Below are 56,393 nucleotides of genomic sequence, written 5' to 3'. Positions count from 1 at the left end.
TGGATCCGCTCTGTGCCCTGCGCGTCAATCGCAACGGTCAAGGCAAGCTGGACTACGATGATGTGAAGGAAGAGCTTAGCAGATCAATGGTGGACTTCCGTGTGCGCCTTGGCGACTCGACGGAAAAGATCCAAGCTCTACGGACGCTGTACCGCATCGATACCGGTTACGACCTCTTCATCCCCTTCGCACTCTTCGCGATGCTGGTTTCACCGGACCTCGGCGGCATCATTCCTTCAGAGATCGAAACCTTCAGCGCGAAGGACGCTAAGACCGCCCGGAAGTTCGGTAAATCATGGATTCTTGCCGCCCAGAAATCGCACCTTACGATACGTATCGGTCCGCAGGCCGTTGCGCATATGCAAGAAAGACGGGCTCGCATCGAGTTCGAGCGTAGCGGCCAGTCGACCAGGAACGGGCCCGCTCGTCATTGGGTAAGCGAGCACGAGCGACATTATCGGAGCGGGAAGGTCGTTCTCGTCAAGAGCCACCCCCGGGGGCGCGAACCTAGGGTCAACTTGCCCACCCGTGTCATGGGGCCCGATCCAGCAAGGTCGACGTGATGATCCCCGTACACTCGTTGCTCACTCAGAGATCATGGGGCTAAGCTGATCCCGGACTCTCGTGGTTGAGGGCATGGGCACCCCTCTGAGTGCGGTCCCTTACCTCAACGGCACCCTTTTACATGTAGAAGCTGTAACTGACCTGCGGTCGTTCGTTCGGATCTACGTACTTCATGATATCGCCAATCTTACTGGCGCATTCGAGCGTGATGGGCAGCCGTCCATCTAGTTGTGTGTTGTTCCAATTCATCTTCGTTAGCCCCAGAATTTCTTCACAAAGGCTATCCAATGACGAGTCCTGATCGTAAGCTGTCACCCTTATAGGGCTGGGCACGTACATTCCCGGATAGGTCTTGTAAAAGTCTACCGTGCCGCGCGTGTAAAGGATTCCGTCAGACTCTGACATCGTCAGGAGCGTCCCACGCTTCGGCGGGTAGTTCTTGTCCCCGAAGAGGCGGATATCAGTGCCTGTTATCGCCACAAAGTCGCGCGAGCGGATGCCTTTCTCCTTCAGCGCCCGGCGGAACCCAACTTGCTCGCTGTCGCGGAAATGGCTGGATTTATGGATTACAACGCGAGCCGGCATGTGCTGGAGCGCCCGGTCATATTCGTCTAGCGCATCACGCAGTAGTTCATAGGCTTGCTGCTCGGAGAGGTAGGGGCGGCGATTCTTCTTGTCAATCGACACCGGCGTGCCGCGCAGGATGATGCCGTGGCCGAATTCATCGAAGACCTGGGCCAGGCTCGATGAGACCGTCTCGCCATCACGACTCTTGTAGAAGCCAATGCCTATGTAGCACGATGGGGGCTTGGCATTGTCCTCAACAAGCCGCCACGGGATTGTACGGTTACCCTTGTAGTAGAGCGCCGTTGCAAAGTTCCACGCCTTAGTCGCCGCGTCCTGCTGATCGCCGGAGTGCTTGGTAACAAGCATGGTCTTCTCGCGTACCAGTTGGAGCGGAGTACTCAGGTGCATACACCGCGCCTTCAGGATGCGCCGGAAATTGTGCTCGAGCTCCTCGCTGATCGTTTCGCTCCCGACCGTCGTCGTGACCGCGTCGAATAGTTCGTTCGGCAGGACGCAGACGATGACATCGACTGCTCTGTTCTCCGCGAGAAAGCGCACCTGCTCGTAGAAGAGATCAACCGCCCGATCAATTCGGGCCTTCCGCGTGTCTAGTTGCAGAGCGCTAGTAATCTCTGACTTCTGCAACGGTCGGGTGTACTGCGGTGAGTTGATGAGACGTGTAAGAAAGCCATGATTTGGGCTGATGCCGCCAAATCCTCGAAAGAGGTTTAACAACTTTGAGTCAGCCTTGCGCTCAACTCCGGCCCTGCATTTCGCAAGCCATTCGTCCAGAAGGTCGATTCCTTCTCCGCGCCCGACTACACCGATTCTCAGTTCGGTGCGGCGCAGCTCGTCACGTTTGTCATAGACCCCCATCTGCTCGATACCGGTACGCGGGCAGATATGTGTACCTGTGCCGAACTCCAGCAATGGTTCCGAGAGAATCGTGAGCTTCATGCCGCCACCTCATCAGGATCACCGCCATTCCTGTCGACGTCCTCCTCCGACTCATTCATCAAAGCCTCAGCCTCAACGCCTCGGTTCGTTTCGAGCTGTACAAGCGACCGGTAGCAGATGTCAGAGCTAACCGCGCCATCATCGCTCAGGCCGGCTAGGAAGTATGCGATGAAACGAACCTGATCGCGCACGGTTGCATTGTGCTCTTGACGTTTCTGCTTCGACAGAAGGTCTTCGTGCCAGTTCGATCGCTTGTAGCCGTTGAAGGAATAGTACCAACTCGGCACAATCTCAGCGTACCACGCATCACCGATATTGATGAACGAAAGCTCGAAGGACAAATGCTGATGATGCGCGACCTTCGAGGGGTCTTTCGTCTGTTGGACAACCTTGTAAACACGCCGCTCCGACCGCTTTTTGCCGATCCACGACTCTTTGCGCTCCGTCTGCCCCTCCATGCTCGGGCCGAAGAAAAAGAACCTATCTTTTGAGTGCAGTCGCACTTGTTTGCCCTTCAGGCGCTCCTGGGTCTGCGCGATGAGGAGTTGTTTGAGGACGTTCACGTTCTCGATCTCCGGCGAGCCGGAGAGGTCAGACACATCCAGCCGTTCCGGCGTTCCCGCGTCGATGATCGCCGCTAACCCCGTTTTCTCCATGTCCTCAAACGCGAAGATCCTGCCATCGTAATAGACCCAGGCATCCGTATCGACTCCTTCCAGTAGGAGGGCCATTTTTATTATCGAGCGCCGGTTCGTTGATCGACCACCATAGTTCAATTCGGCCTTCGCACGCGCGATCACTGCCTTATCGTCAATCGCGAGTTCCGCAACGTAGACAGATTCTGGAAGTTCAACAGCCTGAAGGTTGGACGTGATCGTAGTCGGCGTCTCGATGGTCTCAGTGCTGAAACTGATGAAGGCTTCGGTCTCGCCCAAGATATACTCGAACTCCTTTAGGATTCGTTCTTGGGCTGCGACACGTAGGGCGGACACCTCTCGAAGAAGATCACCAAGGTCTATTATGTGCTTTTTGCAGATGAAGGAGAATTGGTCGGTTAGCAGTCCGTCAATCGCCGCTTGGCTGTAGGAGGACTGCTTTGGGGTGATCATCAACACATATAGTTCGTCGAAACTGTTATAGTAGGTCCGATCCATAAACTGCTGGACGGTCGACTTCACTTTGTCGAGCGTGGTGGTCGCGGTGATCTGAAACGCGACCCGGTCGTGGTCATCGCCGAGATCGATTCCAGGGTAGTTCTTCCGCTTACGGTTCAGGTTTACGAGGTTTGGAAGATTATAGATCGCTTTCAGGATCGGGATGAATGCATCTTCAAGGGCCAAGTTGATGTCCGTGCGGCCTTGGGCTGTAGCCAGCTCGACTTGGCGTTCCAAACGACTGACTAAATCACGGAGGCTATTCTCAACCGTCAGCTGCCTCATCGACCATCCCTTCACGAGGTTACGCGAAGAGAGATTAGGAACATCGAGTGAACATTTCAAGCTGTTGCCGCCCCGTAGGTAGAGCGGAGGCGACGATATGGCGGAATGGATCCAACCGTGGGCGTTGCTCATCCGCGTCCGGGGCATTGAGAGCTAGAGTCGTCGTGCAAAACGTGTCTCCAGGCATTTCGCTGGAGCAGACATTCTTTCACGATGCCGCGAAAGTACGCCTCATCCTATGCATGAACGTTCGCCGCAGAGAAATGCTGCTCTGTATGCGAGTGACCGCTTTCGGAAATGCCGCGCCGCAGTCGCAGCTCGGGTTCGACCGGCGAATAAGGGCCGGGCGCTGCGGTGCCCGGCGTAACCTTCCTCTCCGCGATCATGCTCGCTGCGACCTGCCACTGGTCCGCGGTAACCGCATAGCTTCGGGCCGAAACTCCGGTATCAGTCTGCTTCCCTTCCTGAGGCTCGTCAGGTTCCACGATCCAAGCGCAGGCCGGATCACTTGCAACACCGCACATCCCCATTCAGTTCCAGGCTACCAGATCCCCAGCAGCTTTTGCTTCGCGCGTTACCATCGCAGTCACCCGGCCCTTTTCGCGCGATGAAAATTCCACGCTTCGGGCGATTGCTCACCCATGCCAACAGGCGCAAATCAGCGACCGGCTCCGGTCTCCGCTGCATGAAAGACCAAGGGCAGGTCAGAAGCGCTCTTCGATATATTTTTATCCTGATATTTGAGGGAGTTCCCGCCCGGAGGGTCAACAAGCGTTGACGAATCGAGAACTGGCTGAGTTGAATTGTCTCAGATGCTTGGTTCTGGGAGACCAGAATTTTCTGGGAACGTGGATATGATTGTTCGCTTTGTGCACATTTTCGTGGTCATGCTCGCAATATTGAGCCAGTCGGTGCTTGCTCAGAGCACTGGAGACATCGTCTACCGGGAGATGTGGGAATCCCTCGATAGCGAAAATGGCAATATTCCGAAGTACGCGGATTCGCCCGAAGCCGTCTGCAAGTTGGTCAATGAGTATGGCCATCCCAAAATTTATTACAAGGCCAGATTCTATGAAGGGATCAAGCCCGTTGCCTCGTCAGCGCCCGGCACTGCAGTTCTGTGCTACTCGTTCTGCCAGGGCGAGGAAATTTGTGGCGGCAACAACCCCCCACCAAATAAAGTGTCGCATCCTGCAAATCTTGTTTGCATGCGAGAAGATACTGCGACCGGCGAACTCACACGGAAGTGGTATGGCCGTTGCCCATGCGAGACCTGCGGCGACTCGGTTACTGTGAACAATCCTGTCGAGCTTCCCGGGCGCACCAAGGTTGTCCGCGAAGTCGATTGGAGTGCGCCGTCTGAACCGCGGTTTGCGATCGATCGGTTCTATCGCTCAGACACGCTGCTGGTTCGGGAATTTGAAGGGTCAACAAATGCGAGAGACCCGCTGGGTGGTGTCTGGCGGTTTGGATTCGATGACCGGATGGCCAAGACGACAAACAATCCGTATGATCCGGATGACACCACGAGCTATTGGCGTTTCAGAATGGGTTCTGGACGCTCGATCCATTTCCTTGATGGAGATTGGTCGGTGAAGCTCGGCTTCGGCGGCGGGGCCTTCTACGCGGGCGGCACCGCAGGTCGGGCATTGATCGACGACGGTCGCGGCGTCGTGCGGGAGTTCTCCAGCGCCTACACGTCACCCTTCCCGTTGTTGAGTGTCCGCTGGCCGGATGGCTACAAGATCAGTTTCACTCGGGGCTATACTGTCCAAGCTGAGATTACCAAGATGGCCGACAATCGGGGCAACGTCGCTGACTTTGTCTATGAGTGGTTTGTCGTACCGACTGCTGATCGCCCCATGATCAAGGAAATCGTGCTGTCCCGAAAGAGCGGTAGCACGACGACCGCTTTCGGCAAGATTGTCTACACCTATCAGGCGATGACCTACGGGACTGGGGATCGCGCTATTTCGATACCTAAGCGGCCCGTTATTACCGGGGTCGACTTCGTAGACCTTACCACCAGCACCTCGCATCCGATCCGCAGATACACCTATGAGGTAGGCGGCGAGGGTGAGTTCGCTTGGCCCCCCCTCCTGACAGAAATCTCTGATGGGAAAACTGACGGGAGCGGGCAACCTATTCCATTCGCCGAATACTCGTACGAATGGAGCCCAGGAGCAGACCGATCGGGAGGCAGCCTCGGCCGCAAAGGTTTGAGCAATCCTTACCCGGTCTCATCAACGCTTCACGAAGGCGATACCAGTCCCACTCTATATGGGCAAACGCCACTCACCCAAAGCCTGTCGGTCGAAAATCCCAAGGGCCTCACAGAAACCTATGAATTCGATGCGGTGGAGTCAGAGACACGGCTCAAGAACGTGTCGGTGGATAGCACGGTTGGCGTTCTGGCAACCACAGTGGCGAATACCTACGATACAGACGGCCTGGTGATTGCGCGCATCGAACGAAATGGCAGCAAGACGGAGTTCGTGCGCAACAGCCGCGGCCTTGTAACGGCCATGACAGAAGACGCGGATGGCGGCGCGCCACGTGTCACCTCTTACACGTGGCACTCGACTTTCCGGCTTCCGCTTACGCGAACCACCGCAGGTCTGACCGAAACCTTTACCTGCGATGCCAACGGCCTCCTGCTGACGTATTCTCAGACGGATACGAAAGCGGGCAGCCCGATCAACGGGCAGGTGCGCACCTGGACTTATGGCTACACTTCTCTTTCCGGGTCCGGGGCGATGAAGGTTCTGACATCGGTCAATGGGCCGGGCCTGACGACCGAGGGCGTGACAGACCTCACAACCTATGCTTATACCGCAACGGGTGATCTTGCTTCCGTGACCGACCCGAACGGCCTCGTTACCTCGGTGATCTCGCATAACAGCAATGGTCAACCGACGGTGGTGGAAGCCCCCGACAAAAGCCGCTGGACCTTCGCTTACGACTGGAAAGGACGTGTGACCTCTGCTGGCTTCGCAGGCCCCGGACTGACGCCCGCGATCAGCAGCTTTGTCTATAATCACTCTGATCAGATCGTCAGCCTGACCAACAGCCGTGGCAAGACCTGGATCTTCGAATACAGCGCCGCCCGCCGGTTGATCTCAAGCACCTCGCCCGAGGGGGATGTCGCGTCCTTCGAATATGACGAATTGGGCAATGTTTCCCGGACCGAATACAGCGATGGGACCAACCCTGCCACATTCTGGGAAGAAACCGAATTCGACGGGCTGAGCCGCATCCTCAAGACAGTCGGCGCCATGGGGCAGGAATGGGATTTTGCCCATGACGTCGAGGACAATCTGACCGGCGAAACCGATCCGCTGACCTATGGCACGACGCATGCCTATGACGCCTTGAACCGTCTGATTTCGACAGTGGACCGGGAGAGTTTCACGACGGGCATGGATTACGATGCCCATGACCGGCTCACCGAATATACCGACCCGCGTTCGATCGAGACCGCCTTCACCTATAACGGCTTCGGCGAAGTCGTCACCGAGACCAGCGCCGATCGCGGCACGATCCAATATACCCATGACCGTCGCGGCCTGGTCACCTCGCGCACCGACGGGCGCGGTATCACCGTGAACTACGCCTATGACAATGGTGGCCGACTGACCCTGATCGACTATCCCTCTGGCGGTATCGGTGACATCGCCTTCACCTGGGACCAGCCCTATCTCGGCGTGCCGGTCGATTCCAACAAGGGCCATATGGGTCGCATCGACGATGGCACGATCCGGATGGATTTCGGCCATGAAGTCACCGCCACCGGCCCGCGCGTCACCATGACCGCACTCTACCCGGCAGCGCGCAGCTACACGGTCGTCGAGGAGACGGATTTCGAGGGCAATGCAACCCGCACCGTCTATCCTTCGGGCCGTGAGGTCCTGGTGGATTTCGGCGATGACAACCGGTCCAGCCGCATCCGTGTCAAGGACGGCGCGACCTATACCACCCTCCTCGACCAGATGACCTACGCGCCGAACGGGCCGATGATCTCGGCGCTTTATGGCGACGGCTATACCCAGATCCGCAGCTACGACCTCAGCTACCGGCTGACCGGAATCGAGGATGCGCTTGGTGCCACGCAGCTGCGCGATGTCAGCTATGGCTATGAGGGCCGCGACAATATCAGCGCCATCACAGATGCGCTGGTGCCCGGCAATTCGGAAAGCTTCGGCTATACGCCGCGCGAAAGCCTGGCCTCGGCCTCCGGTCCCTACGGGTCGCTCGGCTTTACCTATGACGGGGTCGGCAACCGGGTGAGCTACAGCTTCGTCGCCGGGACCGACGGCTATGTCTACCCGACCACCTCGAACCGCTTGACCCTGATCAACCTCGCCACCGGCGGCACGCGCGGGTTTTCCTATGACGGCGCGGGCAATGTCGTGGCCGAAGCACGCTCGGGCGCGACCCATGCCTATGGCTACGATGCCGCAGGCCGCATGGCGACGTTCCAGATCAACGGTTTCCTGCAAGCCTCGTACAAATACGACGCGATGGGCCGCCAGGCGATCCGCACGCTGACCTCCGGCCCGGTGACGATCCATTCGGTCTTCGACAGCCAGGGCCGGCGCATCGCCGAGTACAACGAGACCTCCGGCGCGCTGATCCGGGAATATGTCTGGAACGGCTGGGAGCCCATCGCCCTGATCGAAAGCGGGGTGGTGTATTTCGTCCGCGCCGATCACATCGGTCGGCCGGTCTTCGCGACCAACGCGAGCGGGGTGAAGGTCTGGAGCGCCAGTTACCTGCCCTTCGGCGAGGTGCATATCGCGACCGGCGCCCTGCCGGACAACCGCTTCCCCGGCCAGTGGTACCAGTCCGAGAGCGGCTTGCACCAGAACTGGATGCGCGATTACGATCCGACGACGGGGAGGTATCTGCAGGCCGATCCTCTGGGGCTGGTGGATGGGGCGAGCGTCTATGGGTATGTGCGGCAGAACCCGGGAAGATGGGTTGATCCGCGCGGTGAAAACCCTGCTTTGATCGTACCAATCATTGAGGCCATTATCGCAGGAGCAGGTGTTTCCGGAGGAAGTGCTAATGTAGTCGGTGTTGGAATCATCGCAGGCGGCCTCATTGTTAGCGCGACGCCGACGGGTGAGGGGACAAAGCCTGGAAATGCCCCCTACAGCCACGCAGATGAAGCGGCTGCCCTTGCGTTTCAAATGGATCCTTGGGGCGGAGGTGATTACTGCGAACGATTAAAGCGCGCGATCAACGTTCTAAGAAAGAACATCGAATGGAGAAAGTTGGACTTGAATCCGCAATCTATAGGGTATCCCGGGCATTTGAAAAGAATTGCAATCCTTCGCAAAGGACTTGATAAACTGGAGGCCAACTACAGAGCCGTTTGTGGAGGTGATTGCCCAGATGAGTAGCACAGAGACACATGCGAACTTAGCAACGTCTGTCTCTCGACTCGACGGATTCCTGTACGCCGTAAGTAATTTTAGCGGCAATATTCGGGAATATGAGAGCCGGGCCTTTTTTGTATTCGGACAAGCTAATAAGGACACTCTCGAAACACTGATCAACGCTCACTACTGTGGGCAATACGAATTCACACTAGGTTCACTCAGTGTCATTGGCGACCTAAAGTTGCTTGAAGACAGTTTACTCGAGTTTCTGATTGGAGGCGAAAGTCCCCTCCAGCCTGATCGCATCCATGATATTAAGCAAGTTGTGCTACTTAGAATAATGGACATGATTGCAGACATATTTTCAAGCTACCAAGGCAGTATTCTGAGAATATACAAAGCTCTTGAGAACTTGAATTCTAAAGCAACTGGAACTGTCTTCTTTTGCTTGGTTGGGCGGGATGGGCTTCTTGTAATACAGTTTAACCACTACCCATAGATTCTCGATTATGGGTGCACGTTCCCGCAAAACAAGACGCCGGCGCCGGGATTCGCATTCGATATTGAACCTTCGCGCCATATTCCACGATTTCCTATCGCGCATCGCAGAACCGCCGAAACAGCATATGCTAGTTGGTTTCACATTGACGGCCACCTTGGTGCTTGCAGGATCACTAGTCTGGATAGCGGTCAGCGATCTAAGGACCCACCAGATACCCGACCTCGCAACAGTGCTCATCGCTAGTATCGGCATGGCACAAATTGTCCTCGGCTTTGTGCCGAGCCCTCTCATCACTCTCGTACTCTCCGCCCTGATCCTCATCGGCCTCGGCTGGCTCAGCGGCCTCTACTGGAACCGCCATGGCCGCGAGGCGCTGGGTCTGGGCGATGTCAAACTCCTCGCCGCCGGAACGCTGGTCGTGGGCGCCGAGCGGTTCTGGCTGATGCTGCTTCTGGCCTCGACCGGCGGGCTGGTCGCGGCACTGCTTGCGCGCAGAAAGCGCCAGGACGGCATTCCTTTCGGCCCCTTCATCGCCTATGCCATTCTGGTGACTTTCATGACGTCAGGACCCGTGCCATGAACCGCCCCCGCCCCGCTCCGCGCAATCGAAAGGCCGGGATGACGCTCTTGGAGGTGATGATCGTCCTGGCCATCATTGCGCTGATAGCAGGCCTTGCCGCGCCGCAGCTGATGGAAACCTTCGGACGCGCCAAATCCCGCGCCGCGACGATTGAGATGGAAGGCCTGAAAGGGGCGGTGCAGCTTTTCTATATCGACACGGGCCGATACCCTTCCGAAGCCGAGGGGCTTGAAGCCTTGCTTGCCGCCCCGGCCGGGGTCGACAATTGGCAGGGCCCCTATCTTGAAAGCGCGGACAGTCTGCTGGACCCGTGGGAGAACCGCTATCTCTACCGCTCGCCCGCGGCGGACAAGGCTTTCGAGATCATGAGTTACGGCCGCGACGGCAGGGCTGGTGGGACCAGCGAGGACAGCGACATCTCGATTTGAAAGAACGCCTTGCCAGGCCGGACGACCATCGGTGGTAGATCGCCGCTTGCCGAGCCGAAGGTAATCCGCACCAGCTGAGGCAGGCCAGCGCCTTCGGGCCAATCTTTACCCCAGCGTGCATCCTGATCAGATCGACGCTGGCCCCAATATTCGAAACTCAGTCTGGCATCGGGCGCAGCAAGATCGACCATAACCTCGATCTCGGTGGACTGATCGGCTGAGATGCCATTAGTGTACAGCCGCGCGCTGTCCTGGCCCAAGCGGACGTCGACCGCGGCCCCAGGCCAAAATCGCAGATCCGTGGCCTCGGCAAGAAAGCGCAACTCCGTCGCGCTGCCGATGAACAAGGGGCGATTGTCCAGCGGTACCGGAGCGAGCAGGGCATGTTCCAGCCAGTCGCGCAGCGCCCGGCGGGCCAGCGCCTGATCGACCGCAGCCGAAAGGCTGGTGCTGCGGTCCAGATAACGGATGCCAAAGCCCAGGCCCGAGGTCAGCAAGATTGCCAGCATCGACATAATCGCAAGCGCGATCAGCGTCTCGAACAGGGTGATCCCCGCTTTTGTGCTGCGGCGGATCATGGCTTCGGCCTAGCGACCAGCGAGGTCAATGTAACCGCCATCTCGGGTATGCGCCAGACCGTCGCTTCGATCTCGACATATCGGATCAGCTCTCCCAGCTGTTCCGGCGTTTCAGGCTGATAGTCGCGCTCGGATATCCGCCAGGACCAGCCCGTCGCATCCTGCCCTTCTGCCGCCATTTGCGGAAAGGTGACACGATATTCCTCGATGAGAGAATAGGCGAATTCCGTCGCGACCAGACGGTCAAGTCGCACGCGCGCCTGAACGGCTTGCTGGGGCAGGATCGCCATGATGGCGCCCAGCATCAGCGAGACCACTGCGAGCGAGACAAGAACTTCCAGCAACGAGAAGCCCGCACAGCGTTTTCGGACGACTGAGGGTCTAGAACGCAAGATCATTGATCGAAAGCAGGGCAGACATGACGGAGTATACCAGGAAGGCAATCCCGCCGCCGATGATCAGCGTAAGGGCGGGCGTGAGGAGCGCCATGGCGCGTTGGATCCTGCGTTCCGTCGCGCTTTCAAGCGACATGGCGATGGCGTCGAGCACGTCGGGCAATGTGTTGGCAACCTCGCCAACCGCATAAAGTTCTCGGAACAGGGGCGGAATCAGTGGGTCCACCGCAAATGCCGTACTCGCCGGGCGTCCGCTCTCCAGTGTCGCCGAGGCTGCCAGAAATGTTCGAGCAAGGCTCTGTTCCTGAAACGCTTCGGCCGTTTCACGCAAAGCTGCGACTGCAGGCACGCGCGACCGCAGCAAAAGCGCCAGCGCCCCGGTCAGACGTGCAAGGGCCGCATCGCGCAAGATCGGGCCCAGGAACGGCAACCGCATCACCAAGTCCAAGACGCGCGAGCGGCGAGAGCGCAGAAGGAACGTGCCCCCCAAGGTTGCTGCGAGCAATGCAATCGCAAGCACTGGTCCCCAGGCGACCAATCCGTTGCCCAGGCGTATGAAGAGCGCGAGCTCTCCCGGAACCGGCCGGTTTACTGAGTGAAAGACCGCGGCAAGCTCGGGGGCAAGCGAGACGGTCACGATCAGAAACACAATGATGCCGGTGATGAGCAAGATCAGCGGGTAGACCAAGGCGCTGCCGAGCTGGGAGGCGATCTTCTCTTGTCGCCGTAAGGTCTCAGCAAGCGAGGACATCATGCTGGCTCCGCGACCGCTCTGCTGTCCGATCCGGGTCAAGCTCCCGAATAGCGGGGATAGCCCGCTTCCCGCCTGCATGAACGCATCAGACAGGAGTTTGCCATCTTCCATTTCCTGGTGGACACGCACCAGAAGCCGTTTGAGTCGGGGCTCCCCAACAGCATCGCGAAGCACCCGGATCATCTGCGGGTCCGTGAGACTTGCACGGCTCAGTACCGCCATCTGTTCAGCAAGATCAGCCTGGCTTGCGAGAGGAATTGTCCGTTGCCAGTAAGGTTTGCTTGGATGCGAGATCGAACCACTGGAAGCGGAAGTCAGCTCGACGACCGTCAAACCCATGCCGACCAAGCGTTGCCATGCCTGGCTCTCATTCGATCCATCAATATTGCCGCTTTCGCGCGCGCCACTCGCATCGAAGGCGACATAGCGGAATTGCGGCATACCGCGTCCCTAGTTGGCCATATCGTAGATGGTATGCTGCCCCGTGCCGAGCCCAGTTGCCAGAATGGAATCCGATCCGGCCAGCTTGGTTCGCCAATACTGCGTCGCAGCCAGGGCCTCTTGATCATTGGTCACCACACGCGGCCGGATCAGGATCAGAAGCTCAGTCCGGTTCTTGCGACTCTTCTTGTTGCCGAAGAGGTTCCCAACGACAGGAATCTTGCTGGCTCCAGGAACACCCGAACGAGAGACGGAATTTCCTTCTTGCACCAGTCCACCCAGAGCGAGGGTCTGGCCGTTGCCCAAGGCGACACTCGTCTGCACCTTGCGCTGACGGATGGTAGGGCTATCGATCCCCGACGCGGTATTCGCGGCCACATCACTGACTTCCTGGCTGATCTCCAAGGTCACGCGCCCGCCATCGCCGATCCTCGGTTTGACCCGAAGGATGATGCCCGTGTCCCTGTAGTCGATCTGAGTGATGGTGGGCGCATCGCCTGTGCCTGTGCTCGTCGAGGTTTGCATCGCGATCGGGACCTGATCGCCGATCTGCAAAATGCCCTCCTTGTTGTCGAGAACCATGAGCGTTGGTGCCGAAATCACTTTGACGTCTGTCACGCCCGAGAGAGCTGAAAGAGCAACGTCCGCTCCGCCCACCCCGAATACTGCAGTAAATCCAGGATTGGACCCGCTGACGGCGCCGCTGGAGAGATCGGAGAATTTGAGATCCCAGTTGCCCCGTTCAAAGAACCATCGTGTCCCGATCTGCAATTCATCGTTCAGCGTGACTTCAGCGATGGTAGCCTCCAAGAGCACTTGTCGCGAGGGGCTGTCGAGCGAGCGCAAGATGGCGTCTATTTGTTCATGGTCCTGTGCAGTGCCGCGAACGACCAAGGCGTTTCGAGTGTCATCTGCCGCGACAGTCATCCGCTCGTCAGCAGTGAGACCAGCACTATAGTTATCAGCCTCATCCCCGGTAGCGCCCTCCCTCGCTTGCTTGCTTCCGAGAAGCTCGGTCAGGATTGGAGCAACCTCTGAGGCGCTTCGGTTTTGGAGAGGGTATGTCGCCAGATATACCGAGGAGCCCGCCGCTGTCTGGTCAAGTTCGCGAATCCAGCGTTGGGCTTTATCGAGATATGCTGCCCTTGATGTGATGATCAGGATTGAGCCAAGCCGCGGGTTTGGGACGAACTCAACCACACCATTGAGCATGCCGCCTTCTTCGGCCTCGAAAATCTCACGAAGTTCGGAAACCACGTCATTCGGATCGGCGGCGCGCAGTCGAACCAAGGCGACGGATTTTCCTTGCAGAACGTCCACATCAAACAAATTGAGTGCATCAAGCGCAGATTCCATCAATTCAGGGGATCCGGAGAGCAGCAACAGGTTGCGCTTCTGTTCGGCGACGACTTTGAGTCCCTGTTCGGTCAAGGGTTCAAGAAGTTTCACCATCTCAGTCGCGGAAATGAACTTGAGCGGGGCCACCATGATGTTTGACCCTGTCACCCCACCGGGCCCGGCGATCCGAAACGAAGTGTTGCCGGCACTTCCCGATACTATGCGAACGACATTTCCTTCGCCCCGCAGGATCGCGCCATTGGCGTTCAAGGACGCTTCAAAGAGATCAAGCAATGTGGATTTTGGCACCGGGCCCGTTGTCTGGATGGTGATCCGACCTTCAACTCCCTCAGCAACGACATAGTTCACCTTCAAAGTGTCAGCGAGAATGACCTTCGCGGCTGCGGCAATGGATGCGTTCACCAGGGAAATTTGCACCGTTTCACCGTCGATCGGCGCGACGATCGCGCGACCTTCTCTCGATGATCTGTCATCGCCCAGGAAATCATCCGTGCCGCGCTGAGTTGCCCCAGGGTTTCCGCCGGAATAGACGCCATGTGTGCCGCGCTTGCTGCTGCCTGAGGTGCCGAAGGCGCCGTCTGGCCCGAACATCCCCGAACTTCTGGACGCTTGAGGCGATTCGCATGCCGCAAGGCACGCAGCCAAGAACACCCAGCCGAGCGCAACAGCTCTTGGCTTGAACATGATACCGCCTTTGATTGCCTGTCTGGCTTTTGTTTGTTCTGCTCTTTGCAGCCTATGGTAGTGCCTCGGAATAAAGGCTCAAAGTCATTTCTTCGCCTTCGGCCTCAAGACGGACCGATTGCTGTGTTATCTCTGCCAGCCTCCAGGCACCGACAGCGTCGCCTATCCGAACCCATTCTTCCCGCTCTTCAAGTTCAAACCTGATCAGCGCGCTTCTCTCACTTTCGGATATCGCGACCCCAATGAGCGTCGCGTGAAGCGGCTCGGGCCGTTCCACGATCGCTTCCGGCTCCGCTGCAGGTTCAGGTTCAGGGATTGGCGTAGGCTCGACCTCCGCCACTTCATCCTTCGGCATTGGCGCGCGTCTCCCTTCTACCAAGAGCGGGCGCTCGCTAAACACCGCATCGGATTGCGCGGCGACAGGAATCTCTGAATCAGTTGGGACTTCGACCGTCACAGATTCCTTTCGCTGTTGCTGATCCGACTCACCACTGGTGATCGGAATATCGGTGTCGCGCGACACCTGCCACCCCGCCAAACCGCTCGATGCCAGAACGACAACTAAGCCCAATGGCGGCAGAGCCTTGGCCCGCCTCATGGCTGTGCCTCCCCGCCGCCCCAGAATGCCCAGACGGTCAGCCGCGCGTTAAGGGGTGCCATCGGCTTCTTGGGATCGACCGGCAACGGGCGCAGCCAGAGGTAGGAGATCGCCACCGCCGGTCGATGCGCCTCGAGCAATGCGAGAAACCTTGCGAGTTCGACATGTCCGCCTTGCAGCTCGACGTCATAGGCGACTGTTGGCGCCGTCTCGACGGCGCTTGACGGGCCGCTGCCAAACGTGACCAGCTGCATCCCGGCTTCAGTCGAGATTTCCACAAGGACTTTCTGCAACGCGAGCTCAATTTCAGCACGATCCCGCCCCGGCCAGACGTAACCGATCGGCATTCGGATACTGGCGTCGGTCGCTTTCAGACCTTTTATCCTGCGCGCCAATTGCTCTTCTTGCTGCGCCAGATTCAGCGCCTCTGTTCGGGCGGCCTCCAGCCTGGCGCGACCAGGTTCCGTCGCGCAGCGGACCACGCCAAAAGCGAAGAGCGCGGCAACAACCAATCCTGGGAACAGGCGCAAGAGACCCATCATGGTGCGTTCGCTGGCTCAGCCAATTGGATCGCGACCGTGAACCGGTTTTGACCACTGTAACTGTCGAAGGACACGGGACCTTCCAGCGCAACGGCTTTCACCCGAGAGGCACCTTGTAGCAAGCTGATCGTGTCCGCGACATCGCCAGAGGTGAATGCGGCGAGAACGACTCGATTGTTCGAGATGGTAAGCTCGGAGACCCAGGTCGCATCGGGGAGCAAGGTGCTGAGGTCGGTAAGCACGCCCAACCTGCCTGTATCCGCACCGAATTGTGCCATAGCATCGCTCAGGCCAAGACGCTCAGCCTCGACTTCTTCCGCTTGCTTGCTGAGGGTCGTCAGCCGCGTCTCAAGTGCGGCCACATTTGACCTGCGAGTTTCAACTATCTGTCTTGTTTCCCCTATGCGGCTCTCAAGCGCCGCGATGCTCGCAATCGAAACACCTGCAACGGCAAGCGCGGCCAAACAGACCCAGATCTTCAACCCTGCGCCATGTCGGGCTTGCGCACGCCAGATGGGCGTTTTCGGAGCGGTCGCGATGAAGATCCCTTCAACCGCCGCGGCACGCGATTGCAGATCCTTCACGAGTCGCAGAATTGGCTCCTCCTTCACGATGAAGACACGGTAGACGCGCTTCTGCTGGCCCCGTTCGACCTCTTCATGTGACCAGAGCAATCCCCGGGCCTGCGCGGGCATCGATTGACGCAGCGTCAGCGCAATGGCTTGGTCCGCGTGGGACGCCGCTCCTATAGGCAGTGTAATCTGGCGTTCCAACGCCAGATTGGGGGCAAGATGGATCACCAGATTGGGTCCCTGCCGCAATGCTTCATCCAGTTGCTGGGGTAGCAGGGGAAGACGATTGATTTGAACCACAGCGGGGCGTGGACCGGGCAGTCCAGGCAGAAAGGCATCGTTCAGGGCAAGGACTTCGATCAGGCGCGAGAGGAGTTTTGACATTCTAGCGCGAAGTGACACTTGACGGGCTGCTCCGCTCGACGGGAAAACAGACAGATGTACTTGGAAACATGCGGTTCGGCATGTTTCTTTCATCCTAAGGCCAGATCGCGTGGAATTGCCAGTCGATAAAGAAGAAGTCGCCTTTCGCACCCGCCTGGCCGAGAGGCTGTTGCAGACAGGTCTGCTCGACCGGCATCGGCTCGCCCGTGCCGAAGGTGATAGCCAGCCCCTTGACCGTGCGCTGCTGCGTTTGGGGCTGGTCGAAGAGGCCGCCCTGCTTCCCGAGGTCTGCAATGTTCTTGGCTTCGAATCCTTTGATGCCACTAGGCATCGCGTCGATCCAAAGGCGGCCGCCAGTCTTACCCTGCCGTTCCTCTCCGCTCGCATCGCCCTTCCCCTGCAAAGCGAAGGCGTGGATTGCCTTGTCGCGATGGCCGATCCGGCCAATGCGTCACTGCGCACCGAGCTGGCCTTCCTGCTGGATCGCCCGGTCCGGCCCGTCGGGGCGCCAACCGCCACGATCCGAATGCTGATCGCCCGGCTGGCCGACCCTGAGGAACAGCGCCAGTCAGAAGCGGCCCGACCCTCGCAGGATCGCAATCTCCTGACAGCGGCTGACAGCGACGGCCCGATCAGCCGCTTCGCGATGGAGAAGCTGGCCGATGCCGTGGCGCAGGGCGCCTCGGACCTTCATCTGGAAAGCACCGATCAGGGCGTCGCCCTGCGCTTCCGGATCAATGGCGTTCTCGTTCCCCAGCCCATGGACGCAACGCTCGACCCCGCCGCCGTCATCGCCCGTTTCAAGGTCATGGCCGGCGTCAACGTCGCCGAACGTCGCCTGCCGCAGGACGGGCGGATCGAGGCGATGATCGCCGGGCGCAAGATCGACTTCCGCTTCTCCTCGCTGCCCACCCATCTCGGCGAAAGCATCGTCGCCCGGGTGCTGGACCCCAGACAGCTTCGCCTCGGCCTCGACAGTCTGGGCTTCCCGCCTGCCATCCCCGCCCGCCTGCGCGCCATCCTTGACCGGCCGAGCGGGCTGTTCCTGGCCACCGGCCCCACCGGCTCGGGCAAGACCACCACGCTTTATGCCGCCATCGCCCATCTGAACACGCCGCGCCGCAAGATCGTGACGGTCGAGGACCCGGTCGAATACAACATCGCCGGCGTCCAGCAGGTCCAGACCCATGACGAGATCGGCCTGACCTTCGCCCGCGTCCTGCGCGGCATCCTGCGCCATGATCCGAACGTGATCCTGGTGGGCGAGATCCGCGACCGCGAGACGGCAGAGATCGCCGTCCGCGCCGCGCAGGTTGGCCGGCTGGTCCTGTCGACCCTGCACACCAATTCCGCCGCCGGGGCGGTGACGCGGCTGGTGGATCTGGGCGTGCCGGAATTTCTGGTGCGCGACGTCTTGCGCGGCGTGTTGGGGCAGGAGCTGCGGCTGATGCCCTGCCCCTCATGCGGCGGCGCGGGCTGCGAGACCTGCGGCGGCACCGGGGTCGGACGGCGCGAAGTGCAGGCCGAACTCCTGGAGTTCTAACCCCCGGTCTTCGCGAAACGCAGCTGCACCCGGGTGATCTGTTCGCCCTCGCGCGGGCCGGGCCGCAGGGTCTTGGCGCGCGGGCGCAATTCCTTGGGCAGGGTGGAGAGCCGCAATGTTCCGGTGCGGCCGGATTGGGTAACGAGGCCCGCCGCCTCTGCCGGGTCGATCCCGAACCGCGCGAGCGTCATCGCCAGCGTCGGAAATCGTGTTCCGGGCGGCAGGGCGGCGAGCGCAGCTTCGCGTGCCCGGGCATCGGCAGGCAGCAGGGCAAGCGTCTCGGGTATAGCGAGATAAAGATCGACCAGCCCCTCGACATCCTGGACCCGCACCTGCCAGCCCTGTCCGGCCCAATCCATCGCGAAGGGGGTGCCGTCAAGCCGCGGCCGTCCGGGCAGCGGCGCGGGGCTGGCCATCGCATCGCCGACCAGCCCGCGCAGCCGATCCGTCAGCGCATCCTGCGCGGCGCGGTCGTGGAGGTCGGCGGTGAGGCGGGAGAGCAGGCGCAGGGAGGACTGGCTGCGGGATTGCAGGGTGAGGGTGATGGCGGCGAGGAGGAGGAGAAGGGCGAGAGTGGGGAGGAAAGTTAGGCCGCTACGTGGGCTGCGAGGTGAGAGCATGAGGGCCACGAGACTGTGGGTGGCAGCAACGGAAGCGGGCATAAAGATCAACGAATCTCTTTACAAAATTAGCGCCTCATCGCTTCGACGGCATTTGCAGGCATCACTACGTATTAGCAGCGCAGCATGCATAGAACTCACCAATCGCACCTAAGCCCTCGCCCACACGGATATCAAGTAATCTTCAACGAGCATATTTTTATCAATTTGAGACGGGATACATTCTGAAAATCTAGCAATATCAGAAAATACCCTATCCTGGCGATAATTAAGCCGCTTGCCAATAAAAATCACTTCTGCAGCGCGAGCAGCCCCATTTGGCGGCTGCATAATCATAGGCTGTGCCCGAGTCAAGAAATCATACATAGAAGAATCGCATCTGATCCATTCAACCAATGGAGAGAGCTTGCCCTCAAGGCAATCAGAAATCTCTTTAACACAGGCATCGATCCCAACCTCAGCAGGATCGAGCGACCAAATGTATGGCCAGGAGCAGAGCCTGCCTAGAGAAAAATTGACAAAGCTGTGGCTGAGGTCATCTTTTATATGCATTCGCGAAGCAAAGTGGCCGTAGTCTCGAATAATTTTAACAGCAAAAGCTTCTGCATCACTGTGACGGACACCAATTCTGACAGATATGCGCTCACCGTATTTATTGAGCCACTCCATGTATACAAGGTGACTTACAACTTTCGAACTCCACGGCGCCAGAAATATCAACCCTCGCAAGCGAGAGTAACCTAAACCCTGCAAAGCAGCAGCAGCTTTTGCTTCCAATTCCTGTTTAACTTTCATCCTAATTCCTTCGAATAACTATACCCGCGTGGGTCAACTGATCGATCAATTTGGCTGCTCCCACACGAACGTCAACATAGCCACATCCAAAGCACGCCGTTTCATACCTGACACCATGTATCGTAACCCCTAGGCTCGGAGCGAATCCGCCCACCTTTGCAACCACGACATCTTTTGCAACCTGCCCTGGCTGTAGCCTAATAGTATCAAGAAGTGTAGACTTCACTTCCACTCCAACATAAATACCGTGGTGTCCATCATAAATTACGATGTCATAGATTCGAGGACCAAAGTATCCCGGCACCAAAGTTCTTACTTCGAAACCCCAAATATCATAACCGAGAATCTCCAACTCAATCGCTACTTTTCTTACGCCTAAAAGGCCGGTAATGCGATTGTTCGGCCCATTCTGACTCGATCGGGTGATGCGCTCAAAACGTTGGGCGCGTTCAAGACTTGTCTTTGCGTATTCGCCAGTTCCGCGACAGCCGAAGCACCCATAGGTTTCGCCATCCACTCGGACATAACCGTAATCGCCGCCAGTTCCATTTTGACCCGCATTGTCAACGTGTGTCGCCCTACCACTAACGGCATCCTTGAACGCATCCCAAGAGTCCCTCAGCGAATCCTTGAAGTCGCTCCAAGCGCTGTTACCTCCGGGATCCAGGCAATTGACAGGGTTCCCCCCACAATACGCATACCTGTTCGTCCCCACGCCGGGCATGGTCACCTCGAACCAGTCGGGCTGGAGGAACATGCCCAGCACCGGATCGTAATACCTGGCATTCAGATATTGCAGCCCGGCATCGGCGTCGTAGCGTTCGCCGATCCAGCCCTTGTCCTCCGGCGCGGTCTGGCTGGGCGAAAGCCATTCCGTCTGCGCGCCGAAGGGCTTGTAGACCGCGCTTTCGTTCTTCACCCCCGCCGGCGTGGTGATCGCGCGGACCGATCCCAGGTGGTCGCGATGCAGGTAGGTCGCCTCGGCCGGGGTCTTGCCGTTCACCAGCTTCACGTTCGGATGCGGATAGGTGATCACCTGCTCGCCCGAAAGCTTCCAGTTCCTGATCTCCACCGCCCCGAAATAGACCGTCGCCGGGGCGCTGGCCGGGATTGTCGCGCAATCCTGCGTGGGGGCGAGGTTGTCGATCTTCTTCAGCCGCTTGCCGTCGGCGCCATAGACATAGCAGGTCTTCTTGCCGGCGAAGGTCACCGAAAGCGGCCGGTTCTCGCCATCATAGGTCATCACCTTGCCGTCCAGCCCGGTGAGCATGTTTCCATTGGCGTCATAGGTGAAGGTGGTCACCACCCCGCCCAGAGTCAGCGTATGGGGTGCGTGGTCGGGTTTGGAGGCGATATAGGTATAGACGGCGGCCGCGCCGGGCGCGCCTTTGGAACGCAGCCGTCCGGCCTTGTCATAGCTGTAGACCTCGTCGACCCCGGCGAAACCGAGGTAATTGGTCGCTGTCAGCAGCCGGCCCGCATAGTCATAGGTGAAGTCATAGGCCCCGGCCGCGTCGCCAAAACTGTCATAGCGCGAGATCCGTCCACTTGCTGTGCGGGTGTAAACAGCTCTGGCAAAAACCGCATTGCTTGGGGTCCGGTAGTAAATCCCCATCAACCAACCGCGATTCCAACTGTATGTCATCGCGTCATTCACGCCAGACGCATAGGTGACAAGCGTTGGCTGCGACCAGATGTTGTAGTCGATCGAGGTGATGTAGCCGTTCATCGCGGTCACGCGACTTGCCGCATCGAAGGTAAGCCCCCCAACCCAGCCGACCGCCGTGCTGCCAGGTTGATAAGGCAGGCGCAGGTTGCTGATTGTCCCGTTCAGAACGACGGCATATTCCAGCGGATAGGTGCGGCCATCGATCTTGTGACGTTCGACCTGAGCATTTCCAGTGATGTGGTAGTCCCGTTCGACCTCATGCACTACCGCGCCGGTCGCCGGGAGCCAGACTTTCTGCGTGGTCTCCATCCCGAGGTTGTAATAGCCGCTGCGGACCTGATCGTAGCTAAAGGCCGTCTCCACTCGGGTTGAGCCGGTTCCGACGATCTTCTTGGTCACCCGGTTCAGCGCATCATATTCAAAGCTGATCAGCTGGCCCTTGGCATCGGTTTGGGTCAGAAGGTTGTTGTTGGCATCGTAGGTCAGTGTCCAAAGCCCGAGACCAGGGTCGTCCGATGTCAGCCGATTGCCCAGGCCGTCATAGGTGTAGGCCCAGGTCGATCCGCCGGGATCGACAACCGCGATCAGACGCCCCTTCAGATCGTAGCGATACTGCGTTGTCCTCCCGACCTCAGTGCCCGCGTCAGTATCGGAAAGCGCGCTGTCTTGCTGAGAGATCCGGATCGGATGTCCGTTGGCGTCGACGGATGTCTGGATGTAACCGCAGACAGTGGCTGCGGATGACCCATCGTTGCAATGTTCATCCGAGGACAGTGTGGTCGGATAACTGACACTCGACGCGCCGAAATGGCTGAAAGGCTGAACCAGATAGGACAAGGTCTTCTGAGCGCCATCGGGGAAGACCGTGCTCAACGGGCGATCCAGGCTATCGTAGGTGAAGCTGGTCCGCTGAGCGGCCGTAGGAGTCGTACCGAATGACGACCACGGCAGTGGGATTGACGACCAGGCGAGATTGCCGCGCGCATCGAAGGCGCGGAGCTCGAGGGCGAAATCCGCCTCGGCGCTCGTGTTTCCGGGTGACGTCAGAACATAGACCCGCCCCAATCCGTCAAAATAGGACCGTGTCACCTTCACGGTCTTGCCCGCTACGGTCGAGCCCGAATGGGTGTCCTGCTGGACGCGTTGAGCCATCGGATTTCCAAAGGACTGATAGCGGGTGATCTTGTACTGCCCTCCGGGAAGATCGACACGCGTCTCGCGACACAAAGCGTCATACTGAAAACTGGTCACCCTGGCATTCGGATCAGTAACTGTCAGCGGCGCTTGGCAGAGCGTGTTCCAGGCCGTTGTTGCGATATGCCCCAGCACATTGGTCGTCGTCAGACGGAAGAGATGTCTGTCAACGTCATAGGTGTGCGTCGCAACTGTCTGGCCTTTGGCATCCTTTTCGGTGAGAACATTTCCCCACACATCATAGGTGTAGGCTGCGGTCACGCGCATAAATGACCCATTAGGATCGGCCGTTTTCTCCCATATTTTCGCAAGGTTTCCACGCGTCGGCGCGGCCGCTGAACTTGTATTATCATCGTAATGATAATGCGCATAGTAAACGTAGTCGGCCAACTCGACCGCCAGCGGAACCGCGCCCTTCTCCTCTCTCCGATATGCGGGGCGGTCAACAATGTACGCGGCAAGGTTGCGCACATATGTATAGCTAACTGTGATATCATCCGCCGGATCAATATTTACACTATGGGAGGTAAATCCTAGATTGGTTTCTTGGATAATCTGTCCGTAGGCGTCGAAATTCCGCCAAACTCTCGTTTCGACCAGTTCTGAACCGTAACGCAGAGCATGTCGCTCGGCGGTATGCTTGACGATATACGGACCATTTCCAGTCGTGGTAAGGGTATAGTCATAGATATCGCGGCTTTGAACCGCGCCGCCCTGCAGAACAACGCGCGAGGCAACCAGACCATATTCGGCGATATGATCGTTTCGATAGGTCGTAACGATCTGCGGGCCCGAAGTTTCGCCCGCAATGGCCGGTAGAGTAGCCGTGACCGTCCCGAAGCCAAGGGCCTTGCGGTTGATAAAGTCATAGGCACCGCCAGCATAGCTGTAAGTGGTGGTCGCAATGCCACCCCGCCCGTCATCCGTTGTGATCGACTTCACGACTTGCTGGATCCCTGGCATCTGATTGACGCCAAAGTCTGATGAAGGCGCGTAACTGACAGTCGTGATCCCGCCGGCCTCATTTTTCACAGAGATTAGACGGTTGGGAATGCCACTATTGCCAAACAGGATGCGACCAGGGTGCGCTGTGTACCCTCCTTCGAGCTCTGCATTGTTTGCGCCTTCAAGTGCAAAATCTTGCAGGCCGTCCCCGTCGAAATCGCCTATAGAGATCAGCCCGGCCTGACCCACATACGAACTTTGGATGGGCACTTGCACAAATCCGTTGCCGGTATTTAGGAATACCCAAAATCGATAGCTCGAGTATCTAGGCGCAGTGTCCATTCCATAGGCTGGCTGTACGGTCGCGAAACCTGCATGTATTACAAGATCAACAAGGCCATCTGCGTTGATGTCCAAGAGAGATGATTTCGAATCGGCGAGATCGTCACTCTGCAGATTACCAAAGAAAAGAGCATTCTTGAGGTTGATGTTCAAAGGATAGCTTAAAGCAGGTCGAAGGCTTGAGCCCGTCGACCTGAAGTAAATTATATCGTCTGTGGCGTTCCCATTGTGGTCGTGGAAAACAACATCATCAATTCCATCACCATCGATGTCGCCTGTCCCCAACAATGTGACTTCTGCGCCCAAGTCCCCAACGACAGCAGCAACATTATTGCTCGACAGCGCCTGCATCCAATCAGACAAAGTTCCGTTCAAATACCCCTGCTCTGACACGAAGCGGGTGAAATTCTTTTCGAAACTGTAACTCCAGAACCTTTTGTAATCCTTTTTTCCAGCAAAATACCCCAGGGAGCTGGCGACGCCACTACCAGAAAGATCCGCAAGCATGACCGCGCCCGCGTCACGATTTGACACCAAAGGCGTTAGTGTGCCGGCAAGCGATATCACTCCGGCTGAGATGCTGTAAAACTTGTCATATGCAACGGCTTCCAGATCCGGGTCAAGATTGAGATTTGCAATGAAAAATCTCTTAAAATCTGGATTCTGCCATTTGAGTTCTGAAATTTGTGTCGGCTGCGACCCCTGATCGATACGGAAGGTATTTAGTGACTCGACCGGAGCCGAGAAATTCCCCTGAGCCCCCCAGACATAGACGGTAAAGCGATGGGAGAGACAATAAATCATTGAACTGGCGCGATCACCCAGCAGTATCGTTGTCGCAGATCGCACTCGGATGAAAAATGAAGTGTCTGTCGGATCGTTTGGCCAAGCAACACGGACGTCTGCGCACGATTGCGGAATCTGTGCCAGCTGCGAAAGCTGGCGGAGTCTGTCAAAGTGAAGGTGCGCGGATGACAGAGCGTGCGCGGTATAGATGTTCTCGCCGTCTCTATTCTTCTGGTGCGCTGAATAGATGGTCCGCCCCATAAAGATCAACTCATCCGACCCATCGCGGTTGGTATCCGCAGCCGTCGCTGCTTCATGGAACTCCGTCCCAGTGTAAGTCCGCAGATCGAACGAAACCTGATCCGTCGAATAGGTGAACTGCTTCGCTGGCAGCGATGCCCCTCCGGTGATGTCCGGCGCGGTAAAGACGAAGTCAGAACCGAACTCCTGCACCGACGAAAGCAGCTGCGTCTGCGTCAATGCGCTGGCCGAGTGCACGAGCTTGTAGGCCCGGATCGGCGTTGTGCCATCGAAGATGCGGATGGCCCGAAGCTGGTAAGGCTGCCTGCCTTCCAGGGCAGTACCTGTGGCAAATTTGGGAATGGCATTCGCCGGATACGCCCTGTAGTCGAAGACAACCCGATATCCCGCATAGGAAATCGTCCAGGGACGATAGGCATAGCCGTTCGACTGCGCAGCGATATAGTAAGAATAGGTCACCACATTTGGAGTGGCCTGGGTATCCTCGATCCGAGTCAGAAGCCACCGCGCCTTCGTGGCATAGTTGCGCTCGGGCGTCCTCTCGGCGCTTGCGTCGCCGGCAAGAGCCCCAAGCGACGTGTAGATCAGCTTCACGCCACTCGGGCGGGTGACAGTAAAGGTGTTCGTGGCCGCGTCAAATACGATGCGATTATAGTCTTCGACGCGGTTGACCAGATTGCCACCCGCGGAGCAGCTCGCACTCGCCCGGTCGGTCAAGTAGCGCAACGGGTATTTCAAGGTCCAGGGATTCGTCGCCCCGTTCCCTGTACAGGCCATGAGTTCCTGACCGTCAAGAACGTAGACATCCTGGCCATCGTCATAAGTCGGCACGCCGCCGCCAAGCGACTTGCGCTCGATGGTCGAGAAACCGTTCAGCGACCAGCCGAAGGCGACGATCTTATCCGCGCCGGCGCGGGAAACATCAGAGGAATTGTAAGCAAGCGAGACCTGCAGCGGCAGATCGCGGAAAGATGGCATGGCGATTTCAACACGCTGGGTAAACGCCCCACCCGCGCCGACCGCGTCCGCTTTGACAACGCTTGGCACGCCGACTTGCCCGCCATCGACCTCCTCTTCCTCTGTCGCCGCCATCGCCGAAGACTCTGCTGGCGCGGGCGATGCCGTTTCCAGATTTCCGGACTTTGCGGGGGCGGTCTCCTCCACACCCTGGTCGTCCGTCGCAGGTGAAGGGGCAGGCTCACTCGGCTCTTGAGTCGCTTCTGCGGGAGGCTGCGTCTGTTCTTCGACTTCCTGGCCCGAAAGCTCTGACGCTAGCGCGGTAAGGATGAGACATGCCGCCCCGATCAACCGAATAACATGCCGACTCATTACACACCTCGCGCCAAATCCCAGATTCGCACGAAGATGTTACTGCAGGCCGGTAACAAGGCCATAGCCCTTATCGTTGAAGCTGAGGAGTATATCCTCCCTGTGCGACTTGGCGTGAGGTGCTGTTCCGGCGAGCCTTGGCACAATTTCTGTGCGCTCGAGCAAGCGACATCTCAAACAGGTCTATCGCATTTTCACCGGGTTCGAGAAACGCGACCAACCTCCTCGCCGCCATCGTCCTTGCCTCAACAAGGAGCTGGCTGCGTGCAATTGAGTCCGCGCTCTCCTCCGGATCGCACTCTTTTCTGGCTTTTTTCTCCAATTTCGCTTGCGCGAAAACTTGGCTTCCATGCGCGGTTACAGGAGCAGCTTGTTTGTTTTGACCTCCCCCCCCGGGGGGACAGGTCCGCCGATGAACGTCTGCGGCTCGGGCACCTCTGCATCTGTCCACATTGCTGTGAGCGCCCCCAAAGGTTTCAGACGCGTTCTACGCAGATGCCGCTGCTGCGCTCACATATTGCCGAGTTGGGCAAGCGCTAGGTCGACTACCTCTCCAATGGTCATCTGTCCCTCGGCGAATTTGCGTTTCCAGTCAATGAGCGGCGCCTCGGGGAGCGAAACCAACTTCGCCCATCCGTTCTGGCCACCGCCGAGGCGCTCGACGAGCACCTGCTCCAACTCGCCCTCCTTCTTCGCATTCTGCTTCGCTGCGTGGGCATCGAAGACACGCTTGCTACGAAGAGGGATACGGGGCTCCGGCACATGCCGCTGTTTCTTTTCAGGGTTCTTATAAGATTTGTCGGAAGCGAATTTCCGGCTCTTCGCGCTCGTAACTTCCGGTCGGTCAACGGAAATATTCCGGTCAAGGATTAGCAGTTCGTAGCGGTTGCAGCCGTTCGGACCCTGGCCGTGAAGGGTCCTCAGATAGCCAACGGTTTCGAGGGAACGGACGTGATTGCGAACTTGACGATCCGTCAAGTTCAGGGCTTTGGCGAGCGTGGCCTGGCTCGGGTAGCAGAGGCCGGTCCTCTGGTTGCAGTGATCCAAGAGTTGCGCGAGCACCCTGAAGGCACCCGCGCCAATCTTGTTCTCGATGTTGGCGATCTTGAGTGCAGCCATCTTGTGCATCATTTTGGCTCACCCTTCGTCGCGCGGGATTCGATCCACGCCTGTATGTCCTTCACCCGATAGCGGACAAGACGCCCAACCCGGACAAGTCTCGGCCCGCCGCCACGCATTGCCGAAAGCTCGAGGAAGCGTTTAGTGATCGCAAAACGCTCTTCCACCTCCTTGCGGGTCATCAGTCGATCTTCGTCATGTTCTTTCATTCTGTATCTCCGAACATCGCTTTGTGTCGAAGATGGTCGCAGGATGAGCGGGCATGGAATAATCGTCGGGCCTCAGAAAATCTTGAGCATTAATCTATACATTTGATTTCACTTAATTTAACGACCATAGACGCAGGAATGCGTCCAGAAGCCCGCCTGCTTGGATGCTCACATCCGTCCCACGCTTCGGTGGCCGCAGCAGTTGACAGCCCGAATTTCTCGGTCATTACTGCGATGCCGTCCGCACGCGACATTCGCTTGCCACGAGCGGTAATCTCCTTGCCGGCGCGCTCAAGCCAGCGCCGAGCTTCAATGATGGCAAGGTGCTTCGGCAAGCGCGTTTTGAACCAATTTGGCGGCAAATCCCGCGTCAAAAAATACCATGTCGAATCCTTTGGGTGCGCCAAAATATTCCTGCTCGGAGAGATCTGCACGCTTGCCTGGGGCCGATCTTCGAAGGCTAGAATCCGCGTCTCCGCAAGGCCTGTCGCGATGCCGCCCTTCGTCAGTTCCTTGAGTTCCTCGAGGCCCAAGAAGTATTCGTACCAGTCGGGTGGCAGCTGGCAAAGGCGATGTGTCGGATAGGCAATTCCGTCAAAAGGCATTCGGACCAACCGCTCCCGTTTCATAACATTGGGGCTTGGCATCTCGCTGGTTTGAAACTGTCGACATCCCGATTGGACTGCCTCAAGTATGCGTCGCAATTGGCTACAGATGGTAGATTGTCGCGCTTCCATCGCAACCCAGCAATTCTCAGCGAGCCACCGAAGACGACGCGGGCCCTCCACCCAGCGGATATTGTGGCCTTCGAGGAAGTCCTGGCGCACACCGTTTCGAAGGATTTTTTCGATCAATGCGCCCCCAGCGGTACTTTCTGGGAGCTTTGGACCCAGCGCTGTCAGATCGCGTAGCCTGGCCGAAACCGCTTCAGTTAATGCATAGGGAGGTCCAACTTGACGGACCGCTAGTTGGTATTCTCCTTCAAGGACACCCTTGACTGCTTCAAGAGCTGGCAACCTGATGGAGGAGCCAACCTCGGTCGGCGCTGCGCCTCGAGAAAGTCTTTCGACCCATACGCCCTCGCTGTTGGTCATAGCTTAGCCAAGTCTGATACTTCGAGAAGAAGCCGCCACTAGGGGAGAGCTCCTCGCACCACGAGTTCATCAATCACACTTTGCATCGAAGGCCTCAGCGCGTCCATGGAGGGTTTCGTATAACGCTGTCCGGTGATCGACACGGGAGTATGGTTGAGGAGGCGTCCCACAATCTCTTCTAGGACTCCTGCCTCCATCGCGACCGTAGCAAAGGTCCTGCGATGCGCATGCGGGCTCCAGCGCAACCTGACTGGCCGACCAATGTACCCTTTCTCCGACTTGTCAGACGGGAACACCCATTGCTTGCTCAGGCCGCGGAGAGGCTCAAGGATCGTCAGGTGCCGGGCGACGACCGGCAGATCGAATGGCCGCCCGTTCTTCGTCATGGGAAGGTGGATCCGGTCCGTGTGGACATTCTTCCATTCGAGCGAAAACGCCTCGGACTTGCGAAGGCCAGTCGACAGGATAAACTCATAGAAGACCCTGTGCAGGGGGTTCGGCAGGTTGTCGATCGTCTTCCGCCACGCCCTGAGATCCTCAATGAGGTCGCCACTCGGCGCCTCCTCGTACCACTCGATCGCCATGGTCGGACTTTCGGGCAAATCATAAGTCCGCCGGGCATGGTTCCAGACCGTTCGGAAATACTTGAGGAGGTGATTGGCGCCTGATGGCTTGGCCGCCAGGGCGCGATGTCGATCAACGGCCATCGATTTGGATATTTCGGTCAGAGGCAGACGGAGCCAGTCCCTCAGATGCAGATCAAACTGCTGCCTCAGCAGGGTCTTGTGAACCTCTGATCTGAGCTTCGGTCTGGCGAGGTAAAGGTCCAGTGCTCGCGCAAGCGTGGGGGCTCCGGTCTGAGCCGCCTTGCCTGCCCCCCTGCCCCACTCCAGCAGGAATCCCAAGGCAGTTTCGCGGGCGGCCTGGGCGGTGATCGCAGGATATCGGCCGATTAGGACCCGCCGAGTTTGCCCTCCCACGTCTTTTTGAAAGTACCAGGTCTTTGAGACCTTGCCGACGTACATGACCAAGCCCCGGATCTCTGGATCCCAGTACTTGGCAGTCCCTACCTTTGAGAACGGAAGCTTGCTTACGTAGGTCTCGTTCAGCTTTGGCATTTTGTCGGCCTTTTGTAGGTAATCCTACGCTAATAGGCGCTACAGCACGACACAACATGAAATATATTAGTAAACAAAATGAAGCACCTAGATGAAATATGCTACTAGATGAAACTCAGAAAACTTGCTTGGAAGGCAGGGGTCTTACCATTACACAACGCCCGCGTAGGTTCCGCGTAGCTAAGCTGACAACCGACCGGCGTCAAGATGCCTGTTGGAATGGAGTCGGGGCTAGCGGCTCCGAACGATGTATTGCTGTCGTTTGGCGCACATCTCTAACGGACGCAATGGGCGGAGAGCCGACTATGAATTCGCGGCTCGCACTCGCAGCAATCGGCGATAGCGGTCGTTCGCGTCACGCCCCGGGGCGGCAAGATGCGCACACAGCAGCTCCGCTTCGCCAAACGCAGGGCTTTCAGTCTTGCTCGGTGTCCGAGCGCCGAAAGGGAAGACCAGGCTGGCGGATGTCGATCGGCATTGGCGACCTTCCGCATGTCTCCGTCAGGTCTTACGCGGGACTAGGTGTTTTTATGCACTTTGTTCCGGCTCACTCCCGATCGTCGGAGAGCGCCTGCTTAACTGCCGCGACGAAGGCGAGCGGGTTCTCGACCTGTGGCAGGTGCCCGGCCCCTGGAACCGGGAACATGCGCGAATCCGGGTTGGCCGAACATAGCTTCCGGCCATCGGCGAGTTTCACCTTCGGCAGTCCGTCTTGTTCGCCCCACACGAAGTCCACTTTGGTCGACGGCAGGCCAGAGGGACTCATCACGGAATAGAGGAGGCGGAACATGATGGTCGCCATCTCGGTACCCGATTCCGAGAGATTGACTCTGATTGCCTCCGGGACATTCGCCGGATTGAAAAATGCGGTCTTGAACACGGCGGGGCCATAGAAATTCGCGACAAGACTCTTGAGGGCCAGTGAACGGAAAGGCCAAGTTCCCAACACATTCCGCATGGGGAGCTTGTTCGGCGGAAAGCCGTTGACCATTATCAAGTGTCGAACGAGGTCGGACCGATCTAACGCGAGTTGCCATCCTATACTCGCGCCAAGTGAATTGCCGACAACCGTCACATCGCGGAGCTTGAGAGCAGCCAAGAGGTCGGCGCAGGCTCTGGCATAGTCGTGGTAGCTGGCCAGCGATCTCTCAAAATCTCTCCATATGCCCGGTAACTCGATGGCAATCACGGTGTGCTGCTTGGCCAGGTCCAGCCATACAGGACCCCAATGCGCTTCGGCTCCTGCCCAGCCGCCATGCACGAGGAAGAGGGGTGAACCATGGCCCCCACTCCAGTAATCGCATGGGCCAGACGCTGTTGTTATTCTAGCCTGCATCATCTGAACGCTCCGCACCAAAATACGACCCGAGCGCAGAGAGGACCTTCACCGCCGCGCTGAGTTCTTCATCGGTTATTTGCCCTAAGGCCTGAGCAGACACGCTGGCCTCGATCGCCAGCACCTCCGTCGTCAGGCGGTCGCCCGCTTCGGAGAGCCGGAAGCGGTCCGATCGCTTGTGAGCCGGATTTGGCTCCCGCTTCACCAGCTTCAATTGCTCCAGTTCATTGGCCAGACGAAGCGCGAACTGCCTTTGGACGAGCAGAAGCTGCGCCAATCTGGGAACGGTTTGGGCACCGTGCTCCAGCAGGCATTGAAGCATGCCGCGCTGGGGTACGGAAATCGACCGCGTCTTCAGATTCAGTTCAGCTGCCTTATAAAGCCCGTGAAACACCGGCCTGATCAAGCCGGTGATCGCCTTAATGTCTCGCGCACGTCCCATCGAAATCCCTATTGACAACTAAATTGTCATATAGACAATATAGTTGTCAATAGCCATCGCGCGGTTTGTAGGTTTGACTGAATGACGTTGTCCGCAATGGGCCACTCGGCCCTGTCGCTGCGGGACACTCTAGCGGTCGCTTTGGCGGCATGCGCCGGAAGGGCCGACCGGCCGAAAAGGGCCGTGAGCGAATACTAAGGGGGCTCACGCCCCCTTCTCGAACTTCATGACCGGGATGCCCAGCTTCCTGGCCTTGTCAGCGAGGTTTTCCTGGATGCCATTGCCCGGGAAGACGAGGACACCCACGGGGAGCACATCCAACATCGCGTCGTTGCGCTTGAAGGGTGCGGCCTTGACGTGCTTGGTCCAGTCGGGCTTGAAGGCTACCTGCGTCACGCCCCGGGACTCGGCCCATTTGGCGGCGATGAGCTCTGCGCCCTTCCCGCTTCCTCCGTGCAGCAGGACCATATCGGGATATTTGGTCCGGACTTGATCGAGCTTGCCCCAGATCAGGCGGTGATCATTGAAGTCGGTCCCGCCGGTCAGGGCGACCTTGGGGCCTGTCGGAAGCATCACCTCGGTCTCGGCGCGGCGCTTGGCAGCCAGGAAATCGCGGCTGTCGATCAGCGCTGCGGTCATGTGCTGGCGGTTCACCATCGAGCCGGTGCGTGGGCGCCAGGTGGAGCCCGTGTGATGGACGAACTCGGTCGCGGCGTGATCGCGCATCATGTCCATGCAGTTCCGACGTTCGATCAGCGTCAGACCTTCGGCCGTCAGGCGCTCGAGTTCGGTGGATTTCACCTCGGAGCCGTCCTGCTCGCGCTGGAGGCGGCGCTGCGCCTGCTCGTTCTCGTCAAGCGACCGCTCAACCCTCGCCGTGGCGCGGTGGAAGAGGTTGACCTGGCCCCAGAGCACCTCTTCGAGGTCGGGTTCCATGCGGGTGTCTTCCAGGGTCGCGACGAGGGCATCGAAGATGTCGGCGACTGCGACTGCGAGGCGCTGCCCATCGGGCATCGGGCGCGGATCGGGCTCGTCGAAAGGGCGGTAGCCATAGAGCTGCAGCTCGTCGAGCGCATGGGCAGTCTGGGATGCGGTGTGGGCGGGTTCATAGGCGTCGTCGTGGGTGTGGATCGTCATCGGTTCTTGCCTCCGGGCCTGTCTTGTCCGCGCGTCATCCCTCGCGACCTTCATGGGCTGCGAAAGCCGTCACGGGGGAGGACTCTTCACCCCGCCTTCGGGGCCGGAACGCATGTGGAGGAGGACGGGGGGCGGCTGATTTGTTTCGCGATGCAAAGGCGGCTCTGCCGCCGGCGGAAATCAGTTGCCCCCCGTCCTTGAAGGGGCGGCCCCTTTGACGGTCGCCTGCCCATCTCTTGAAGGCCGCTCGGGGGACGAGTGGATGAGATTGCCCGGGAAGAGGCAAAGCGACGATCCACAGCCACGTCAGGACTCCGTGCCCCCTGCCCCGCTATCCCTGGTCCGCCCCCTGCGTGATGCTGCTCAGCACGACAGGCGATGCCGATCCTCTGGCCCGATCTGCCCTGCCAGATGCTGGCGCAGCGCTTCCTTGCCGTACGCCCGGAGATCATCGTTGAAATCACCGAGCCGCGGCTCCACCACCCGAACGGCAATCCCGGCCTCGGTTGCTCTGGCGCTCGACCTCTCTGCCGCGCGCTGCCCCGCCGGATCGCGGTCGATGGCGATGTAGAGGCGCTGCAACCCCTCCGGCAGCAGGACGGCTCCGAGGTGACCCGATGAGAGAGCGGCCCAGACGGGAAGGCCGGGGGCGGCCTCACGAACGGAGAGCATGGTCTCGATGCCTTCGCCGACAACGAGGATGTCATCACACGGGGTCAACCTGACGGCATTGCCAAGAAGGTGACCCATGGCCCGCCGCTGCGTCTTGACATCCGCTTTCCCATATCCGTCTGGCGCGAGCCAAGTGCGGTGCAGGCCCTGCAGGGCCCCTGCCCCATCGGTGATCGCGGCGATCAACGCCGGTCTGGGGAGGCTTCGGGTCTGGCCCTCATCCCGATGCCAGCACTTCGGGTGGAAGCGCAGGGCGCTCAGCCTGCCACCTTGAGTAAGGCCCCGGGAGCGGAGGTAGGTGTCGGCAAGTGTGCCTGCGACCGGCATCGAGGCTGCGAACAATCGCGCCGCCGCCGCCGGTGTGCCACCGGGGGCCTTGGCCTTCTTCGGCACTGGTGCATCCGGGAGGACCGGCTGCGGACGGCCAAGATGCGCCCGCGCCTCGGTCAGAAGTTCGGGAAAGCGGGAGATCCCGGTCCGCTTGCGGATGATGTCGAGAAGGTCACAATGTTCGCCCGTGGCGCCATCGGTGAACTTGCCAGCAGCGCCCGGCCCCGACGCGGGCCCCGTCAGCCGCACGAAGAGGGACCGGCCAGGATTGTTCTGCAGATCGCCCACGATCCAGTAGGACCCTTCCCGCCGTCCGGCGGGAAGGTAGGCGCGACACACGCCTTCGGCGTTTTCCGCGAGGGCTCGGATCAATTCGTCGGTCTCGGAATACATGGCTCAACAACCCTCGCGTGCATGTAGTCCCGTCACAGGACAACGTGCAAGCAGACGATCCAGCACGGCGATGCCGCCCGAGTCCGTCGGGCAGAACAGACGCAGCTTCCAGCTGATGATCTCCGAGAAGAAGCTATCGGCCTTGAGCCGGTCCTTCTGGGCTTCGGTGAAGCCAGAGAGCTCGATTCGGTTCACGCCCATGACGCGGGATCGGTGAAGTTCCATCCCCTCGGCGAGCCGCACCACGGTCTTGCCCTCCAGAGCGAGGGCATGGACCTGCGCCGCCGTGAGCTTCGGCGCATCGTCTGCCAGCGTGGTCGCGACCCAGGCGGGTGAGACACGGCGGCCGATGATGCGCTGGCCGTCATCGGTCTGCAGCCGGTAGACGCGGGTTTCGTCCTGGGGGAGTTGCTTCCAGATCGGCAGCAAGAGACCCGCCACGACGTGCAGCGTGGACTCGCTGAACTCGGGCACCTCGGCCAGCTCCGCGGTCCAAGCCGCACTGAAGGCCGCTCGGTCAGCTTCCAGCCAGTGAGTGTCCTCCATGATTTTGGCAGGCACGGTACTGGCCTCGGTCGGGCGGATCAGGCGCAGGCGCGGCTCGATGGTGCCATCGTCCAGCATCAGGCTGGTGGCGGGCGCCTGAACAGCCGCGCGTCCGGAGCGGCTGTTGACCAAGAGCCGCGCCTTCGGGTCATCGAGCCAGTCGAGTGCATCGGCCAACGAGGTCGGCGTGTTGCGCCGCTTCTCCGCGATGGTGAGGAGCTGGGTTTCCGCGCCGGAGCCCGGGTGGGTGTAGATCACCCGGGCATCCGTGACCCGGAAGCTCTCTGCCCGGAGCGTCTCGAGGCCGAGGTCGTGGACACCGGCCGCGATGGCGCCCTCGATCCGCTGGTCGAGTAGTTCCTCGAAGGCGAAGAACAGGACCGCCTGCATGTCGATCGTAAGCGCGAGCAGGCGATTGAGGAAGGTCGTGATCGGCGGCAGGTCGTCCTTCAGCCCGTTATCGTCGGTCAGGCTGAGACCGGTGGCATCCTCGAAGTCCCCAAGCGAGCAGCCTGCCACATCGCCGCGATAGATGCGGCGATAGAGCTGGCGCAGGGCGTCGCGGGCATAGAGGTTCTCCAGATTGTCCTCCGGCCGGAACAGCCCCTGCCCGCCGGTCTGGCGCTGGCCGCGCGTTATGGCACCTAGACCATGTCGCCGGTTTCGTCGACAATCCAAGACCCCGCGAGAGGCGGTAACAGAAGGTGTCGGGGCGCTTCGCACCCACGGCGGCGATGCCCATGGAAGGGAGCGCGGACACAGTCGAATCGAGTCGAGGATCGCGCGACTGGCCATACACGCTGCAAGCACGGTCGCACTTTTTCTGATCGAGACGTGGGAACGGAAGATGGAGCGCAGCCTGCCCAAGGCGGCAGAGTAGGCAGCGCGGACCTCGGAGCGCCAATCTGGGCATATGCTTGCTGCGGAGCAAGGCAAACGGCAGCCTCCAGGAACAGCATTGTCGAGGCTGAGCGGCAGCTTTGGTCCGACGGCATATGTTGGTTTGGGCTGAAAAGCTGACTGACGATGCAGGACCATTTGCTCACGAGTGCGACGTGGAGCGGTGTCGATCCTGGCCCCATCCATCATGCCGCAGACGGTCGCAATGCGTGAATTGCCATTGTCAAAAGGCTCGAAAAGCTCTGGCTGCAGTAGGAAAGTGTCGCGGATCACAAAAATCTACGACACGATGATAAACTATCTTTCTGTACCCGTTCGAAGGCGCCCTGAAAGCTCAACCATTTGAATATGCGCGATGACGTTGACCCACCGCCAGCGCCCAATCGGGTATCACTGGGGTTCCAGTCCATAGAGGAACGTGGGTCGCAGACGAGCCAAGAGGCAGGTTTTACGCCCTTTTTCCAATATTCGCGGGGAGCCACGAGCAAAACCCGCAATGCGGCGTCCTGCCCCCAACCTACGGCCCGTATGCCGGTCGCCCCAGCGATCGCCTCAGCGCGCTCAGCGTCGTGCTGAAGGAGTGACGGGACATGCTCAGATTCAGCGGGAGCGGTGGGCCGCAAGTAATCAACGCACGCTCAATCGACCAGGGATTGTCGTGATGGATTGCGGAGACAGCCGCATGCTCATCAATCCAAGTGGTTAGCAGCTCCTCATGCGTGCGCCCCATCCGAACACGGCCGCCTTCGTCACGATAGAGGTCGAAGCCAAGTTCCCCGTGCAACAGGGCGGCCAGCGACAACCGCAAGGTGGACGTGCGAACTGTGCCGTGTAGGTGATTCCGCCGCAGTCGTCTGAGCATGGGTGACGACGATCGACGTGGCGTCAGATTTATTCTGGGAGGCGCGATGCCGATATATAGTAGGCACTTCCCTTCTCGCTCGCTGCATCCATCCCGCGGCACCCGCGGGAGGCAACCGTCGAACCACCAAGCGTAGACCCCGTGAGTAATCGAGCGTTCTGCGATATGCCGGTGTAGAACACAAGGTCGCCAAAGTCTGTCCGGCGAGAGAAGCCCAGCCGATATCGAACTTAGACTAAGAGTCAAGTCTTCTGTCGAACTCGGACCTTCAAGATGGTGCATAGACGAGCTTTTCCGCTGGCTCCAGACGCCTGCCTGCGTACATCTTTTATGACTTATAGTCTATGGCCCGAGACCTCCCCGCCGTGACCCAGTCCGCGGATGTCCGTTCGCTCACGCGTCTCGAAAAATGTCCAAAGGATCAGAAGGGAGAAGAACCTCTCACAAGAGGAACTTGCCCATCGTGCTGATATTCATCAGACCTACCTGAGCGGCGTCGAGAATGGAAAACGTAACCCCTCCATCTTGGTAGTCGAGAGGATCGCAAACGCCCTCGGCGTCGACATCTCGGAAATCTTCAAGGCGGGCTAAGATTTCTCCTGACGCACCGCCGAGCCCGGTCTTATCGATCTTCATCGGCAACATAGGAGATCAGCATGACCGAGATTGTGACCCTCAAGGCCCTCTGCGACGAGTTGAAGCTGAACCCCCGCAAGGCGCGGCAGCGTCTCCGGGCGGCTTCAGTTTCGGGGGAACATCAGCAATTGATTGAAGGACGAAAATCCAAGGACGCCTGGCAGTGGGTGGCGGGCTCCACAGAGCTCGACGAAGCACGGAGGGTGCTTGCCAGCTAGCAGTCTGACCTCAATACGGCATGGCTCAAGCCGCAAGCATGTTTGCGCGGACAACGTAGCGCGACGCAAGACCCTACCTCGGTCAGCGCAGGGCGAGAGCCGCCTGAGGGCGGTGCGGCGTGGCAGCTGCAGCAACGCTGGGAAGCAGACACACATCCGACCGAGCCGGGGAAGTCCCGACGGCCAATCGACGCCCGGAGAGCTTTCCCAACCATTGCGGCCAGACGCGGCAGGTCAACCGGGCCGGGTGCAAGTTGGGTCATGGCGCCCTTCGTCCACTGCTCGCCCTTGCGGCCAGGGCGGTTCTCAGACGGCAGCTTCGGCCTCTCCATGCGGGCGACCGCACCGAGGTGGCCATCGCCGAAACCATCCATCACCGCGCACGCTTCATGCGCGCGACGAACGAGGCACCCGGCTGGACGTCGCAGTTCCGCGAACTGATAGGTGCCATCGATGCCAATTTAGACGACGCCACCGGCCGAGCGGACCTACTGGATCCTTGCGACTATCGCGCCTCCCAGGTCTTCGGGGCCGAGAGGCGTGCGGCGGGGTCAAACGGCATCACCTGGCCCAGCATCCGCATCCCCGAGGGCCACTACATCGCCATCTTCTGGCCCGACGTGATCCCCATCCCCACCAAAGGCGCGCATTTCGCCTATCACTGGAACGGAGCGGCAGTTAATTTCGTCAAGCAGCTGGACAGCGGCGAGGTCATGGAGGTTACCAGAGCGCTTGGCGCCTTTCATGCCTCAACTTCGATGAGCTGCATTAGCTTTGAAACAAAATAAGCATTAACGCATTCAATTGCTTCTCGTAGCGGATAACGGAAATGGCTGTCCAGGGCATCTCCCGGAATCGCTAGCGGCGGCGGCAAGGACATAAGACCATAGTAGAAGACGATGTGAACCTTTTCTGATTCTACTGGAAGCCCCAACTTTCGGCCATAATCATTTAAAAGCATCTGTGTACGAACGAGTTCTTCGTGAATAGTTCGTTTCTTGCCGGCGTCATAGGAACCATTACCGCGCTTGACATTATAGGCCTTTAGCGTGCGATCCTCTTCATCAAAGACCAAGACATCAGCACGCACGATGCGTTCACGGTCGCCATACGGCAGCCTCGCATCTAGCAACGATTCGAGACGTTCGGCGATTCGAACTTGCCGAAGGGACTCATGCGAAAGCTTGAACTCGTCCTCGGTCCAGACCCGCAGTCGCGGGCAGTCCTTGAGGCGCTCGAGCAGGGCCCGCTGCAGGATTGCACCATGCCGTTTGTAGGCGGAGCTCACGATCGATGTCGCCCGAGAATACTTGCGACCTGCAATGGGATCTTCACGAAACTCCGCCGCCGCCAACTTGCTGATAGCGTCATCGACGACGGGTCGGACTCGGTTGAAGAACTCCTCGAGCGCGGGTGGCACCGGTCCCATCGAACTCGCCATCGAGTGTTGATCCCTTGCTTGTTTTCTACCGGGGCCCTCCATATCGTGCCCAAGCAGGCCATTGATAACTGTAGATTAGTAAGGGACCGTCCACATGGCGAGCGTGGAATCGAACGAACAGCGCGTAGCGAACGACTTCAACCTAGAGCCTGATCCCCGTGTTTTGCCGATGCTCGGCGAAATCAACATCGATCAATGGCGTTGTGTGGCCGAACTCGTGGACAACGCGGTCGACGGGTTCCTGAAAGTCAGCCGCTCGGGAGGCTCGATAACGGGCGCTAAGGTGGACGTTCACCTGCCGAACGCCGATTCGCCAAGCGCGGCGGTCCGGATCATCGACAATGGCCCCGGCATGTCACCGGAAACACTTGAACATGCGGTTCGTGCTGGCTGGTCGGGCAACAACCCTATCGACAGCCTCGGTCTTTTCGGCATGGGGTTCAACATCGCCACTGCTCGGCTAGGCTCTGTCACCGAGGTTTGGACAACTAGAAAGGGAGAGCCGGAATGGCACGGCCTCCTGGTCGATTTCGACAAGCTACGGCAACAACGGCATTTTCGGACGCCACACCTTCGTCGCCCGAAAGCAGAGTCCGACCAGCACGGTACAGAAATCACCATCAAGCAACTGAAGCCAGAGCAGCGAAAGTGGCTCGCCAAGAGCGCCAACCAGACCTCCATCAGAAAGCGCCTGGCGCAGGCATACTCATCAATGCTTCGCCCAAACGGTCTGCCGATCAGTTTCGACTTGTTCATCAACAACAAGCGTGTCGAGGGGAGACGGCATTGCGTCTGGAACGCGGACCGGGTGGTCCCAGGTCCAGGCGGGACAGAGGTTCCTGCGGTGATCAGGATTGATCACGCGCTCGCGGACCGTTGGTACTGCATCAACTGCATGAGTTGGCTGGTTGATGCGCAGTCCAGCGAACCCTGCCCAAACTGCGCAAGCACCGATACCGTGGTAAAACGCGAGCGCCGAGTTACCGGTTGGATTGGGATTCAGCGTTACCTCGATCAGTCGGAATTTGGGATCGATTTCATTCGAAATGGGCGGAAGATAGAAATTGCCAACAAGGATCTCTTTATCTGGAGTGATGACGAAAGCGAGGAAACCGAATATCCGATTGACGATCAGAGGAACCGTGGACGCATCGTCGGCGAGATCCATATCGACCACTGCCGTGTGAGCTATGCCAAGGATCGCTTTGACCGGGCGGATCCGACATGGAATGAAATGCACCACGTCATTCGAGGGGAAGGCCCTCTTCGCCCCGAGAAAGCAAAAGATCTGGGGTTCGGGACCAACGAGTCCCCGCTTTTCGCGCTCTTCAAGGCGTTTCGGCGCACGAGCCCTCAGTCTAAAGCCGCCGGAGCCTATGGCCGAATCCTGATCGTGAAGGATAACGCCCGCGCGTCGGAGATGGCGGCGTCATTCCACGAAGGTAACCCTGATTATCAGGATGACACAAAGTGGTACGAGCTGGTGGAAGCCGCCGACCGCGAGCTGCTGTATGGCTCAGGCAGCGGCGGCGGCCAAAGCACCACCCCGACGGTTGGTGGAACTGGCGTGCAACTTCCGGTTGGCCTGCTCGGCGGGGCATCGACCGCAGGCGCGCCTTCAATCAAGTCGATCGCGCCCGCAGTCGCACCTTTGCCTCCAGCTCCCACGTCCAGGACGGAGGCCCCAGCGCTGAGCCGCAGATATCATCATGTCGGAACGGGCATGAAGTGGAACGTCATTGCCTACGAAGTGGAGAACAAGGACCCCGAACTGCCCGCCGGTTCGCCTTGGTCTATGCCATTGGGCGACATTCCAACGAAGACCTATCACTTCCTCTTCAATCCACGGCACCCGGCCTTCGACTCGATTACCCTGACCCCGCTGGACGCTTTGCTCGCGCACCTGGCGCACATGACGGCCGATCAAATTCGAAACACCACCCAAGACCCCGGCTTCGTGCAGATATTCGCCGACTTCCGGGCATCATATGGCCTAGAAACAGCCCTCGACCTAAAAACCCTGCCAAGCGCTGCGGGGTCCGTCTTGGCGGATGTCGCCCGCGGCATCATTTCTGCCTGCCCTGAGGCGGAACGGCCTTCGCTATTCAACGAGTTGGGCCTCCAAGTCCAGAACGCGGTGATGCGGGCGCTGGCGGCGAAGAAGATCATGCCTTCGGAGGCGACTGGGAACGGCAATTTCCTGATGTCCGGGCCGTTGGAGGTGATCCGAATGGTCGTCGAGAAACGACCCGACCTTTGCTTTGAAGGAAAGCTATGGGACGCGCCCTACGCGGATCTCGACTACGGCGATCCGCAGATCACCGATGAGGCGCGCTACAGCGTACTTGCTCGGTATTTGGCCCTGATCGACGACGCGATTTGGCTTACAAAGCAGGACGTCAGCGATCTCTCCTCCAGTTCTCGCGCAGAAATAATAAGAGCGGTGATGTCCCTCGAGCTACTGAAGCCAGACGTCGAGTTGGCGCTATGAACTGCTTTCTCGACGACAGGCGACTCTTGCGCGGGCCGTGGCAAGCCTTCGAGCGCGACGTTGCTCGGCTCTTGATGCATGCTGGCTTCGACGACGTGCGTGTCGTTGGTGGTACCGGCGACAAAGGCGCCGATGTCGTTGGAGTGAAGAACAACCAGACTTGGGTTGTGCAGTGCAAGCACACCACCACCTCTCCACCGACCAAGTATGCGGTCCAGGAAGTCGTCGACGCAGGCACATACTATTCGGCGGATCGCATGCTCATCGCGACTTCGAGAGCCGTGGGCGCGGGGGTGCAAACGGAGATCGACCGGTTTAGCCGCATCGGCATAAACGTTGAGTTGTTGGATCCGGCCCGGCTGGCAGCGTTTGCGAGGGAAGTCCCCGAGTACCCGAACTCGAGACGGGAACTCCGTGCCTACCAACAGCATGCCGTAGAGAAGTTCCGGGAAGGCCTCACCGATACGGGCCGAGCTCAAGTCGTACTTGCGACGGGTCTTGGAAAGACCGTTGTCATGGCCGAGGTCGTAGCGGACCTGTATCGCGATGGCCTCATCCGCGACAACAGGGTTCTCGTCCTGGCGGACAAGAGAGAGCTAATTCGACAGCTTCAGGCCGGCTTCTGGCATCAACTGCCAAAGTGGCTTCCAACGCACCTTCTTTCGGGCGACGAGACACCGTCATTCTATGACGGAATCACGTTCGCGACCGTGCAAAGCATCATCGGCCGCATCGATGATTTGCCGAGCTTCGGACTGGTACTCGTCGACGAAGCCCATCACATCGGATCGTCGAGCTTCCAGCGCGCGATCGACGCACTCAAGCCACCCATGGTTGGCGGAGCTACAGCCACCCCTTGGAGGGGTGATGGTTTTGATATCGACGAAATATTGGGCAAGCCGCTTGTTCGTCTCGGAATTTCTGACGGCTTGAGGGAAAAACATCTGAGTGAGGTCGACTACCGCCTGTTGGCCGACAATGTCGACTGGGGCTTTGTCCAGGAGATCTCCGCGCACAATTATTCCCTGAACCAGCTGAACAGGAAGCTCCTGATCCCGACCCGTGACGAAGAGGCGGCCCGTCACATCGCCGAGGTCTTCCGCGGCGAGAGGCGGCGCAGCGGGATTGTGTTTTCACCTACGGTCGACCACGCGGAAAGCTTTGCGGGAACGTTGCGCGGATACGGCTTGCGCGCTGAGGCAATCTCTTCACGACAGGAAGCGCGTGAGCGAGACCGGCTCATGGCCATGTTTCGGCGTGGTGACGTCGACATCCTGGCAAGTGTCGACTTGTTCAACGAAGGTGTCGACGTCCCCGATGTCGACCTCGTCGTGTTCATGCGTGCGACCCATAGCCGACGGATCTTCGTCCAGCAACTTGGCCGTGGGCTTCGCTTGGGCAAAGAAAAAGACAAAGTCATTGTCATGGATTTCGTCACGGACCTGCGGCGTGTCGCGGAAGTGATCGAGCTTGAGAAGGCGGCTACGGGCCCGATCGAGCGACTCCCTCTGGGTCACAATCTCATCAATTTTCGCGATGCTTCAGCCGGCAGCTTCATGCTGGAATGGATGAAAGACCAAGCGGATCTGATCTTGCGGGAGGGGGATGCGCAGCTTGAGATCCCAAAATTTGAATTCCCGTCTCCCCCCATGCCAGGTAGTGTTGAATGAGCGTCCCTCCAAGCATTCGCCGCGAAGTGAAAGAACTCCTGTGGCAGGAGGCCGATCGGCTCAGTTGGTCGGCACTCACCGCCTCGGACAAGTCGCGGTACTATTCCGTGTGGACCGAGACGGAATGCATCGGGGGAAAGCTCGGGCAGTACATGGACCCGCGGAAAGTTCGCGTCTACATTAAGGACACACTGCTGAAATCCTACGCAATGGAGGCTTCCGCAGATCCAGGGAAGATCCTCAAGGTGCTTGGGATCGGCGAGGACGCGACCATCGCGGTGACTTATATCAAGCCACACGGTTGCCTTCTCTCCGATGGTCGCCAAATTGCGTGGAGCAGGGCATCCGAGTGGAAGGCAACGTTGATGGCCCTTCACGAGCGGGCATTTGGCGAAGGAGAGGCATTCTCTGCCGTACTGACCGAATCCGCGTCCAGGTTCAGTGACCGTTCCGAACGCGCGGTCGTGGAAAGCGCCGCCAATAAACTCGGCCTTAAGAAGCTGATTTGGTTGGATTAGCAGGTGTCCGCCCCGGACATCGGAAACCCGTCAGATTTCGTAGGTTTCGGGCTATGGTGGCACATGGACACGTTGAACCCGGCACAGCGAAGCGAACGGATGAAAAGGGTGCGAGGGCGCGACACCAAGCCTGAGCTGCTGGTTCGTTGCCTCGCACACAGCATGGGATATCGCTTCAGGCTACATCGTCGCGACCTTCCCGGCACCCCCGACCTGATCTTCCCGTCGCGCATGAAGGTGATCCAAGTGAACGGTTGCTTCTGGCACAAGCACCTTGATCCAAAATGCCCCCTGGCCAGGCTCCCGAAATCGAAGCTGGACTTTTGGGGTCCGAAGCTGGAAACGAACAGAAAACGCGACGAGCGGAATCTCGCTTCGCTTGCGGCACTGGGTTGGAGCACGCTGGTGATTTGGGAGTGCGAGACCAAGCACCGCGAGGACCTAATGGCGAGGATCAAGGAGTTCCTGGGATGATGAGGTCTGTCGAGCTGTTCGTGGGAGCTGGCGGACTGGGGATCGGCGTCAGCCAAGCAGGCTTCCGGCCTGCCGCCGTGATGGACTGGGACCGCTGGGCTTGCGACACCCTCCGCGAAAACAGGGAACGAGGCCTTGATCCGATCGCGCACTGGCCGATCCACGAAGGCGACGTGCGCCAGTTCGATTTCGGCAAAATCAACGGCACCGTCGACTTGGTTACTGGCGGCCCGCCGTGCCAGCCATTTTCAATGGGCGGACGCCATCGGGCGTTCTTGGACAGTCGAGACATGTTTCCTCAGGCGATCCGCGCGGTTCGTGAACTCCAACCTCGGGCGTTCATCTTCGAGAACGTGAAGGGTCTGACGCGCAGCAGCTTCGCCAATTACCTAGAATACATCCGCCTTCAGCTCACCTATCCAGACCTCGTCGCCAAGCAAGAAGAGGAGTGGCTTGCGCACTTGGCGCGGCTGGAAGAACACCATACGAAAGGCAACGTGCGGGGATTGCACTATCGGGTCGTCATGAGGGTTCTGAATGCAGCCAACTATGGTGTGCCTCAACGTCGCGAGCGCATTTTTCTTGTTGGCTTCCGAGCAGATACTGGAATTGAGTGGCATTTCCCGAATCCTGCCTACTCCCGCGATGCGCTCCTCTGGTCCCAATGGCGTGACGACGTCTATTGGGATTTGCATCGTGTCGCTCGCAAGCATAGACCTGTCGATAACGCGGCCAAGTCACGCGCGATGAAGCTCAGCGAAAGACCGATCGATAAGCCTTGGCTAACGGTTCGCGATGCGATCTCTGATCTTCCAGATCCCGAGTTGTCGCCCGGGACAGCGCAGGGCTTCCATGATCATCGTTTCCAGCCTGGGGCTCGTTCTTACAAGGGACACACCGGAAGTCCCTTGGACGAGCCCGCAAAAACGCTGAAGGCGGGTGTCCACGGCGTTCCAGGAGGGGAAAACATGCTGCGCCGCGCAGATGGCTCGGTGCGCTATTTCACTGTACGCGAAAGCGCGCGTCTTCAGACCTTCCCTGATGACATGGTGTTCCACGGCGCATGGTCCGAAACGATGCGGCAGCTGGGAAATGCTGTTCCATGCCAGCTGGCGCGCATCGTCGCGTCCGGTGTTCGAGGCCGACTGTTGGCCGCCGCAGTGAGTTGAGCGCCTGATCCCAAGGATCCGACGACCAAGCCACCTCGATCTCGGGCCGTCGCGTGGCCCGGGAACTGACCGCGCTGATCGAACGTCGCGGCAGGCCCGGGATGATCGTGTCGGACAACGGCACGGAACTGACCTCGAACGCGATCCTGAGGTGGTGCGCCGAGCACAAGTTCGCATGGCATTACATCGCGCCCGGCAAGCCCATGCAGAATGGCTTTGTGGAGAGCTTCAACGGCCGGATGCGGGACGAGTTCCTGAACGAGACCCTGTTCCGCAACCTGGCCCATGCCCGCCATCTGATCACCGCCTGGGTCACGGACTACAACACCACGCGGCCCCATTCGGCCCTTGGCTACCAGACCCCCGCAGGCTTCGCCCTGCACCTGACCAACGCAATCGCCCGACCCGCTGCACACGATGAGAGTTCCGCGCGCCGGGCGATTGCTCAAACCGCGCCGACAGGCGTAAATGACCACAGGACTCCGGTCGTGGCTGGATGATAAACCAGTGGCAGGTCAGGCTCAGCGCGACTGACTCGTTCGGCTACTCAATCGCCATCCGAAGTCATTGATACCCCAGTGATACCCAGCACGCGATGAAGCTTCGGAAGTGGCAGGCCAACTCGCGCAAAATATCCAGCGATTTCAGGAGATTAAGTGGTGCCCAGAGCCGGAATCGAACCAGCGACACGCGGATTTTCAATCCGCTGCTCTACCAACTGAGCTATCTGGGCACCGTTTGGTGGGCGGGTGATACTCAAGCTGCGGGGGGCTGTCCAGAGGGAAAGCGACGCTATTGGCGAGGCTTTTCCGATTGCTGCGGATCGACCGGGTCTTTCTCGGCATCGCCCGGAATGGCATAGCCGCCGCCCAGCCAGCGCGCGAGGTCCACATCGGCGCAGCGGCGCGAGCAGAAGGGGCGATAGGCCTGCACGGTTTCCTTGCCGCAGATCGGGCAGCTCATCGCCCCGCCCCCGGCAAAAGGCCCGCCAGCGGCAGGCGGTCGCGGCGGCGGGTCAGCTCGTAAAGGCCCAGCGGCGTCCATCCGGCAAGATGCGCCTCGCCCTCGGATTTGAAGGCGGCCTTGATCACCTGGTCCAGGATGTGCCGCTCCTTCTTCGGGATCGGGGCGAAATCCACCACGACCTGCCCGCCCAGGCCGCGCAACCGCAACTGGCGCGGCAGGTCGCGGGCGGCCGCGACATTGGCCTTCAGCGCCGCCGCGGGCGAGGTGTCGGGGCCCGTGTTCACATCCACCGCGACCAGCGCGCGCGTGGGCTCCAGCCACATATGCCCGCCACCGGGCAGCTCGACGCGCGGCGCCAGAAGCGCATCCAGCGCCTCGTGGACGCCATGGTCCGCCAGGGCGCCCTCCCCCTCGGCCACTTCGTCAGGTTCGGGGTCGGTCCAGTCCCGCAGGGCCAGGTCATGGGCGCCGGGACCGTCGAGCAGAAGTTCCGGCCCGCCCTGAAGATCGCCCAGCATCGCCTCGGCCAGATCGCGCATCTGGGCGATGTCGGCGGCGATGTCGTCCTCATCCGCGCCCAGACAGGCCGAACGCAGGATCAGGCCCAGGCCCTCGTCCGCCCCGGCCATTCCGGCGCTGGCAAGGCCTTCCAGCGCGTCGCGCGCAGCCTCGTCGCGGATGCGGCGGCTGATGTTCAGGCCGGGCGCGCCGGGGGTGACGATGGCGAAGCGCGACTTGAACAGAAGCCGCGTGGTCACCGGCAGCGCCTTGCCCGGCTCGGCGGGGCCGGTCACCTGCACCAGCAGGCGCTGGCCGGGCGAAATGCCCGAGACCTGGCGCAGAAAACCCGACAGCCCGCCGGGCAGCGACACGAAAAGGCCGCCCTGCCCTTTCATCGGACGGTCGGCGACGGCGCGGTAGATGGCGCCGGGAAGCGGCTCGTCCCCGGCCGGGTCCAGCGCCAGCTCTTCCAGATGCCCATCGACCATCAGGGCCGCGATCTCGCGCCCGTCAAGATGGTCCAGCACCAGCACGCGGCCTTTCATGCCTGCCTCCAGACCGGATAACCCGCCGCGGCCAAAAGCTGCGCGGTTTCCGCCACCGGCAGGCCCATGATGCCCGAGAATGTGCCAGAAATCCAAGGGATGAAGGCTCCGGCCAGGCCCTGGATGCCATAGCCGCCCGCCTTGCCCTGCCATTCGCCGCTGGCGAGATAGGTGTTCAGCTCGACATCCGACAGGCGCTTCATCTTGACCGTGCTTACGCTTTCGCGCGCCCAGATGCGGTCGCCCCGGCGCACGGCGACAGCGGTGATCACCTCATGCCGCCGCCCCCCCAGCAGGGTCAGGAACGCGGCCGCCTCGGCGGCATCGGCAGGCTTGCCCAGGATGCGGCGGCCCAGGGCCACGGTCGTGTCGGCGCAAAGGATGATGTCATCGGCATCCGCCGCGACCGCCAGCGCCTTCTCGCGCGCCAGACGGGCCGCATAGGGGCGCGGCAATTCGCCCTTGCGGGGATCCTCGTCGATGTCGGGGGGCAGGATCGCATCGGGCACCAGGCCCATCTGCGCCAAGAGCTCTTTGCGGCGCGGGCTGGCGCTGCCAAGGATCAGTCGCAAGGCTGGGCCTTACTTGAAGCGATAGTTGATGCGGCCCTTGGACAGGTCATAGGGGGTCATCTCCACCTGCACCTTGTCGCCCGCCAGAACACGGATGCGATTCTTGCGCATCTTGCCTGCCATCGTCGCGATCAGTTCATGGCCATTGTCGAGTTCGACCTTGAATGTCGCGTTCGGCAAGAGTTCCTTCACGACACCGGGGAATTCGAGAATGTCTTCCTTGGCCATGGTCACTCCGAAAAGGGGTTGGGCCCGCGGGAGCCGCAGGCCTTGTGGCCGGGCATATGCGCCCGCTGCGGCGGATATTCAAGCGGAATCTGACCGATCCCGTCTCTGCCCGGTCAGAGCGCGCGCATCCAGAATTGCAGCGGCTTCGCCGTTTCGACGCTGTCGCCCAGATCGCGCCAGCTAAACTCGGCCATGACGCCCGGCAGCGGCGCATAGCCCCGCTTGCGCCAGAACGCGTCATTGGTGCGCGCATAGGCCGGGCGCAACGGGTGATCCTCGGGCCGCTTGACCGAACAGAAGGCGACATGGCTCCGGCCAAGCGCGCGGGCATGGGCTTCGCGCAGATCGAAGAAGCGATGACCCAGGCCACGGCCGCGATAGGCGGGCAGCAAGACCGATTCCGCGCCGTAATAGATGCTCTCGACCGGCAGGCCGATCCGCGCCAGCGGTTCGGCAAAGGCCTCGGCATGGTCCTCCATCGGCGTCGCGGTCGAGGCGCCGATCAGCCGGTCGCCGTCGAAAGCGCCGACCAGCAGCGCGCCGGGACTGTCGCGGTAGGTCTGAAGATAGGTCCGCTCATATTCAAGCGAGCCGTCATACAGATAGGGCCAGTCGCGGAAGACGGCGATGCGCAGCGCGGCCACGCCGTCCAGCGCCGCCTCAAGCGCGGCGCCGGTCAGGGCACGGACGGTCACATCGCCCGGCGCGCTCACTTGGAAACCTGCGCGATCCAGTCGTTCAGGTTGTAGAAGGTGGTGATGCGCGCGATCTTGCCGCCCTTCACGTCGAAAAACCCGCCGGCGGGCAGGATATAGGTCTGTCCCTTGGCTTCGGGCAGGCCGGGATCGGTTTGCAGATAGGTGCCATGGACGACAAACTCTGCCGCCGCCCGGTCGCCCGCATCATTGGCAAAGATCACCATGTCCTTGAGCTGTTCGCGATAGCTCACGCCCATATGGCCGCAGAATTCGGCAAATTTCTCGCGGCCAATGCGATGCGCGCCTTCGTTCACCCGATGCTCGACATCATCGGTCACGCAAGCCAGCATGCCCGCGGCATCGCCGGCATTGAAAGCATCGTAATAGCGCTGGATCAGGGCAAGGGTGGTGTCGCGGCTCATCGGGGTCTCCATCTCTTCCATCCCCTGACTAGCCCGAACAGCGGCCCCCCGCCAAGGCGGCAGGGGACCATATCAGACGGATTTGCGACCGATCAGAGCGCCTTGACCGCCGCGGCAACGGTTTCGGCCATCGGCGTGGTGGGGCGTCCGATCAGGCGGCTGAGGGTGTGGCTGTCATCGAACAGCGCGCCATGGCCCGACTGATAGTCGCATTCCGCAAGCGTGGCCGCGAACCCGGCCGGCAGACCGAACCCTTCCAGCGCCTTGGCATAGTCGGCTTCCGACAGGTTCACATAGGCCACCGGCTTGCCCGAAGCCGCCGCAACCGCCGCGGCAAATTCCGCCCCGGTATGGGCCGTATCGCCCGCAAGCTCGTAGACCCTGTTGTCATGCCCCTCGCCCAGCGCGGTCACCGCGATGGCCTCGGCATAATCCTTGCGCGCCGCCGAGGAAATCTTGCCCTCGCCCGCGGCACCGATCACAGCGCCATGCGCAATCGCCGCGCCCAGCGCACCCGTGTAGTTCTCGGTATACCAGCCGTTGCGCAGCAGCGTGCTCGTCAGACCCGCGGCCTTCAGCGCCTCTTCCGTGGCCGCATGGTCACTGGCCAGCGCCTTCATCGCCGAACTGTCGGCGCGCAGGATCGAGGTATAGACCACCCGCTTGACGCCGGCCGCCTTCGCCGCCGCGATCACCCGGCGATGCTGGCCGACACGGTCGTTGAAGTCATTGGTCGAGATCAGGACAAGAACATCGACCCCCTTCAACGCCGCCGCATCAGCCCTGAAATAATCAAAGGCCCGAACTTCAACGCCCAGATCCGCGGCCTTGGCCGGGTCACGCGCCAGCGCGATGGGGGCGGCGCCGCGCGCCTTGAGCGCGGCAATGGCAAGGCGGCCCAGTTGTCCGGTGGCCCCGGTCACGGCAATCGTCGTCATGGTCTTTCTCCTCTTCCCCAGCGGGGTCATGCGATGGGTCTTGACTCGCATGATTACTTACGAAAAAGAAGTACGCACGTTTTTGTAAGTATATGGCAGGGCCGCACATGACCACGGCATCCGACGCACAGGCGCTGATCGCGAAATGGGAGCATGGCAATGTCCTTGCCGCCGATTGCCCCTCGCGCCCGGTGCTGCAACATCTGACCAGCCGCTGGGGCACGCTGGTCATGCTGGCGCTGACGACCGGGCCGCACCGTTTTTCCGCCCTGCGGCGGCGCGTGGCGGGCATCAGCGAAAGGATGCTGGCGCAGACCCTGCAAGAGCTGGAAGCCGACGGTTTCGTCCTGCGTGTGGCCCTGCCCGTGGTGCCACCGCATGTCGAATACAGTCTGACGCCTCTGGGCGCAGAAGCGGCGGATCATGTCGTGGCGCTGGTGCGCTTCGTCGAGCAGCACCTGCCCCGCATCCTGGCCCCGCGCGCGGCGGCCTAGCGGCGCGCTGTGACGGAGCGTCTTCGGACAGGAAAGGCCCGGCCTGCCTGACGAGACATAACATCTATCGGTCGTTCGGCCCCTTGCCCGCAAGGATTCGCGGCGCGGCCTTGGCGATGCGCGCCTTGCGCGTGGTGGCCTGTTTCGCGCCCGTGATGTGCACCAGCCAGCCGCGCTGGCGGCCCGGCGTCAGCCCGGCCCAAGCGGTCGCCAGCGCCGGATCTCCATCCAGCGCATCGGTCAATTCGTCCGGTGCCGCGATCGCCTGGCCTTGCGAGAAATCCACCGCCTCGCCGCGCGTCTCGGCCAGGATGGCTGCATCAAGAAAGCCGCGGATCGCCGGGGCCGCGGCCTTCACCTGCGCCGCATCGGTGAAGTTCAGCACCCGCATCGCCCGCGAATTCTCACCCGGAGCCTGCAGCAGCCCCTGCGGATCGGGCAGAAGCGTGCCCTTGAAAAAGCCGATGGCGGCACGGTCCGTGAAGGACCACAGCGTCGCGACATTGCCATCCGCCAGGCAATAGCAGGGCGAGCGCCATTTGAACCGCTCCTCCAGGCCCGCGCCCAGAACCAGTTCCCGCAGCGCGCCCAGCGCACCGTCATGCGGATCGGCCTTGGCAAACCAGGCCGCGACCTTGGCGTCTTCCATTCTGCTCCCCCTGCGCTGTCCGGGCATCCTGCGCCACTGGCGGGCCAAGTCCAGCGCAGCTTTCGCCACCTAGCCGGCGGCGGCGAATTGCAGCCGCAGATGCGCGCCCCGCGGCGCGGGAACGCCCTCCACCGTCGCGCCATGCGCCGCGAGCAGGTTTGACAGGATCGTCAGCCCCATGCCTGTGCCGCCCTCGTCCCGCCTTGTCGTGAAGAAGGGCTCAAAGATCCGCGCGGCCAACGCCGCCGGTATGCCCGGCCCGTCATCCTGCACGTCCAGGACCGCCCCGTCCGCGCCCGTCTGGGCAGTCAGGACCAGCATTTTCGCCCCGGCCTCCTGCGCATTCTGCGCCAGATGATGCAAGACGATTGCCATACCTTCGGAAGACATTGGCAAGACCAGAGTTTCCCCCGCCAGACGGATCATCAGGGCGGGGTGATCTTCGCGCAGCCTGGCCACCAGCGCGGCCAGGGTGGTCGTGCCGAAATAGCGCGTCTCGCGTGCCCGGGCGGCATCCCGCAGAGCCGAAAGCTGGCCCTCGATCTGCCGTGCGGCCCCGGCAAGTCCTTGGAGAAGCGCGGTTTCTTCTGCCCCGCGCGACGGGCCATCCTCCAGCATCTCGACCGCCGCGACGATCGCCGAAACCGGGGTCTTCAGCTCATGGGTCACATGGTCGGAATAGGCGCGCAAGCCCGCCTCGCGGTCGCGCAGCGCCGTCGCCATGGCCACCACCGCCTGCGCCGTGCGATGCGTCTCCCGCGTGCCGAAATGCTCGGGCGGCAGCGGCGCCGCCGCGCCCTGTGCCGCTATCGCATAGGCCTCTAGCGCGCGGATCGGACGCAGCAGCAACCGCAACAGCAGCCAGCCCAGGAGGCCCGTCGCGCCCAGGATCAGCAGGGCCAGCACCAGCGCCGTCTCGCGGCGACCCAGATCGGGCCCCAGCGTGCGCAACACCAGCAGCCCTGCCAGCGACAGGGCGAGCGTGCCGCACAGGGCCCCGCCCAACACGAAAGCCAGCGAGGGCCGCCAGCGCCGCCCGCTCATTCCGCCGCCAGAGCCGGGCTCAGCCGCAGGCCCTGCCCATGCAGGGTCTCGATCGCCTCGGGCGCGCCCGCCACCGTAAGCTTGGCGCGCAGGTTGCGCAGATGGCTGTCCAGCGTGCGGTCGGAAACCGGGCTGCCCGCGCCCCAGATCGACTCGATCAGCCGCAGGCGCGGCAGAAGTCGGGCAGGCTGCGCCAGAAGCAGCTCAAGAATGCGGAATTCAGTCCCGGTCAGCGCCACATCCGCCACCCCCACCCGGCAGGCCCGCGCCGCCGGGTCCAGCCGGATGGCGCCATGGGCCAGCGGACGGCCGCCCGGTGCCGCCGCGCCGCTGCGCTTGAGGATCGCCTTGACGCGCGCCGACAGCTCGCGCGGCGAGAAAGGCTTGGTCACATAGTCATCTGCGCCCAGCTCCAGCCCGAGGATGCGGTCGATCTCGTCATCCCGCGCGGTCAGGAACAGGATCGGCACATCCGATGTGGCGCGGATGCGGCGGCAGACCTCGAACCCGTCGATATCGGGCAGGCCCACATCCAGGACGATCATCTCGGGCGCTTCGCGCGCCGCATGGATCAGCGCGCTGCGGCCATCGGCGGCGGTCAGCGTGGTTAGACCGGCGCGCTCCAGCGCCAGCCGCACCAGATCGCGCAGGCGAGGGTCGTCATCGACGATCAGGATCGCCATCTCAGGGTCCTCCCGTGCGGCCTTGTTCCGGCGGCAAGATAGCCGCCCCGGCGTCCAAGGTGAACGCCTCTTCGATCCGGCCCAGTTCCGGCAGCACCAGGCGCACCCCCTGCACCAGCACCAGCCCGCCCATCAGTACAAGCGAAAGCAGCAGGCAAAGAATAACCCCATGCCCGTCGCGCCCCTGTGGCGGCGATGGCAAGGCGCCGGGGTCTTCGGCCAGCCAGAATTCGCTGTCGCGGCAAGTCCTGCTCGTCATGGCATCTTCTCCTGTTGTGCCTGACAGGAGCTTGCCCCGCCGCCAGTGCAGGGCCGCAAGGCAAGACGTGCAGAAGACGTGCAGAAGACCTTGATCAGCCCGGCTTGCCTTCTTCGGCATAAAGCCGTTGCAGGATGCGCAGCGCGATCTCGCGGCTGCCCTTGGGCGAAGGGTGGACCAGATCGAAGTCGTGATAGGACCTGTCTCGATAGGGCACCAGATCCGCAATCGGCACGAAGACGAAACCAGGATCCAGCGCGTCCAGTCTGGCGAGCCGCGCGTCAAGGTCATTGGCCGCAGGCCCGCAGCCCTTGACCGGGCTCTGCAGGCCGGGATTCCGCAGATAGCCCACATAAAGCACCCGCGCGCCCTTGTCGCGCATCGACTTGACGAAGGCGGGGATGGCGCCCGAGCGACCGTCTTCCGAGATCAGCCGGTTGACCGTGCCTTTGCACAGGCTGCAGGCGCAGCCGAACAAAAGGTCATTGCCACCGCCATTCAGCACCACCCAGTCCCAGTCGCCATCGCGATACTGAGCAGTCAGCCGCATTCCGGCGGCGCCCGTCACCGGCAAGGGCCAGAAATAGCGCGCGCCGATGACCGAACGATCGACGACATCTTCGCCCGTCCCCGCCTCCAGCACCTGCCCGACGGACCGGCCAGAGGTGCGATTCCAGGCCATCATGGAATCGCCCAGAAGCAGGATGCGCGACGAGGCATCGCCCTGCGGAACGGCTTCGCCGCAGGCGGCAAGAAGCGCCAGCGACAGGATCAAGAACAGTCGGTGCAACAAGGTGAACACATTCCGGCAGCGGGCCCCCGCCCGTGCACCGATCCTGCCCGTAAGCCTGCGGGTCAACAAGGGATTCGCCGCCAGATTGCGCGTCGGCGCGGAAACGCTGCGTTCTCGCCCCATATCGAAGGCGGGCCTAGCCTGCGCCTCCGACATTCTCTTGCGCCACGGAAACCGCCTTCAGCACGGCCCAGACCGCCTGCCCAGGCCGCAGCCCCAGCGCCGTGACCGACCGGCGGGTGACGCGCGCCAGAATCGCGCTGCCTCCGGCATCCAGCCGCACCAGCGCTCCCGGCCCCTCGCCCATGCGGATCTCCTGCACCTGCACCGGCAGCAGGTTCAGCGCCGAGATCCCCGCCGGGCGGTCCAGCGCCAGCATGACATCCTGCGCCAGAATCCGCAGCCGCAGCTCGCTGCCCACCGGCGCCGCGACGCGTGGCAGGAACAGGGGCCCGGCGGGCGATTCCAACCGGGTCAACCCGTCTTCTTCCTGCGCCGCCACCCGTGCCACAATCACGGCCCCGGCCTCGCGCAGCCCAAGCGCGGGCGCGGTGGCCGTGTCGGCAAAGACCTGTTCCACCGGGCCGACCGCCGTCACCCGGCCCGCCTCGACCAGTACCACCGTCGTCGCCAGCCGCGCCACTTCGGCGGCGGCATGGCTGACGTAAAGAATCGGCAAGCCAAGCTGGTCGCGCAGCCGTTCCAGATAGGGCAGGATCTCGGCCTTGCGCGCCTCGTCCAGCGCCGCCAGCGGCTCGTCCATCAACAGCATCCGGGGCCGCGACAGGATTGCCCGGCCCAGCGCCACCCGCGATTTCTCGCCCCCCGACAGCGCGCCGGGGCGGCGGTTCAAAAGCGCGCCGAGGCCCAGAAGATCGGTGATGGCGGCCAGATCCGGGCCTGCGCCTTTCTGCGCGAAGAAGCGGCCGTACAGCAGGTTCTGCTGCACGGTCAGATGCGGAAAAAGCCGGGCATCCTGAAAGACATAGCCGATGCGGCGGCGATACGGCGGCAAAAAGACCCCAGCATCCGTATCGCACAGCACCGCGTCGCCCAGCGTGATCCGCGCCGCTTGCGGGCGGAACAGGCCCGCGACCGCGTTGACCACCGTAGTCTTGCCAGAGCCCGACCGCCCGAACAGCGCCGTCACGCCCGGCGGCGCGTCGAACGCCAGGTCGAGCGCGAAGCCCGCAAAGCGGTGTCGCAGCGCGACCGAAAGGGGGCCAAGGCCGCTCATGCGCCGGAAATCCGCCGCGCCACGGCCCGGCTGACCCATTCCGACAGGAGAAGCGCCGCCATCGCGATGGCCACCGCGACCAGCACCAGCCGCGCCGCCTGTGTCTCGCCCCCCGGCACCTGCAACACGGCATAGATCGCCGAAGGCAGGGTCTGGGTCTGGCCGGGGATGTTCGACACGAAGGTGATCGTGGCGCCGAACTCTCCCATCGCCTTGGCGAAGGCCAGGATCACGCCCGCCAGAATCCCCGGCAGGATCATCGGTAGGGTGACGGTCAGAAAGACGAACGGGCGCGGCGCGCCCAGCGTCCCCGCCGCCTGCTCGAGCTTCGGGTCCACCGCCTCGATGGCAAGGCGGATCGCCCGCACCATCAGCGGAAAGGCCATCACCCCCGCCGCCAGCGCGGCCCCAGTCCAGCGGAAGGCGAAGACCAGCCCGAACCACTGGTCAAGATAGCTGCCGACCCAGCCCTTGCGGCCAAAGGTCAGCAGAAGCAGATAGCCCGTCACCACTGGCGGCAGGATCAGCGGCAGGTGCACAAGCCCGTTCAGGACCTGCTTGCCCCAGAAGTCCCAGCGGGCCAGCGCATAGGCGACCAGCACGCCCAGAGGCAGGCTGACCAGCACGGCCCAGAAGGACACGCGCAGGCTCAGGGCCACCGCGCGCCATTCCTCGGGTGTCAGCCAATCCGTCATCCGGGCCTTCGGTCCTTGCAGCGGGTCAGTTCAGGATCTTGAAGCCCTGCGCCGCGAAGATGGCATCCGCCTTGTCGCCCGACAATGCCTCATAGAAGGCCTTGTCCGCGTCATCCGCCGCGCCGGTCAGCAGCGCGCCCGGATAAAGGATGGGCTTGTGGCTGTCTTCGGGGAAGGTGGCCACGACGGTCACATTGTCATCGGCCACCGCATCGGTCGCATAGACGATGCCATAGGGCGCCTCGCCCGTCGACACCAGCGCCAGCGCGGCGCGGACATTGTCGGATTGGGCGACATCGGCCTCGATGCCCGACCACAAGCCCAGGCTTTCCAGCGCCGCCTTGCCATATTGCCCGGCCGGCACGGAATCGACCAAAGCCATCGACAGCTTGCCGCCCGCCAGGAGCCCGGCCAGATCGGTGTCCTTGCCCAAGCTCACCGGCGGGGCATCCTTGCCATGGGCGATCAGCACCAGCGTATTGCCGAACAGGTCCTTGCGGGTGCCATCGACAGCGAGCCCCGCCTTTTCGACCTCGTCCATCCAGTTCACCGCCGCCGAAACGAAGATATCCGCGGGCGCGCCCTCGATGATCTGCTTGGCCAGCGCATTCGATCCGGCATAGGAAATCGTGACCGTATTGCCGGTCTCGGCTTGGAAGTCAGCGGCAAGTTGGTCCAGCGC

General features: G+C 60.6%; 52 protein-coding genes, 1 tRNA gene and 2 pseudogenes (2 of these 55 cut by a window edge). 16 read left to right on the top strand and 39 right to left on the bottom strand.

Features of this window, described 5'->3' with window-relative positions; genetic code table 11:
- On the top strand, positions 1–563 hold the 3' portion of the coding sequence (locus ACED67_RS08095) for a hypothetical protein (RefSeq protein WP_395541060.1). The gene continues 454 nt to the left of window position 1, outside the view; 563 of the gene's 1,017 nt are visible here — the last part of the coding sequence; its start codon lies off the left edge, out of view; its stop codon occupies positions 561–563.
- Positions 564–681: 118 nt separating this feature from the next.
- Here the strand turns inward: ACED67_RS08095 and ACED67_RS08090 are convergent, their stop codons facing one another.
- Both ACED67_RS08090 and ACED67_RS08085 read right to left on the bottom strand, forming a co-directional pair.
- Positions 682–2,088 carry an argonaute/piwi family protein gene (locus tag ACED67_RS08090; RefSeq protein ID WP_395541059.1) on the bottom strand — a complete coding sequence of 469 codons (1,407 nt, stop codon included), beginning with the start codon at positions 2,086–2,088 and terminating at the stop codon, positions 682–684.
- The gene (locus ACED67_RS08085) at positions 2,085–3,527 is read right to left on the bottom strand and encodes an SMEK domain-containing protein (RefSeq protein WP_395541058.1); all 1,443 of its coding nucleotides are present in this window, start codon (positions 3,525–3,527) and stop codon (positions 2,085–2,087) included. The genes ACED67_RS08090 and ACED67_RS08085 overlap by 4 nt, the downstream gene beginning before the upstream one ends.
- A gap of 854 nt (positions 3,528–4,381) precedes the next feature.
- Here ACED67_RS08085 and ACED67_RS08080 point away from each other — a divergent pair.
- The 3 genes from ACED67_RS08080 (at position 4,382) to gspG (ending at position 10,421) form a co-directional block, all read left to right on the top strand.
- On the top strand, positions 4,382–8,932 hold the full coding sequence (locus ACED67_RS08080) for an RHS repeat domain-containing protein (protein WP_395541057.1): 4,551 nt from the start codon (positions 4,382–4,384) through the stop codon (positions 8,930–8,932).
- Between the two features lie 488 nt (positions 8,933–9,420).
- The gene (locus ACED67_RS08075; RefSeq protein WP_395541056.1) at positions 9,421–9,993 is read left to right on the top strand and encodes a prepilin peptidase; all 573 of its coding nucleotides are present in this window, start codon (positions 9,421–9,423) and stop codon (positions 9,991–9,993) included.
- Positions 9,990–10,421, top strand: a complete 432-nt coding sequence (gspG, locus tag ACED67_RS08070; protein WP_395541055.1) for a type II secretion system major pseudopilin GspG — start codon at positions 9,990–9,992, stop codon at positions 10,419–10,421. The genes ACED67_RS08075 and gspG overlap by 4 nt, the downstream gene beginning before the upstream one ends.
- Here the strand turns inward: gspG and ACED67_RS08065 are convergent.
- The 7 genes from ACED67_RS08065 to ACED67_RS08035 are packed head-to-tail and all read right to left on the bottom strand — an operon-like array spanning position 10,364 to position 16,728.
- Positions 10,364–10,999, bottom strand: a complete 636-nt coding sequence (locus tag ACED67_RS08065) for a type II secretion system protein J (protein ID WP_395541054.1) — start codon at positions 10,997–10,999, stop codon at positions 10,364–10,366. The two genes, gspG and ACED67_RS08065, sit on opposite strands and share 58 nt — an antisense overlap.
- Entirely contained in the window at positions 10,996–11,397 is a 402-nt protein-coding gene (locus ACED67_RS08060; RefSeq protein ID WP_395541053.1) for a type IV pilus modification PilV family protein, read from the bottom strand. Before ACED67_RS08060 ends, ACED67_RS08065 begins: the two co-directional genes overlap by 4 nt.
- Entirely contained in the window at positions 11,381–12,589 is a 1,209-nt protein-coding gene (locus ACED67_RS08055) for a type II secretion system F family protein (RefSeq protein WP_395541052.1), read from the bottom strand. Before ACED67_RS08055 ends, ACED67_RS08060 begins: the two co-directional genes overlap by 17 nt.
- A gap of 9 nt (positions 12,590–12,598) precedes the next feature.
- Positions 12,599–14,632, bottom strand: a complete 2,034-nt coding sequence (gene gspD / locus ACED67_RS08050) for a type II secretion system secretin GspD (RefSeq protein ID WP_395541051.1) — start codon at positions 14,630–14,632, stop codon at positions 12,599–12,601.
- A 52-nt stretch (positions 14,633–14,684) separates the two neighbouring features.
- Positions 14,685–15,230: a hypothetical protein gene (locus tag ACED67_RS08045; RefSeq protein ID WP_395541050.1), complete on the bottom strand. Its 546-nt coding sequence runs from the start codon at positions 15,228–15,230 to the stop codon at positions 14,685–14,687.
- A complete protein-coding gene (locus ACED67_RS08040; RefSeq protein ID WP_395541049.1) occupies positions 15,227–15,772 on the bottom strand; it encodes a GspMb/PilO family protein in 546 nt (181 codons plus the stop codon). The genes ACED67_RS08045 and ACED67_RS08040 overlap by 4 nt, the downstream gene beginning before the upstream one ends.
- Positions 15,769–16,728 carry a PilN domain-containing protein gene (locus ACED67_RS08035; protein WP_395541048.1) on the bottom strand — a complete coding sequence of 320 codons (960 nt, stop codon included), beginning with the start codon at positions 16,726–16,728 and terminating at the stop codon, positions 15,769–15,771. Before ACED67_RS08035 ends, ACED67_RS08040 begins: the two co-directional genes overlap by 4 nt.
- 115 nt (positions 16,729–16,843) lie before the next feature.
- Here ACED67_RS08035 and ACED67_RS08030 point away from each other — a divergent pair, with 115 nt between their 5' ends.
- Positions 16,844–18,271: a GspE/PulE family protein gene (locus ACED67_RS08030; RefSeq protein WP_395541047.1), complete on the top strand. Its 1,428-nt coding sequence runs from the start codon at positions 16,844–16,846 to the stop codon at positions 18,269–18,271.
- On the opposite strand, the gene ACED67_RS08025 is transcribed toward ACED67_RS08030, so the two are convergent.
- From ACED67_RS08025 to ACED67_RS07970, 12 genes and pseudogenes are all read right to left on the bottom strand, one after another.
- Positions 18,268–18,933: a hypothetical protein gene (locus ACED67_RS08025; protein ID WP_395541046.1), complete on the bottom strand. Its 666-nt coding sequence runs from the start codon at positions 18,931–18,933 to the stop codon at positions 18,268–18,270. The genes ACED67_RS08030 and ACED67_RS08025 overlap by 4 nt on opposite strands.
- Positions 18,934–19,041: 108 nt before the next feature.
- On the bottom strand, positions 19,042–19,686 hold the full coding sequence (locus ACED67_RS08020; protein WP_395541045.1) for a hypothetical protein: 645 nt from the start codon (positions 19,684–19,686) through the stop codon (positions 19,042–19,044).
- Between the two features lies 1 nt (position 19,687).
- Positions 19,688–26,047 carry an RHS repeat domain-containing protein gene (locus ACED67_RS08015; RefSeq protein WP_395541044.1) on the bottom strand — a complete coding sequence of 2,120 codons (6,360 nt, stop codon included), beginning with the start codon at positions 26,045–26,047 and terminating at the stop codon, positions 19,688–19,690.
- Positions 26,048–26,722: 675 nt separating this feature from the next.
- On the bottom strand, positions 26,723–27,331 hold the full coding sequence (locus ACED67_RS08010) for a helix-turn-helix domain-containing protein (RefSeq protein ID WP_395541043.1): 609 nt from the start codon (positions 27,329–27,331) through the stop codon (positions 26,723–26,725).
- An 8-nt stretch (positions 27,332–27,339) separates the two neighbouring features.
- The gene (locus tag ACED67_RS08005; RefSeq protein ID WP_395541042.1) at positions 27,340–27,540 is read right to left on the bottom strand and encodes a helix-turn-helix transcriptional regulator; all 201 of its coding nucleotides are present in this window, start codon (positions 27,538–27,540) and stop codon (positions 27,340–27,342) included.
- 89 nt (positions 27,541–27,629) lie between these two features.
- Entirely contained in the window at positions 27,630–28,634 is a 1,005-nt protein-coding gene (locus ACED67_RS08000; protein WP_395541041.1) for a hypothetical protein, read from the bottom strand.
- Between the two features lie 38 nt (positions 28,635–28,672).
- A complete protein-coding gene (locus ACED67_RS07995) occupies positions 28,673–29,752 on the bottom strand; it encodes a tyrosine-type recombinase/integrase (RefSeq protein ID WP_395541040.1) in 1,080 nt (359 codons plus the stop codon).
- A 547-nt stretch (positions 29,753–30,299) separates the two neighbouring features.
- Entirely contained in the window at positions 30,300–31,088 is a 789-nt protein-coding gene (locus ACED67_RS07990) for an alpha/beta fold hydrolase (RefSeq protein WP_395541152.1), read from the bottom strand.
- Positions 31,078–31,530: a MarR family winged helix-turn-helix transcriptional regulator gene (locus ACED67_RS07985; RefSeq protein ID WP_395541039.1), complete on the bottom strand. Its 453-nt coding sequence runs from the start codon at positions 31,528–31,530 to the stop codon at positions 31,078–31,080. Before ACED67_RS07985 ends, ACED67_RS07990 begins: the two co-directional genes overlap by 11 nt.
- Positions 31,531–31,734: 204 nt before the next feature.
- Positions 31,735–32,667, bottom strand: a complete 933-nt coding sequence (locus tag ACED67_RS07980) for a DUF2493 domain-containing protein (RefSeq protein WP_395541038.1) — start codon at positions 32,665–32,667, stop codon at positions 31,735–31,737.
- Between the two features lie 363 nt (positions 32,668–33,030).
- Positions 33,031–34,062 (bottom strand): DUF7146 domain-containing protein, encoded by a 1,032-nt coding sequence (locus ACED67_RS07975; RefSeq protein WP_395541037.1) that lies wholly within the window; start codon positions 34,060–34,062, stop codon positions 33,031–33,033.
- Between the two features lie 3 nt (positions 34,063–34,065).
- Positions 34,066–35,346, bottom strand: a pseudogene (locus ACED67_RS07970) (strawberry notch C-terminal domain-containing protein); the annotation flags it as partial.
- Between ACED67_RS07970 and ACED67_RS07965 the strand changes: the two are divergent.
- The gene (locus tag ACED67_RS07965; RefSeq protein WP_508436218.1) at positions 35,246–35,488 is read left to right on the top strand and encodes an abortive infection family protein; all 243 of its coding nucleotides are present in this window, start codon (positions 35,246–35,248) and stop codon (positions 35,486–35,488) included. The pseudogene ACED67_RS07970 and the gene ACED67_RS07965 overlap by 101 nt on opposite strands.
- A gap of 537 nt (positions 35,489–36,025) precedes the next feature.
- Here the strand turns inward: ACED67_RS07965 and ACED67_RS07960 are convergent.
- Entirely contained in the window at positions 36,026–36,652 is a 627-nt protein-coding gene (locus ACED67_RS07960; RefSeq protein ID WP_395541036.1) for a GIY-YIG nuclease family protein, read from the bottom strand.
- Positions 36,653–36,751: 99 nt separating this feature from the next.
- Between ACED67_RS07960 and ACED67_RS07955 the strand changes: the two genes are divergently transcribed.
- From ACED67_RS07955 to ACED67_RS07945, 3 genes are all read left to right on the top strand, one after another.
- The gene (locus tag ACED67_RS07955) at positions 36,752–36,961 is read left to right on the top strand and encodes a helix-turn-helix domain-containing protein (protein ID WP_395541035.1); all 210 of its coding nucleotides are present in this window, start codon (positions 36,752–36,754) and stop codon (positions 36,959–36,961) included.
- A 65-nt stretch (positions 36,962–37,026) separates the two neighbouring features.
- A complete protein-coding gene (locus ACED67_RS07950; RefSeq protein WP_395541034.1) occupies positions 37,027–37,224 on the top strand; it encodes a hypothetical protein in 198 nt (65 codons plus the stop codon).
- 350 nt (positions 37,225–37,574) lie between these two features.
- Positions 37,575–38,012, top strand: a complete 438-nt coding sequence (locus ACED67_RS07945) for an RES family NAD+ phosphorylase (RefSeq protein WP_395541033.1) — start codon at positions 37,575–37,577, stop codon at positions 38,010–38,012.
- On the opposite strand, the gene ACED67_RS07940 is transcribed toward ACED67_RS07945, so the two are convergent.
- Positions 37,967–38,665 carry a hypothetical protein gene (locus tag ACED67_RS07940; protein WP_395541032.1) on the bottom strand — a complete coding sequence of 233 codons (699 nt, stop codon included), beginning with the start codon at positions 38,663–38,665 and terminating at the stop codon, positions 37,967–37,969. The two genes, ACED67_RS07945 and ACED67_RS07940, sit on opposite strands and share 46 nt — an antisense overlap.
- 94 nt (positions 38,666–38,759) lie before the next feature.
- On the opposite strand from ACED67_RS07940, the gene ACED67_RS07935 reads away from it, so the two are divergent.
- The 6 genes and pseudogenes from ACED67_RS07935 to ACED67_RS07910 all read left to right on the top strand — a co-directional run.
- On the top strand, positions 38,760–41,156 hold the full coding sequence (locus ACED67_RS07935) for an ATP-binding protein (protein ID WP_395541031.1): 2,397 nt from the start codon (positions 38,760–38,762) through the stop codon (positions 41,154–41,156).
- Entirely contained in the window at positions 41,153–42,826 is a 1,674-nt protein-coding gene (locus ACED67_RS07930; RefSeq protein ID WP_395541030.1) for a DEAD/DEAH box helicase family protein, read from the top strand. The genes ACED67_RS07935 and ACED67_RS07930 overlap by 4 nt, the downstream gene beginning before the upstream one ends.
- On the top strand, positions 42,823–43,344 hold the full coding sequence (locus tag ACED67_RS07925) for a hypothetical protein (protein WP_395541029.1): 522 nt from the start codon (positions 42,823–42,825) through the stop codon (positions 43,342–43,344). The genes ACED67_RS07930 and ACED67_RS07925 overlap by 4 nt, the downstream gene beginning before the upstream one ends.
- A gap of 63 nt (positions 43,345–43,407) precedes the next feature.
- A complete protein-coding gene (locus ACED67_RS07920; protein WP_395541028.1) occupies positions 43,408–43,818 on the top strand; it encodes a very short patch repair endonuclease in 411 nt (136 codons plus the stop codon).
- Positions 43,815–44,987, top strand: coding sequence for a DNA cytosine methyltransferase (locus ACED67_RS07915; RefSeq protein ID WP_395541027.1), 1,173 nt, complete (start codon positions 43,815–43,817; stop codon positions 44,985–44,987). The genes ACED67_RS07920 and ACED67_RS07915 overlap by 4 nt, the downstream gene beginning before the upstream one ends.
- Positions 44,988–45,019: 32 nt before the next feature.
- Positions 45,020–45,487: pseudogene (locus ACED67_RS07910) on the top strand (integrase core domain-containing protein); the annotation flags it as partial.
- Between the two features lie 157 nt (positions 45,488–45,644).
- Here ACED67_RS07910 and ACED67_RS07905 read toward each other — a convergent pair.
- The 8 genes from ACED67_RS07905 to ACED67_RS07870 form a co-directional block, all read right to left on the bottom strand.
- Positions 45,645–45,720 (bottom strand) — tRNA-Phe (locus ACED67_RS07905).
- 59 nt (positions 45,721–45,779) lie between these two features.
- Positions 45,780–45,950: a DNA gyrase inhibitor YacG gene (locus tag ACED67_RS07900; protein WP_395541026.1), complete on the bottom strand. Its 171-nt coding sequence runs from the start codon at positions 45,948–45,950 to the stop codon at positions 45,780–45,782.
- Positions 45,947–46,999 (bottom strand): ribonuclease E/G, encoded by a 1,053-nt coding sequence (locus tag ACED67_RS07895; protein ID WP_395541025.1) that lies wholly within the window; start codon positions 46,997–46,999, stop codon positions 45,947–45,949. Before ACED67_RS07895 ends, ACED67_RS07900 begins: the two co-directional genes overlap by 4 nt.
- Complete coding sequence (locus ACED67_RS07890; protein WP_395541024.1) at positions 46,996–47,571, bottom strand: Maf family protein; 576 nt, start codon at positions 47,569–47,571, stop codon at positions 46,996–46,998. Before ACED67_RS07890 ends, ACED67_RS07895 begins: the two co-directional genes overlap by 4 nt.
- 9 nt (positions 47,572–47,580) lie before the next feature.
- The gene (infA, locus tag ACED67_RS07885) at positions 47,581–47,799 is read right to left on the bottom strand and encodes a translation initiation factor IF-1 (RefSeq protein WP_045389309.1); all 219 of its coding nucleotides are present in this window, start codon (positions 47,797–47,799) and stop codon (positions 47,581–47,583) included.
- Between the two features lie 113 nt (positions 47,800–47,912).
- Positions 47,913–48,494: a GNAT family N-acetyltransferase gene (locus ACED67_RS07880; RefSeq protein ID WP_395541151.1), complete on the bottom strand. Its 582-nt coding sequence runs from the start codon at positions 48,492–48,494 to the stop codon at positions 47,913–47,915.
- A 14-nt stretch (positions 48,495–48,508) separates the two neighbouring features.
- On the bottom strand, positions 48,509–48,919 hold the full coding sequence (locus ACED67_RS07875; RefSeq protein ID WP_395541023.1) for a ketosteroid isomerase-related protein: 411 nt from the start codon (positions 48,917–48,919) through the stop codon (positions 48,509–48,511).
- A gap of 92 nt (positions 48,920–49,011) precedes the next feature.
- Positions 49,012–49,857 carry an SDR family oxidoreductase gene (locus ACED67_RS07870; protein WP_395541022.1) on the bottom strand — a complete coding sequence of 282 codons (846 nt, stop codon included), beginning with the start codon at positions 49,855–49,857 and terminating at the stop codon, positions 49,012–49,014.
- A gap of 107 nt (positions 49,858–49,964) precedes the next feature.
- Here ACED67_RS07870 and ACED67_RS07865 point away from each other — a divergent pair, with 107 nt between their 5' ends.
- Positions 49,965–50,351 carry a winged helix-turn-helix transcriptional regulator gene (locus tag ACED67_RS07865; RefSeq protein WP_395541021.1) on the top strand — a complete coding sequence of 129 codons (387 nt, stop codon included), beginning with the start codon at positions 49,965–49,967 and terminating at the stop codon, positions 50,349–50,351.
- A gap of 64 nt (positions 50,352–50,415) precedes the next feature.
- Here ACED67_RS07865 and ACED67_RS07860 read toward each other — a convergent pair whose 3' ends face one another.
- The 8 genes from ACED67_RS07860 to modA form a co-directional block, all read right to left on the bottom strand.
- On the bottom strand, positions 50,416–51,000 hold the full coding sequence (locus ACED67_RS07860; protein WP_395541020.1) for a YdeI/OmpD-associated family protein: 585 nt from the start codon (positions 50,998–51,000) through the stop codon (positions 50,416–50,418).
- Positions 51,001–51,069: 69 nt separating this feature from the next.
- On the bottom strand, positions 51,070–52,044 hold the full coding sequence (locus tag ACED67_RS07855; protein WP_395541019.1) for a sensor histidine kinase: 975 nt from the start codon (positions 52,042–52,044) through the stop codon (positions 51,070–51,072).
- Positions 52,041–52,727, bottom strand: coding sequence for a response regulator (locus ACED67_RS07850; protein ID WP_395541018.1), 687 nt, complete (start codon positions 52,725–52,727; stop codon positions 52,041–52,043). The genes ACED67_RS07855 and ACED67_RS07850 overlap by 4 nt, the downstream gene beginning before the upstream one ends.
- A gap of 1 nt (position 52,728) precedes the next feature.
- Positions 52,729–52,986: a hypothetical protein gene (locus ACED67_RS07845; RefSeq protein WP_395541017.1), complete on the bottom strand. Its 258-nt coding sequence runs from the start codon at positions 52,984–52,986 to the stop codon at positions 52,729–52,731.
- A gap of 94 nt (positions 52,987–53,080) precedes the next feature.
- On the bottom strand, positions 53,081–53,776 hold the full coding sequence (locus tag ACED67_RS07840) for an SGNH/GDSL hydrolase family protein (RefSeq protein WP_395541016.1): 696 nt from the start codon (positions 53,774–53,776) through the stop codon (positions 53,081–53,083).
- Positions 53,777–53,915: 139 nt separating this feature from the next.
- Entirely contained in the window at positions 53,916–55,016 is a 1,101-nt protein-coding gene (gene modC, locus ACED67_RS07835) for a molybdenum ABC transporter ATP-binding protein (protein ID WP_395541015.1), read from the bottom strand.
- Positions 55,013–55,711, bottom strand: coding sequence for a molybdate ABC transporter permease subunit (gene modB / locus ACED67_RS07830; RefSeq protein WP_395541014.1), 699 nt, complete (start codon positions 55,709–55,711; stop codon positions 55,013–55,015). Before modB ends, modC begins: the two co-directional genes overlap by 4 nt.
- Before the next feature lie 25 nt (positions 55,712–55,736).
- On the bottom strand, positions 55,737–56,393 hold the 3' portion of the coding sequence (gene modA / locus ACED67_RS07825) for a molybdate ABC transporter substrate-binding protein (RefSeq protein ID WP_395541013.1). It continues 120 nt past the right edge of the window; 657 of the gene's 777 nt are visible here — the last part of the coding sequence; the start codon falls outside the window, past its right edge — the gene reads right to left on this strand; it ends in the stop codon at positions 55,737–55,739.

Source organism: Neotabrizicola paludis (assembly GCF_044142105.1).
Classification (GTDB): Bacteria; Pseudomonadota; Alphaproteobacteria; order Rhodobacterales; family Rhodobacteraceae; genus Pseudogemmobacter.
This window is presented reverse-complemented; position numbering and strand designations above follow the sequence as displayed.

What these genes read in the sequence shown, in the direction of transcription:
- ACED67_RS08090 (WP_395541059.1), bottom strand. Translation starts at nt 2,088, where the DNA reads ATGAAGCTCACGATTCTCTCGGAACCATTGCTGGAGTTCGGCACAGGT.
- ACED67_RS08085 (WP_395541058.1), bottom strand. Translation starts at nt 3,527, where the DNA reads ATGAGGCAGCTGACGGTTGAGAATAGCCTCCGTGATTTAGTCAGTCGT.
- ACED67_RS08080 (WP_395541057.1), top strand. Translation starts at nt 4,382, where the DNA reads ATGATTGTTCGCTTTGTGCACATTTTCGTGGTCATGCTCGCAATATTG.
- ACED67_RS08075 (WP_395541056.1), top strand. Translation starts at nt 9,421, where the DNA reads ATGGGTGCACGTTCCCGCAAAACAAGACGCCGGCGCCGGGATTCGCAT.
- gspG (WP_395541055.1), top strand. Translation starts at nt 9,990, where the DNA reads ATGAACCGCCCCCGCCCCGCTCCGCGCAATCGAAAGGCCGGGATGACG.
- ACED67_RS08065 (WP_395541054.1), bottom strand. Translation starts at nt 10,999, where the DNA reads ATGATCCGCCGCAGCACAAAAGCGGGGATCACCCTGTTCGAGACGCTG.
- ACED67_RS08060 (WP_395541053.1), bottom strand. Translation starts at nt 11,397, where the DNA reads ATGATCTTGCGTTCTAGACCCTCAGTCGTCCGAAAACGCTGTGCGGGC.
- ACED67_RS08055 (WP_395541052.1), bottom strand. Translation starts at nt 12,589, where the DNA reads ATGCCGCAATTCCGCTATGTCGCCTTCGATGCGAGTGGCGCGCGCGAA.
- gspD (WP_395541051.1), bottom strand. Translation starts at nt 14,632, where the DNA reads ATGTTCAAGCCAAGAGCTGTTGCGCTCGGCTGGGTGTTCTTGGCTGCG.
- ACED67_RS08045 (WP_395541050.1), bottom strand. Translation starts at nt 15,230, where the DNA reads ATGAGGCGGGCCAAGGCTCTGCCGCCATTGGGCTTAGTTGTCGTTCTG.
- ACED67_RS08040 (WP_395541049.1), bottom strand. Translation starts at nt 15,772, where the DNA reads ATGATGGGTCTCTTGCGCCTGTTCCCAGGATTGGTTGTTGCCGCGCTC.
- ACED67_RS08035 (WP_395541048.1), bottom strand. Translation starts at nt 16,728, where the DNA reads ATGTCAAAACTCCTCTCGCGCCTGATCGAAGTCCTTGCCCTGAACGAT.
- ACED67_RS08025 (WP_395541046.1), bottom strand. Translation starts at nt 18,933, where the DNA reads ATGCCCGCTTCCGTTGCTGCCACCCACAGTCTCGTGGCCCTCATGCTC.
- ACED67_RS08020 (WP_395541045.1), bottom strand. Translation starts at nt 19,686, where the DNA reads ATGAAAGTTAAACAGGAATTGGAAGCAAAAGCTGCTGCTGCTTTGCAG.
- ACED67_RS08010 (WP_395541043.1), bottom strand. Translation starts at nt 27,331, where the DNA reads ATGGCTGCACTCAAGATCGCCAACATCGAGAACAAGATTGGCGCGGGT.
- ACED67_RS08005 (WP_395541042.1), bottom strand. Translation starts at nt 27,540, where the DNA reads ATGAAAGAACATGACGAAGATCGACTGATGACCCGCAAGGAGGTGGAA.
- ACED67_RS08000 (WP_395541041.1), bottom strand. Translation starts at nt 28,634, where the DNA reads ATGACCAACAGCGAGGGCGTATGGGTCGAAAGACTTTCTCGAGGCGCA.
- ACED67_RS07995 (WP_395541040.1), bottom strand. Translation starts at nt 29,752, where the DNA reads ATGCCAAAGCTGAACGAGACCTACGTAAGCAAGCTTCCGTTCTCAAAG.
- ACED67_RS07990 (WP_395541152.1), bottom strand. Translation starts at nt 31,088, where the DNA reads ATGCAGGCTAGAATAACAACAGCGTCTGGCCCATGCGATTACTGGAGT.
- ACED67_RS07985 (WP_395541039.1), bottom strand. Translation starts at nt 31,530, where the DNA reads ATGGGACGTGCGCGAGACATTAAGGCGATCACCGGCTTGATCAGGCCG.
- ACED67_RS07980 (WP_395541038.1), bottom strand. Translation starts at nt 32,667, where the DNA reads ATGACGATCCACACCCACGACGACGCCTATGAACCCGCCCACACCGCA.
- ACED67_RS07975 (WP_395541037.1), bottom strand. Translation starts at nt 34,062, where the DNA reads ATGTATTCCGAGACCGACGAATTGATCCGAGCCCTCGCGGAAAACGCC.
- ACED67_RS07965 (WP_508436218.1), top strand. Translation starts at nt 35,246, where the DNA reads ATGGCACCTAGACCATGTCGCCGGTTTCGTCGACAATCCAAGACCCCG.
- ACED67_RS07960 (WP_395541036.1), bottom strand. Translation starts at nt 36,652, where the DNA reads ATGCACCATCTTGAAGGTCCGAGTTCGACAGAAGACTTGACTCTTAGT.
- ACED67_RS07955 (WP_395541035.1), top strand. Translation starts at nt 36,752, where the DNA reads ATGTCCGTTCGCTCACGCGTCTCGAAAAATGTCCAAAGGATCAGAAGG.
- ACED67_RS07950 (WP_395541034.1), top strand. Translation starts at nt 37,027, where the DNA reads ATGACCGAGATTGTGACCCTCAAGGCCCTCTGCGACGAGTTGAAGCTG.
- ACED67_RS07940 (WP_395541032.1), bottom strand. Translation starts at nt 38,665, where the DNA reads ATGGCGAGTTCGATGGGACCGGTGCCACCCGCGCTCGAGGAGTTCTTC.
- ACED67_RS07935 (WP_395541031.1), top strand. Translation starts at nt 38,760, where the DNA reads ATGGCGAGCGTGGAATCGAACGAACAGCGCGTAGCGAACGACTTCAAC.
- ACED67_RS07930 (WP_395541030.1), top strand. Translation starts at nt 41,153, where the DNA reads ATGAACTGCTTTCTCGACGACAGGCGACTCTTGCGCGGGCCGTGGCAA.
- ACED67_RS07925 (WP_395541029.1), top strand. Translation starts at nt 42,823, where the DNA reads ATGAGCGTCCCTCCAAGCATTCGCCGCGAAGTGAAAGAACTCCTGTGG.
- ACED67_RS07920 (WP_395541028.1), top strand. Translation starts at nt 43,408, where the DNA reads ATGGACACGTTGAACCCGGCACAGCGAAGCGAACGGATGAAAAGGGTG.
- ACED67_RS07915 (WP_395541027.1), top strand. Translation starts at nt 43,815, where the DNA reads ATGATGAGGTCTGTCGAGCTGTTCGTGGGAGCTGGCGGACTGGGGATC.
- ACED67_RS07900 (WP_395541026.1), bottom strand. Translation starts at nt 45,950, where the DNA reads ATGAGCTGCCCGATCTGCGGCAAGGAAACCGTGCAGGCCTATCGCCCC.
- ACED67_RS07895 (WP_395541025.1), bottom strand. Translation starts at nt 46,999, where the DNA reads ATGAAAGGCCGCGTGCTGGTGCTGGACCATCTTGACGGGCGCGAGATC.
- infA (WP_045389309.1), bottom strand. Translation starts at nt 47,799, where the DNA reads ATGGCCAAGGAAGACATTCTCGAATTCCCCGGTGTCGTGAAGGAACTC.
- ACED67_RS07875 (WP_395541023.1), bottom strand. Translation starts at nt 48,919, where the DNA reads ATGAGCCGCGACACCACCCTTGCCCTGATCCAGCGCTATTACGATGCT.
- ACED67_RS07870 (WP_395541022.1), bottom strand. Translation starts at nt 49,857, where the DNA reads ATGACGACGATTGCCGTGACCGGGGCCACCGGACAACTGGGCCGCCTT.
- ACED67_RS07865 (WP_395541021.1), top strand. Translation starts at nt 49,965, where the DNA reads ATGACCACGGCATCCGACGCACAGGCGCTGATCGCGAAATGGGAGCAT.
- ACED67_RS07860 (WP_395541020.1), bottom strand. Translation starts at nt 51,000, where the DNA reads ATGGAAGACGCCAAGGTCGCGGCCTGGTTTGCCAAGGCCGATCCGCAT.
- ACED67_RS07855 (WP_395541019.1), bottom strand. Translation starts at nt 52,044, where the DNA reads ATGAGCGGGCGGCGCTGGCGGCCCTCGCTGGCTTTCGTGTTGGGCGGG.
- ACED67_RS07850 (WP_395541018.1), bottom strand. Translation starts at nt 52,727, where the DNA reads ATGGCGATCCTGATCGTCGATGACGACCCTCGCCTGCGCGATCTGGTG.
- ACED67_RS07845 (WP_395541017.1), bottom strand. Translation starts at nt 52,986, where the DNA reads ATGACGAGCAGGACTTGCCGCGACAGCGAATTCTGGCTGGCCGAAGAC.
- modC (WP_395541015.1), bottom strand. Translation starts at nt 55,016, where the DNA reads ATGAGCGGCCTTGGCCCCCTTTCGGTCGCGCTGCGACACCGCTTTGCG.
- modB (WP_395541014.1), bottom strand. Translation starts at nt 55,711, where the DNA reads ATGACGGATTGGCTGACACCCGAGGAATGGCGCGCGGTGGCCCTGAGC.